The sequence below is a fragment of the Paenibacillus qinlingensis genome, from assembly GCF_031455095.1.
GTDB lineage: Bacteria > Bacillota > Bacilli > Paenibacillales > NBRC-103111 > Paenibacillus_E > Paenibacillus_E qinlingensis_A.
This window is the reverse complement of sequence record NZ_JAVDSB010000001.1, coordinates 114799-172469: the sequence shown is the minus strand read 5'-3', so window position 1 is coordinate 172469 and position 57671 is coordinate 114799. Positions and strand designations below refer to the sequence as shown.

General features: G+C 44.1%; 49 protein-coding genes (2 of these 49 only partly in view). 12 read left to right on the top strand and 37 right to left on the bottom strand.

The window, feature by feature from the left end:
- On the top strand, positions 1–512 hold the 3' portion of the coding sequence (locus J2736_RS00815; protein WP_310222587.1) for a carbohydrate ABC transporter permease. It extends 310 nt beyond the left edge of the window; 512 of the gene's 822 nt are visible here — the last part of the coding sequence; the start codon falls outside the window, past its left edge; it ends in the stop codon at positions 510–512.
- Positions 513–600: 88 nt separating this feature from the next.
- Positions 601–1992: an ABC transporter substrate-binding protein gene (locus tag J2736_RS00810; protein ID WP_310222586.1), complete on the top strand. Its 1392-nt coding sequence runs from the start codon at positions 601–603 to the stop codon at positions 1990–1992.
- A 51-nt stretch (positions 1993–2043) separates the two neighbouring features.
- On the opposite strand, the gene J2736_RS00805 is transcribed toward J2736_RS00810, so the two are convergent.
- On the bottom strand, positions 2044–2262 hold the full coding sequence (locus J2736_RS00805; RefSeq protein ID WP_216626255.1) for a helix-turn-helix domain-containing protein: 219 nt from the start codon (positions 2260–2262) through the stop codon (positions 2044–2046).
- 260 nt (positions 2263–2522) lie between these two features.
- On the opposite strand from J2736_RS00805, the gene J2736_RS00800 reads away from it, so the two are divergent.
- On the top strand, positions 2523–2912 hold the full coding sequence (locus tag J2736_RS00800; protein WP_310222583.1) for a helix-turn-helix transcriptional regulator: 390 nt from the start codon (positions 2523–2525) through the stop codon (positions 2910–2912).
- 27 nt (positions 2913–2939) lie between these two features.
- On the opposite strand, the gene J2736_RS00795 is transcribed toward J2736_RS00800, so the two are convergent.
- Entirely contained in the window at positions 2940–3629 is a 690-nt protein-coding gene (locus tag J2736_RS00795) for a metal-dependent hydrolase (protein ID WP_310222581.1), read from the bottom strand.
- A gap of 344 nt (positions 3630–3973) precedes the next feature.
- Between J2736_RS00795 and J2736_RS00790 the strand changes: the two genes are divergently transcribed.
- Entirely contained in the window at positions 3974–4957 is a 984-nt protein-coding gene (locus tag J2736_RS00790) for a 2-hydroxyacid dehydrogenase (RefSeq protein WP_310222579.1), read from the top strand.
- A gap of 85 nt (positions 4958–5042) precedes the next feature.
- Here the strand turns inward: J2736_RS00790 and J2736_RS00785 are convergent, their stop codons facing one another.
- The gene (locus J2736_RS00785) at positions 5043–6128 is read right to left on the bottom strand and encodes a threonine aldolase family protein (RefSeq protein WP_310222578.1); all 1086 of its coding nucleotides are present in this window, start codon (positions 6126–6128) and stop codon (positions 5043–5045) included.
- A gap of 99 nt (positions 6129–6227) precedes the next feature.
- On the opposite strand from J2736_RS00785, the gene J2736_RS00780 reads away from it, so the two are divergent.
- From J2736_RS00780 to J2736_RS00770, 3 genes are all read left to right on the top strand, one after another.
- Positions 6228–6527, top strand: coding sequence for a Rieske (2Fe-2S) protein (locus J2736_RS00780; RefSeq protein WP_310222576.1), 300 nt, complete (start codon positions 6228–6230; stop codon positions 6525–6527).
- A gap of 76 nt (positions 6528–6603) precedes the next feature.
- Positions 6604–7944, top strand: coding sequence for an amino acid permease (locus J2736_RS00775; protein WP_310222574.1), 1341 nt, complete (start codon positions 6604–6606; stop codon positions 7942–7944).
- Between the two features lie 49 nt (positions 7945–7993).
- Positions 7994–8755 (top strand): MerR family transcriptional regulator, encoded by a 762-nt coding sequence (locus J2736_RS00770; protein ID WP_310222572.1) that lies wholly within the window; start codon positions 7994–7996, stop codon positions 8753–8755.
- A gap of 158 nt (positions 8756–8913) precedes the next feature.
- Here the strand turns inward: J2736_RS00770 and J2736_RS00765 are convergent, their stop codons facing one another.
- The 5 genes from J2736_RS00765 to J2736_RS00745 all read right to left on the bottom strand — a co-directional run bounded on the left by J2736_RS00765 (position 8914) and on the right by J2736_RS00745 (position 13146).
- On the bottom strand, positions 8914–10299 hold the full coding sequence (locus J2736_RS00765) for an MATE family efflux transporter (RefSeq protein ID WP_310222570.1): 1386 nt from the start codon (positions 10297–10299) through the stop codon (positions 8914–8916).
- Positions 10300–10452: 153 nt separating this feature from the next.
- Positions 10453–10722: a hypothetical protein gene (locus J2736_RS00760; protein ID WP_310222568.1), complete on the bottom strand. Its 270-nt coding sequence runs from the start codon at positions 10720–10722 to the stop codon at positions 10453–10455.
- A gap of 96 nt (positions 10723–10818) precedes the next feature.
- Positions 10819–11118 carry a hypothetical protein gene (locus J2736_RS00755; protein ID WP_310222566.1) on the bottom strand — a complete coding sequence of 100 codons (300 nt, stop codon included), beginning with the start codon at positions 11116–11118 and terminating at the stop codon, positions 10819–10821.
- A gap of 163 nt (positions 11119–11281) precedes the next feature.
- The gene (locus J2736_RS00750) at positions 11282–12301 is read right to left on the bottom strand and encodes a Gfo/Idh/MocA family protein (RefSeq protein WP_310222564.1); all 1020 of its coding nucleotides are present in this window, start codon (positions 12299–12301) and stop codon (positions 11282–11284) included.
- A gap of 2 nt (positions 12302–12303) precedes the next feature.
- A complete protein-coding gene (locus J2736_RS00745) occupies positions 12304–13146 on the bottom strand; it encodes a sugar phosphate isomerase/epimerase family protein (RefSeq protein WP_310222562.1) in 843 nt (280 codons plus the stop codon).
- Between the two features lie 151 nt (positions 13147–13297).
- Between J2736_RS00745 and J2736_RS00740 the strand changes: the two genes are divergently transcribed.
- Positions 13298–14206 carry an AraC family transcriptional regulator gene (locus tag J2736_RS00740; RefSeq protein ID WP_310222560.1) on the top strand — a complete coding sequence of 303 codons (909 nt, stop codon included), beginning with the start codon at positions 13298–13300 and terminating at the stop codon, positions 14204–14206.
- A gap of 67 nt (positions 14207–14273) precedes the next feature.
- Here the strand turns inward: J2736_RS00740 and J2736_RS00735 are convergent, their stop codons facing one another.
- The 9 genes from J2736_RS00735 to J2736_RS00695 all read right to left on the bottom strand — a co-directional run bounded on the left by J2736_RS00735 (position 14274) and on the right by J2736_RS00695 (position 24914).
- Entirely contained in the window at positions 14274–15983 is a 1710-nt protein-coding gene (locus J2736_RS00735) for a hypothetical protein (RefSeq protein ID WP_310222558.1), read from the bottom strand.
- Between the two features lie 35 nt (positions 15984–16018).
- Positions 16019–17317: an efflux RND transporter periplasmic adaptor subunit gene (locus J2736_RS00730; protein ID WP_310222555.1), complete on the bottom strand. Its 1299-nt coding sequence runs from the start codon at positions 17315–17317 to the stop codon at positions 16019–16021.
- Between the two features lie 12 nt (positions 17318–17329).
- Positions 17330–20443 carry an efflux RND transporter permease subunit gene (locus J2736_RS00725; protein WP_310222554.1) on the bottom strand — a complete coding sequence of 1038 codons (3114 nt, stop codon included), beginning with the start codon at positions 20441–20443 and terminating at the stop codon, positions 17330–17332.
- Between the two features lie 108 nt (positions 20444–20551).
- Entirely contained in the window at positions 20552–21943 is a 1392-nt protein-coding gene (locus J2736_RS00720) for a sensor histidine kinase (RefSeq protein ID WP_310222552.1), read from the bottom strand.
- The gene (locus tag J2736_RS00715) at positions 21940–22617 is read right to left on the bottom strand and encodes a response regulator transcription factor (protein ID WP_310222549.1); all 678 of its coding nucleotides are present in this window, start codon (positions 22615–22617) and stop codon (positions 21940–21942) included. The genes J2736_RS00720 and J2736_RS00715 overlap by 4 nt, the downstream gene beginning before the upstream one ends.
- Positions 22618–22646: 29 nt before the next feature.
- A complete protein-coding gene (queC, locus tag J2736_RS00710) occupies positions 22647–23342 on the bottom strand; it encodes a 7-cyano-7-deazaguanine synthase QueC (RefSeq protein WP_310222547.1) in 696 nt (231 codons plus the stop codon).
- A gap of 65 nt (positions 23343–23407) precedes the next feature.
- The gene (locus J2736_RS00705; protein WP_310222545.1) at positions 23408–24088 is read right to left on the bottom strand and encodes a 7-carboxy-7-deazaguanine synthase QueE; all 681 of its coding nucleotides are present in this window, start codon (positions 24086–24088) and stop codon (positions 23408–23410) included.
- Positions 24088–24561, bottom strand: coding sequence for a 6-carboxytetrahydropterin synthase QueD (gene queD, locus J2736_RS00700; RefSeq protein WP_310222543.1), 474 nt, complete (start codon positions 24559–24561; stop codon positions 24088–24090). The genes J2736_RS00705 and queD overlap by 1 nt, the downstream gene beginning before the upstream one ends.
- Before the next feature lie 71 nt (positions 24562–24632).
- Complete coding sequence (locus J2736_RS00695) at positions 24633–24914, bottom strand: hypothetical protein (RefSeq protein ID WP_310222541.1); 282 nt, start codon at positions 24912–24914, stop codon at positions 24633–24635.
- A 204-nt stretch (positions 24915–25118) separates the two neighbouring features.
- On the opposite strand from J2736_RS00695, the gene J2736_RS00690 reads away from it, so the two are divergent.
- Positions 25119–25748 (top strand): nitroreductase family protein, encoded by a 630-nt coding sequence (locus J2736_RS00690; protein WP_310222539.1) that lies wholly within the window; start codon positions 25119–25121, stop codon positions 25746–25748.
- Between the two features lie 65 nt (positions 25749–25813).
- Here the strand turns inward: J2736_RS00690 and J2736_RS00685 are convergent, their stop codons facing one another.
- The gene (locus J2736_RS00685) at positions 25814–26899 is read right to left on the bottom strand and encodes a hypothetical protein (RefSeq protein ID WP_310222537.1); all 1086 of its coding nucleotides are present in this window, start codon (positions 26897–26899) and stop codon (positions 25814–25816) included.
- A gap of 148 nt (positions 26900–27047) precedes the next feature.
- On the opposite strand from J2736_RS00685, the gene J2736_RS00680 reads away from it, so the two are divergent.
- Positions 27048–27140, top strand: a complete 93-nt coding sequence (locus tag J2736_RS00680) for a YjcZ family sporulation protein (protein WP_310222535.1) — start codon at positions 27048–27050, stop codon at positions 27138–27140.
- Positions 27141–27213: 73 nt separating this feature from the next.
- On the opposite strand, the gene J2736_RS00675 is transcribed toward J2736_RS00680, so the two are convergent.
- The 7 genes from J2736_RS00675 to J2736_RS00645 form a co-directional block, all read right to left on the bottom strand.
- On the bottom strand, positions 27214–28641 hold the full coding sequence (locus J2736_RS00675) for a glycosyltransferase (protein ID WP_310222533.1): 1428 nt from the start codon (positions 28639–28641) through the stop codon (positions 27214–27216).
- A 5-nt stretch (positions 28642–28646) separates the two neighbouring features.
- Entirely contained in the window at positions 28647–30437 is a 1791-nt protein-coding gene (locus tag J2736_RS00670; RefSeq protein ID WP_310222531.1) for a hypothetical protein, read from the bottom strand.
- 119 nt (positions 30438–30556) lie between these two features.
- Positions 30557–31357 carry a Cof-type HAD-IIB family hydrolase gene (locus J2736_RS00665; RefSeq protein WP_310222529.1) on the bottom strand — a complete coding sequence of 267 codons (801 nt, stop codon included), beginning with the start codon at positions 31355–31357 and terminating at the stop codon, positions 30557–30559.
- 110 nt (positions 31358–31467) lie between these two features.
- Positions 31468–38778, bottom strand: a complete 7311-nt coding sequence (locus J2736_RS00660; protein ID WP_310222527.1) for a PKD domain-containing protein — start codon at positions 38776–38778, stop codon at positions 31468–31470.
- A 33-nt stretch (positions 38779–38811) separates the two neighbouring features.
- Complete coding sequence (locus tag J2736_RS00655; protein ID WP_310222525.1) at positions 38812–39999, bottom strand: S-layer homology domain-containing protein; 1188 nt, start codon at positions 39997–39999, stop codon at positions 38812–38814.
- A 201-nt stretch (positions 40000–40200) separates the two neighbouring features.
- Positions 40201–40953 carry a pseudouridine synthase gene (locus J2736_RS00650; RefSeq protein ID WP_310222523.1) on the bottom strand — a complete coding sequence of 251 codons (753 nt, stop codon included), beginning with the start codon at positions 40951–40953 and terminating at the stop codon, positions 40201–40203.
- A gap of 6 nt (positions 40954–40959) precedes the next feature.
- On the bottom strand, positions 40960–42498 hold the full coding sequence (locus J2736_RS00645) for an RsmB/NOP family class I SAM-dependent RNA methyltransferase (protein WP_310222521.1): 1539 nt from the start codon (positions 42496–42498) through the stop codon (positions 40960–40962).
- Between the two features lie 184 nt (positions 42499–42682).
- Between J2736_RS00645 and J2736_RS00640 the strand changes: the two genes are divergently transcribed.
- A complete protein-coding gene (locus tag J2736_RS00640) occupies positions 42683–43192 on the top strand; it encodes a thioredoxin family protein (RefSeq protein ID WP_310222519.1) in 510 nt (169 codons plus the stop codon).
- Between the two features lie 81 nt (positions 43193–43273).
- Here J2736_RS00640 and J2736_RS00635 read toward each other — a convergent pair whose 3' ends face one another.
- The 8 genes from J2736_RS00635 to J2736_RS00600 form a co-directional block, all read right to left on the bottom strand.
- On the bottom strand, positions 43274–43693 hold the full coding sequence (locus J2736_RS00635; protein ID WP_310222517.1) for a DUF309 domain-containing protein: 420 nt from the start codon (positions 43691–43693) through the stop codon (positions 43274–43276).
- A 3-nt stretch (positions 43694–43696) separates the two neighbouring features.
- Positions 43697–44494 (bottom strand): GTP diphosphokinase, encoded by a 798-nt coding sequence (yjbM, locus tag J2736_RS00630; RefSeq protein WP_310222515.1) that lies wholly within the window; start codon positions 44492–44494, stop codon positions 43697–43699.
- Positions 44495–44520: 26 nt separating this feature from the next.
- Positions 44521–45618 (bottom strand): quinone-dependent dihydroorotate dehydrogenase, encoded by a 1098-nt coding sequence (locus tag J2736_RS00625; protein WP_310222513.1) that lies wholly within the window; start codon positions 45616–45618, stop codon positions 44521–44523.
- Between the two features lie 156 nt (positions 45619–45774).
- A complete protein-coding gene (locus J2736_RS00620; protein ID WP_310222511.1) occupies positions 45775–46608 on the bottom strand; it encodes a PRD domain-containing protein in 834 nt (277 codons plus the stop codon).
- A gap of 189 nt (positions 46609–46797) precedes the next feature.
- Positions 46798–48222: a PTS transporter subunit EIIC gene (locus J2736_RS00615; protein WP_310225142.1), complete on the bottom strand. Its 1425-nt coding sequence runs from the start codon at positions 48220–48222 to the stop codon at positions 46798–46800.
- A 146-nt stretch (positions 48223–48368) separates the two neighbouring features.
- Entirely contained in the window at positions 48369–49208 is an 840-nt protein-coding gene (locus J2736_RS00610) for a carbohydrate ABC transporter permease (protein ID WP_310222509.1), read from the bottom strand.
- A 41-nt stretch (positions 49209–49249) separates the two neighbouring features.
- The gene (locus J2736_RS00605; RefSeq protein WP_310222507.1) at positions 49250–50155 is read right to left on the bottom strand and encodes a carbohydrate ABC transporter permease; all 906 of its coding nucleotides are present in this window, start codon (positions 50153–50155) and stop codon (positions 49250–49252) included.
- A gap of 89 nt (positions 50156–50244) precedes the next feature.
- Complete coding sequence (locus J2736_RS00600; RefSeq protein WP_310222505.1) at positions 50245–51600, bottom strand: ABC transporter substrate-binding protein; 1356 nt, start codon at positions 51598–51600, stop codon at positions 50245–50247.
- A gap of 369 nt (positions 51601–51969) precedes the next feature.
- On the opposite strand from J2736_RS00600, the gene J2736_RS00595 reads away from it, so the two are divergent.
- Complete coding sequence (locus J2736_RS00595) at positions 51970–52104, top strand: hypothetical protein (protein WP_310222503.1); 135 nt, start codon at positions 51970–51972, stop codon at positions 52102–52104.
- 185 nt (positions 52105–52289) lie between these two features.
- On the opposite strand, the gene J2736_RS00590 is transcribed toward J2736_RS00595, so the two are convergent.
- From J2736_RS00590 to J2736_RS00575, 4 genes are all read right to left on the bottom strand, one after another.
- Positions 52290–53822, bottom strand: a complete 1533-nt coding sequence (locus tag J2736_RS00590) for a L,D-transpeptidase family protein (RefSeq protein WP_310222501.1) — start codon at positions 53820–53822, stop codon at positions 52290–52292.
- 129 nt (positions 53823–53951) lie between these two features.
- Positions 53952–55574, bottom strand: a complete 1623-nt coding sequence (locus J2736_RS00585) for an NHL domain-containing protein (RefSeq protein ID WP_310222499.1) — start codon at positions 55572–55574, stop codon at positions 53952–53954.
- Positions 55575–55606: 32 nt separating this feature from the next.
- Positions 55607–57304 (bottom strand): FecR family protein, encoded by a 1698-nt coding sequence (locus tag J2736_RS00580; RefSeq protein WP_310222497.1) that lies wholly within the window; start codon positions 57302–57304, stop codon positions 55607–55609.
- Between the two features lie 210 nt (positions 57305–57514).
- Positions 57515–57671, bottom strand: the 3' portion of a protein-coding gene (locus J2736_RS00575; RefSeq protein WP_310222495.1) for an adenylate/guanylate cyclase domain-containing protein. Its footprint extends 1691 nt past the window's final position; only the last 157 of its 1848 coding nucleotides appear in the window; its start codon lies off the right edge, out of view — the gene reads right to left on this strand; it ends in the stop codon at positions 57515–57517.

Here is a 57671-nt window from a genome sequence, read left to right as displayed (position 1 = left end):
TCATCTTCGCGCTCTTCATGGCGACCATGATGATTCCGTGGGAAGTCACCATTATTCCCAATTATCTAACCATCAAAAAATGGGACTGGCTCGATAGCATGCAAGGTCTCACCGTTCCGTTCCTGGCTACAGCTTTCGGAACCTTTCTTCTGCGTCAATTCTTCTTACAGCTGCCCAAAGAGCTGTTCGAAGCAGCACGCATCGATGGATGCGGTCACTTCCGCATGTTCTTCCGGATTGTGCTTCCGCTTGGTCGTCCAGCCTTGGCAACACTAGCTGTTTATGCCTTTTTAAATGCCTGGAACATGTATCTCTGGCCTCTGCTCATTACGAACAGTGAAGCCATGCGTACTGTGCAAATTGGCATCGCGATGCTGCAATTCGAAGAATTGACGGTATGGAACTTGGTGCTGGCTGGTGTAACCATCGTTTTACTGCCGTCCCTATTATTACTTGTCTTGGGTTTAAAGCAGCTTGTTCGCGGTCTTACAGCTGGTGCTGTAAAAGGTTAATCCATCCTTGATGGCCACTCTGTTCAGTATCTATGCTGAAACAGATTTCCATATATTTTAATTTAGAAAAAAGGGAGAGAAATAGACGATGAAATCATTAAATACAAAGGGCTCCATCCTTGCTATGACTGCAGCTATGGTGCTGTTAACGAGTGCTTGTGGTAAAGCAGAAACAACGACCTCAGGCAATGCGGCAGAAAGCAAACCTGCTACAAGTACAGCAGCTGCGGATGTTAAGAAGCCGACTGAACCCGTCAAAGTGATCTGGTGGCATTCCATGAGTGGCGAGCTTGGCAAAGCCGTCGATAAATTAGTGGCAGATTTCAATAGCTCTCAGAAAAATGTCCAAGTTGAGGCTGTCTTCCAAGGTACTTATGATGAGAGTATTAACAAAATGAAAGCTTCGATGGATACCAAAAGCGGTCCTTCCCTTATTCAGGTTTATGAAATTGGTTCCCGCTTCATGATCGATTCCAAAGCCATTACACCGGTTCAAAAATTTGTGGATGCGGATAAATTCGATCTTTCACAGCTCGAAGAGAACATTCTCAATTATTACAAAGTCGATGGTAAACTGAATTCCATGCCATTCAATACGTCTAATCCAATCTTGTATTACAACAAAGATATGTTCAAAGCTGCCGGTCTTGATCCAGAAAAACCACCAACGACATACGAAGAAATTGCGAACGCATCTAAAGCATTAAGTAAAGACGGGAAATCAGGTTCTTCCTTTGCCATCTACGGTTGGTTCATGGAACAATTCTTCGCGAACCAAGGCGTTGAATTCCTGAATAACGGGAACGGCCGTACCGCTGCTGCAACAGAAGCCTTGGTTAACAATGAAGCTGGTGTCAAAACGCTCACATGGTGGAAAGAGATGGTCGACAACAAAACATCCGCCAACCTTGGCCGTAAAACAGATGACACGAAAAAAGCTTTTTTAGCTGGCCAAATCGCCATGACATTGGATTCCACAGCATCTCTTCGCGGTATTGTCAGCGGTGCTGAAGGCAAATTCCAAGTAGGTACAGGCCCGCTTCCTAAGCCAGCAGATGCCAAAGAAGGCGGCGTTGTTGTCGGTGGCGCAAGTCTCTACATCTTGAACAACAAGTCGGCAGCGGAGCAACAAGGTGCATGGGAATTCATTAAATTCCTAACCAATCCGCAAACACAAGCATGGTGGAACGTAAACACGGGTTACTTCCCAATTACCAAAAAAGCTTACGATGAACAGATTATCAAAGATAACATCACCAAATACCCGCAATTCCAAACGGCCATCGATCAATTGCACAAAACGAAAGCAAACACTGCTACACAAGGTGCAGTTATGGGCGTATTCCCAGAAGCTCGTCAAATCGTCGAAACGGCTATCGAAGAGGCTTTGACTGGTAAAAAAGCACCAAAAGAAGCGCTGGATAACGCAGCTAAGAGTATTACCGAGAAAATTGGAGCTTATAATAAGACAGTGAAATAATGAAAACAAACCGATGTTCCCGAATCTTTCGGGGCATCGGTTTTCTAATTTTCATGCGATGTTGATCTGAAAAAGCTCCTCTAACTCCATCTCCAACACTTCACTTAATCGCTTTGCCGTTGATGGCCCCACTGATTTAATCGACCGTTCAAGTAAACTTATGTACGCATGGCTCAGACCTGAGTGCCGCGCCAGCTCTCGTTGTGAGTAGCCTTTCATAACCCTTGCCTTGATGAATGCATCTGTTTTGGCTTTAATTTGAATATGCATCGGCGTTGAATGTCAGTCCCCCATCCTCACTTCGTCCTAAGTAAAGTATACCGCATTTATTAACTAATGCAACAACAAAAGTTTACACATGTAATCAATGGAACAACGAACAAAAGGAAAACCACCCTACGATGGTTAGTCGCAAGGTGGCTGGCTTGTTCGTCTGCATGTCAAAAACTCATCATTGTAATTACTATAGTAAACTGATAGTATTATATCGTTTACTAATGTTTACTTTATTGAGTAAAGGATGAGCAGCAATGTACTTTTACGATAAATTACGAGATATGCGCAAAATGAAAGGCTTCACAATTCGCGAACTAGCTGATCGTTCTGGTGTGTCCGCGGCTTACATCTCCCAGCTCGAAAATGGAAACCGCGGCATTCCATCACCAGACGTCTTAATGAAACTATCTGAGGGACTCAACACCTCATACTCAGAACTGATGGATATTGCGGGTTACCTTGAATCTTCACAAGTAAATCAACAGTTTGAAAGCAATCCTGTTAATCTGCGGCGTTTTCTCCGTGAAAATGAACTTATGTTCGATGGTTTTATTTTAACACCTGAAGATAAGGAATGGGTGGAGCGCATGCTTACCGTTCTATTCTGGAAGGATCGTCAATCGAATAAGGAAAGCGAAAGCTAATCCTCCTGATCAAGCAGCCTTTCCCGCTTATAGGGTAATTGTTTCCCCTGGCGTCATCACTATGCCTTTAATGCCTTCTTTTTCTAGGCTTTTCACAAACTTGTGAGGATCTTGTTCAATGACCGGGAACGTATTGTAATGCATAGGAACAACGGCTTCTGCCTTCAAATATTCCGCCGCGATGACCGCGTCTTCCGGTCCCATGGTGTAGTTATCACCGATAGGCAGAAAAGCCAGATCGATCTTATTCATTTTGCCAATCAGCTTCATATCTTTAAACAGCCCCGTGTCACCAGCGTGATAGATCGTTTTTCCCTCTACCATGAGCAAGAATCCACTCGCCATCCCTGCATAGATGCTTTCTTCCGTACCTGGCGGATTATAGGAAGAATCGTGTAAAGCCAACGTCAGTTTCACTTTGCCAAAAGGGAATTCAAATGCCCCGCCGATGCCCATTCCATGCGTTTTAACCCCTTGAAAGCCTAGGTATCTAGCTAAATCATTAGGAGCAATAACTGTTGCATTATTTCGCTCCGCAATGGCAACGGTGTCCCCGACGTGATCTCCATGTCCATGCGTAACAAGGATGTAATCGACCTTAATGTCCTCCGCTTTGGCAACGGCTTGCGGGTTACCTGTGAGGAAAGGGTCAATAATGAGGTTGTGTTCCTTCAATTGGATCTCCACGCAGCTTTGACCATGGAATATAATGTTCACTTATTTCACTCCTTTGCGTTTATAAGATCATTTTAGCATAATTGCCTCTACGAATTAAAATGCTTCCAAAGGATACAAATATCCCCTTCCGAAAGTTTCGTAAGGGGCATCACTACAGCCTAATTGGCTAAGACATTTCGTGCACGTTTAACAGGAGAATGTATCTCTAGTGGTCTAGTAGATTTAAATATAATATTTTGAAAAGTTTAGCTATAATGTAACAGACTACATAAAGACTAGCTTGTCTTGTCAGATGTGCCTAACGAGGATTGCCAGACGCCATTTGTAATAGCCACGTTGTCCCTGCACTTTTTCTCAGATAAGAAACTCAAGGAGGAATACCCATGTCGACCAAGCCCAAAATACTCGTTACCCAACAATTGCCGGAAGCTGTTCAAGATTATTTAAATCTCCACGGAGATTGTACGTTCTGGAATCAGGAAGGCAGTATGCCCCGTAATGTCATCTTAGATAAGGTCTCAGATGTGGAGGGAATCCTGGGAGGAACAATTGACGAGGAACTGTTAAGCTGCGCACCAAAGCTTCGTGTGGCGAGCACTTCTTCCGTCGGGTACAATCATTTTGATATCGCTGCGATGAGATCCCATGGCGTAATTGGTACACACACTCCTCACGTACTGGACGGCACCGTGGCCGATCTCGTACTCGCCTTGATGCTCAGTGCAGGGAGGAGAATTGCAGAATTGGATGCTTATGTGAAACAGGGAAATTGGCAAAAGGGAACAAGCAGCACCGAATTATTCGGTGTGGATGTTCATCATTCGACACTCGGAATCATCGGGATGGGACGGATTGGGGAAGCAATTGCCCAGCGTGCTGTGTTTGGCTTCGATATGAACCTGCTGTATCACAGCCGCAGTCCAAAAAAAGAAGTAGACGAGCGCTTCAATGCCCGCTTCTGCGAATTGGATGAGTTACTGAGTGAATCCGACTATATCGTTGTGATGACGCCACTCACGCCAGAGACGAAACATTTGATTGGCGAGGAGCAATTTAATCGGATGAAGTCATCCGCGATCTTCATTAATGCCTCCCGCGGAGCAACTGTAGACGAACAAGCGTTGATTCAGGCACTTCAACAAGGAAAAATACGCGGAGCGGGTCTGGATGTCTTCGATATCGAACCAACACCTGTGGATAATCCATTGTTGCGTATGCCGAATGTGGTTACTTTACCTCATATTGGCTCGGCGACAGCAAGAACTCGTAATGACATGGCTGAGCTTGCAGCTAAGAATCTCATCGAAGCATTGAACGGTGGTAAGGCTTATGTTGTACAGGAGCTTAAGGATTTGGTTCCCAATTAAGGCTTAGCAACCTAACTTACCAAGACGATATACAAAAGATCCTCATCGCCATAAAGGAAAGAGGATCTTTTTACTCTATAGGCACTCACTGCAGCATATTCGCCATTCGCTCAAACGTCCGCTTTAGCAGCTCCTTCGGAATCTGTGCAAAGGCATCGCCAATACTCACCTCGAACGAACAGACCCCTTCGCTCGACTCTCGCAGATAATGGATCAACCCCACACCTGTCTCAGCGTATAACGCGACCAGGATGGGCTCTAGCTTCTCTTTCGGCACCGAGATGTGAACGTGGAACATATTCGTAACCGGCACCAGTGGCAAAGTAGCCACGTGCTCACAGCTATTGTACAGCGAAGCAAGCTCCACCGCTTCCTTGTAGTATTGACCCATTTTGGGCTCACGTTGCTTGAAATAGTAACTCGCACTGAGATAATACGGATAGAGACTAATCAAATCGCCGCCATGACGCCTTTTCCATACCTTCGATTTCGCCGTAAATCCCTCATCACCTGCCAGAATCGCACCTGCGACGCCGCCAATCCCTTTGTAGAACGAGATGTACACACTATCGAAAAGCGCACACAGTTCTGCCGCTGATTTCTGATAATACGGCAGCACCTCGTATAATCTAGCACCATCCAGATGCAGCTTAATTCCGTTAGCTCGACAATGCGCCGAAATGGCCTCGAGTTCTTCATAAGGTGGCAGCACACCACCTATCTCTCGCTGTGGCAGCTCAATTAAGAGACACGCGATCTCATCGTTCAGCGCCAAAATCTCTTCCAAGCGAATCAATCGATCTCTCTCGCCTAGTAAAAGTGATTCAATTTGGTGCAGCTCTTTCAAGCCATCCTCTTCATGGATTTCCAAATGGCTTAATGGATGATACGCGACCTTGCGTTTCCCCTTCTCGTCACACCAAATGCGTAAGGCAATTTGCTGTGCCATAGTTCCGCTAGGAAAGAAGACAGCTTTCTCTTTGCCCACATATGCGGCCATTTCCGCTTGAAATCCCTCTATACTTTCACCAGTTCCATAAATGTCACTTTCGAGCTTGTCATCGAACTCATGTAAAGCCTCTTTCAATACTTGAATGTTCTTGCGGCCGTGCCCACCCACTGGATAGGATGCTTGGCGAAACGCTGCAACTAAGGGGGATACTGTGGTCAATTAATCGTGCTCCTTTGTTTTGCCCTAGGCATAGAGATCTTGATGTCATTTGAATTATAATAATGTTGTGAAGAAATCCCTTTGTGAAGGAGCATTCCCATGAATGAAATCCTAATTGGTTCTAAAGATCAGTTTACTGCAATCCCGTCCGAAGTGAAAGTCAATGGGAAGCGATTCTTCCTTACAGAAGCGGATGGTGTTTACACACTGCTATCCAGTCGTTGTCCCCACGCCGGCTATGCCGTAGAGCTTGAGTCTGGCGAGTTGGAATGTCCTTTGCATGGCTGGACCTTTGAAGTACATACAGGCCGATGCCATAATGTCCCTAATGCAAGACTTCAACCCTATGAGGTTATCGAAAAAGAAGGCAATCTATTCGCTCTGATGGACATATCCTAGCTGTATATTTTACCAATGGACAAGCTATACTATGGGCTGTTATTATCCATTTCTCTTGAACAGCTTAGGAGGCGGCATGTCCACAAATGCAACCGGCCCAACAAACAGCACCATGACATGGTGGCAGCTTTCGCTGCTCGGCGTCGCCTGTACGCTAGGAACTGGCTATTTCCTCGGAGCTGGAATCGGCCTAACAATGAGCGGCGCTTCGATGCTCTTAATGTTCATTTTGGCTGCGGCAGGCACTTATTTTGTGCTCGATGCTTTGATTCAAATGACAGGCGACAATCCACAACAAGGCTCCTTTCGGACCTATGCTAAGATAGCATTCGGCCGTTGGGCCGGGTTTAGCTGTGGCTGGATTTACTGGGGCTCACAGTTAATGATTGTGGGAAGTCAGCTAGCCGCGCTATCCCTGTTTACACGATTCTGGTTTCCCACTATTCCGATGTGGCTGTTTGCATTGATCTATGCGAGTCTTGGTGTAGGTGTCATCCTGCTTGGGGCCGAAGCTTTTGAACGATCTGAGCATTTTTTCGCACTCATTAAAGTATCTGCGCTTCTCATGTTTCTTCTCCTTGCAGGGGCTGCGGTCCTGGGATGGATTTCAGGCGGACTTCACCCCCTCTCCTTTCCGATAAACGGGAACACATTTATACCATCAGGGCTCACAGGTACTTGGTCTTCCTTCATCTATGCCTTCTACGCATTCGGTGGCACAGAAATGATGGGGCTTTTCGCGCTGCGTTTGGACAAATCGAGTGAAGCTCATAAAGCGGGATCCATTATGATCCTTCTTTTAGCTATCCTCTATATCGTCTCCCTCTTTTTCGTATTAACCCTACTGCCCTTACACGCTCTCCATGACAAAAAAAGTCCCTTTCAGGTTAGTTTAGAAAGCTACCCACTGCCCTATGTGCCGCATGTGTTCAACGCCATTCTGATTATCGCTGCCTTCTCAACCATGGTGGCTTCCTTGTTCGCCGTTACATCTATCCTCGTTGCTCTTGCCAAAGATCATGACGCCCCGTTCCTATTCACCCGTTCCACGGGAAAAAGGCAGATCCCTTATCCTGCTCTTGGTTTTACTTCGGGCGGCATGGCTGCCGCGGTTGTTCTTTCGCTGATTCTACCAGAGGAGTTGTATACGGTGATGTCCACCGCAGCGGGTCTTACCTTACTCTTCATCTGGTTGGTCATCTTACTTTCCTCTGGACGTTTGCTAACACGTACGACATCAAACGTAGTTAAACGTTGGGCAGGCATATTGCTCATTCTAAGTGCCATCTCGGGAGCCGCTTTTCACCCGACAACACGCCCTGGCTTCTTCGTTAGCTTGATTTTCATTTTAATAATCGCTGCTATCACGTATGCTGTGCATTTTACTTGGCCGAAACGCGCGAAAAAAAGGTGTTGACATTAACGCTACGTAAAGCTTTACAGTTAAGGTGTCAGGAGGTGAGCAGATGGAATATACGGTGCAGCACTTGGGAAAGTTGGCTGGCATCAGCACGCGTACACTGCGCTATTACGATGAGATTGAACTTCTTATGCCGGCAAGAATCAACTCATCGGGATATCGTATTTATGGGCAAGATGAGGTAGATCGACTGCAGCAGATTTTATTTTATCGAGAGTTAGGCATTCCTCTCGAGCAGATCAAAGAAATCATAACATCGCCTAGCTTTGACGGAACCCGTGCACTGAAAGACCATCGGGAGCAGCTTCTCGACAAACGCAAGCAATTGGACATTCTTATTGCGAATGTGGAACACACCATTGCTTCGAAAGAAGGGAGAATAACGATGTCAAATGATCAGAAATTCGAAGGCTTCAAACAAAAGCTAATTGAGGATAATGAGAAACAATACGGAAAAGAAATTCGCGAGAAATATGGCGATGAGCAAGTGAATAAGAGCAATCAGAAATTAAAGAATATGACACAAGAGCAGCACGATGAAGTGACTCGTCTGGCAGAAGAAGTAACCGAAACATTAGCTGAAGCCTTCAAGCTAGGCGATCCAGCTAGCACACTAGCACAGAAAGCAGCCGATCTGCACAAACAATGGCTGATGTTCTATTGGAGTGAATATAGTAAAGAAGCTCACGCCGGGCTTGCCCAAATGTACGTGGATGATGAGCGTTTCAAAGCTTACTATGATGTGAAGCAACCAGGTACAGCAGAGTTTCTGCGAGATGCGATCCACATCTATACAGGGGGACACTAGCACGTTTTCTATGATTTCGTGCAAACATCCAATTCTTTTACAAGAAACTGAATATAGTATATTACCAGCCGCCAGCCACAACCTTTGTGTCACCATTCTCATAATGCAAAAAGAAGCCCTAGACTCTCTCCATAAGAGTTTAAGGCTTCTTTTGTATATCAAATCGATTTAGCAGCTAATACTTCGCCGCTTGGTCTAACAAGTGATTTCGTTTGCCATACGCGGCTACGCCAACGTACATACATCAGCAAGCCTCTCACCCACTCATCCACTGTAAAGGCAATCCATACGCCGAGAAGGCCCATTTCTTGGTGAATCCCCAGGTAGTAGGCTAAAGGAACGGCAATCCCCCACATGGAGACAACACCCATCATCACAGGGAATCTAGCATCACCAGCCGCGCGCAAGGAATTAATAACAACCAAGTTAAAGGTTCTACCAGGTTCCAAAATGATTGAAAGAAGTAGAATCGTTGAACCCATAGCAATAATATCGGGATTATCGGTAAATAGTCCGAGCAGTTCTTTACGGAAAATCGACGTAATGCCCACAATAACGAATGTTAGGACAAAGGTAAACTTCAGACTTCGGAGCAATTTATGATACGCAGCTTGAAATGCACCTGCACCCACCATGTGTCCTATAATAATCTCCGTTCCCATGCCAATCGCCATGCCCAGGGCCATGAAATAATTGGTCACATTCATGACGTACACATGTGCACTTAACGCCGTTGCCCCAATAATATTAATAAAGCTGAAAATCATCAAATACTGGGACTGCCAAGAAATATGTTCCCCCGCCGAAGGTAAACCAATACTAAGTATTTGTTTGACAATTTTAGACTTGAAAGTCACGTAATGCTTTAGTAGAATCGGCACCTGTAAGCGACGGTACAAGATCACCACTAGTACAATCAGTCCCAGAAGTCGACTTACTACCGTAGATACTGCAGCCCCCGTTACTCCCCATTCAGGGAAGCCCAGATTACCGAATATCAAGAGACTGTTCCCCACAATGTGAATCACATTGACCCCTAACGTCACGAACATAACATCTCTCGTCTGACCATTAGAGCGAAGTACAGAAGAAATCGCATACGACAAGGCTTCAATCCAAATAAATGCCGAGATGATAGTCAAATACTTTTTCGCAATCGCGATTTGTGTAGGTTCCAAATTCATCACATGCATCAAAGGTTCGCCAAACACCACTAACGCAATGCTCACGATAATACCAAAAATCAAATTAATAGTAATAGCCAAAGCGGAAATCCGGCTAGCTTCCTTCACTTTACCTGCGCCCAGATGCTGAGCAACAGCTACACTCGTCCCGATCCCCACAAAACCGAACATCAAAATACAGAAAACGATGATTTCATTCGCCAAACCTACGGCCCCCGTTACTTCATCCGATATTCGGCTTAACATGAAGACATCCGCAGTACCTAACATCATTCGTAATACAGAATCAATAAAAATCGGCCATGTGACTGCGAATAGACGAAGTTTTTGCCATGATGCCGTTGAATCTATGTCTTTCATTCGTATTCACCTCAAGTAATCGCAAATGCAATTAGCATAGAATACGAAAGCGATTGCAGTCAAATGATAATTATTAACACTCTGACTAACTCCTTCACGCGGGGCGCTTTCTTGCGCGAGTTAGTCGAATTAAACTAACCTCCCTCTAAATGATTACTTACGATGCAGCAAAGCAACAGCCTTTTCAGTAATCATAAATTTATGACATCTCATAGAACCTCCGCCGATTGCATAGACCAATTGTTTGCTTTCCAACTCTCGCATGACTTTGCGACAAGCTTCTCTTTTTAGTTGAAGCCACCTACAAACATCCGTCAATAGAAAAGGTTTATTAGTGAGCAACGAGAATCTCAAAACTTCCCGCTCATATACAGGAATCTGGTTCAACCTTGCACCTTCTACATTTCCGATACGGCCGATCATTTCGTATAAGTTTCTTTGGCAGAAACTCGGTTTTTTCTCTAGCTCATCGCGACTATATGGAAAGTAAGTGTACCCAAGTGTCGCAACTGAACGTGCTCACGCCCTCTCAAAAGAAAATCGGTCTCTCGTGATTTTCTCGGCGTGAGTGACGAAGCTCTCATCCTCGAACACGATCCGCAGCAAGGGGTGACACACGTCACCAAATATTTTCGCCCCTGACAAACTCAACATTTCAAATTCAAGCACCAAACCATCGAGAGTCCCCAATACGGGAAACAGCACAACCTCCAATAGTTTCTTTGTTCCAGTCAAATCCCTACCCAACACCTCAAGCCGTTGCCCACTTGCACGTTGCACTTGTTCCTTCCAAAAGATTGAATATTCCTTCTCAAACATGTAATCGCCTCCTAAAAAAATAAAAACGCCGCTAGCTCCAAAAAAAGAGCTAACGGCGTGTGCTTCACGCGTGAAAATGATATTTTAACGATATCAAAATGATGACTTCATTGCAAAATAAATCTCAAAAGTTATATTTCCAAAGTTGTTACTATCCTACCATTTACTTCACTTCCACCCAAGCCCCTTGCTTATCTGCCGATGCCATCTCAGCGACAGCAATTTCGATCGTTTCACGTGTACTTCCAGGTGTTGCCGTTGTGACCGACTCTCCAGCAAGAAGCGTCTCCGCGAAATATTTCAGCTCCAAGTAGTACCCCATCTCAGGGGAGAGCTCCGGTGTGAATCCAGGTCCATCATTCAAATTCACTTTCAAGCCGCTCGCATTGAAAATAAGATTAGCTTTCTCGAAGTTGACGCGGTACACCATTTCGAAACCGTACTCGCCTTCTAACGTCCAGTCGGCTTGCGCATTGATAACTTTACCATCCCCGTACAAATAATTCGTAGACACGACATCGTAGCCGCTGCCAGGAACCACATTACGTGCCAAACAGGAAACGGATTCCGGTTTGCCAAACAACCAGTTGACCATATCGATATCATGAACATGCATATCGAGCAAAGCTCCGCCGCTCTTCTCTTTATCGATTAGCCACGGTCCCCAAGTCGGTGTTGCGCCGCCACGGTAGAAATATCCGCTTGTCACTTTACCGTATGTCCCGTTCTCAACAGCTTCTTTCAAATACACATAAGCTGGCCAGAAGCGTAAACATTGTCCAATCATCAATTGCTTACCATTCGCTTCAGCAGCTGCGATCATCTCTGCACACTCTTGCGGATTGGATGCCATCGGCTTCTCGCACAGCACATGAAGACCTTTATTCAGACATTCAATTGTAATATCGCGGTGCAAATACGTCGGAAGAGCCAAATCTACGAAATCCAATTGTTCCTTCTCGATCATCTCAGACACACTCGTGTATTTCACATAGAGATTGAAATCGATCGCGGAATCACCTGTCGCAATATTTCCTGCAACTGCGTTGCCTTCAAGCTTCACGGGATCGATATCGCATAATGCTACAACTTTAATAGCAAGACCTTCTGCTTCGAGTCGTACGTAATTCTCCAAATGTGTTCTTCCCATGAACCCTAATCCAACTAGTCCGATTCTTAACATAATTACTTCCTCCCCAGAATAGCATCCATGGCACCGGATGTGTTGTAGACAATTTGCTCGCCGAAGTGCGTATAGCCTGGAATCATCTCAGCAATGACATAATCTTCATATCCAATCGTTTGAAGGGTTTTCATAACTTCTGGATAATTCACATCACCAGCAAGTAAATCTACGAAACCATGCAAACCGCCAGCTGCGCGGCGATAATCTTTGAAATGCACTTTTTTAATACGATGGCTCAAAATAGAAATCCAATGCTCCGGGTAACCGGAGAAGATGACATTCCCCACATCAAAATAAGCACCTACATAAGGAGAATTTACTTTATCAATGAAATCACGCATTTCCAGCGGAGATAGTAAAAACTTGTTCCATACATTTTCAATCCCAATCGAAATCTTCAAGGACTCAGCAACCTGCGAAAGCTCTTGAAACGCTTCTAGGGAGTAGTCATACGCTTGATCATAACGGACCACTTCAGAATCAGGGATGAAATCAACGCCTACCGCACCTGGGACAACGAGGATCGTGTCTACACCAAGTACCGCGGCATGTTCAAGTTGCTTCTTCACGATGTCTTTCGCTTTTTGACGCGTTTGAGGTGCACTGCTCGTCAACGAATACGACCAGAATAGGCCTGTAGCTAAGCTGCTTATCTCAATACCTGTTTCGTCGGCATGCTGGCGGTACGCACGAACTTCACTTTCCGTGCTTTCCAAGCTAAGTTCACCTGTTTCATTCAAAGCTAACTCAATGCCGTCAAACCCGGCTTTTTTCGCAGTCGTAATGCAATCTTTTACGCTCATGGAGCCTGGAAATGACCAAATATTAATCCCTTTTTTCATTATGAAATCCCTCCGCTTCTTTTCTTTATTATAAAAGAGGGCTGTCACATTGGATTTATCATTTAAGCCGAAATATTTGCACTTTAGCTAAAATGAATGTGGTAAAATAGGCTGTAATCGGGAAGAAAATCGCCTAGAGAGGACGGACAGCATGGATTTCCCACGGATCTATTTACAGGAATCACTTTCGATTGAAGCACTTATTTCTTTCCACTATTTTGAATATGCCAAAGGGTTTGTATTCGATGGTGAGCAGCATGACTTCTGGGAAATTCTCTACGTGGACAAAGGTGAAGTCGAGGTGCGTGCGGATGATGTCATCCATACCCTCGTGCAGGGCAACATGATTTTCCATAAGCCTGAGGAGTTTCATACTGTTCATGTCAGGCATGAACATAAGCCGCCTAATCTCATTGTTATCGCTTTTGCGTGCCCTTCAGAGGCCATGTATAAGCTGGCAAATAAAGTCGTATCCCTAGGCGATCGTGAGCGCAATATGCTTTCGATCATCACACAAGAAGGATTCCATGCCTTTCTTCCTCCATTCGACTCTCCATCTGTTCATCTGCTTGAGAGAAATATTGGCGCGCCCTTCGCAAGTGAACAGCTGATCAAAGCTTATCTCGAAGTACTGCTCATCACCCTCATTCGTAAGCATGACGCAGGGGCAAGCCTGAAAGAGGCCCAGAAATTAAAGCAATCCTCGCTGCACAAGGAAAAAGATGAGCAAAGGCTCGTTGGGCAAATACTCGATTATTTCAGGGATCATCTTGCCGATTCCTTTACGTTAGATGACGTGTGCCAAGCCTTCCATCTCGGAAAGAGCCGGATGAAGGAGCTATTCCAATCCCAGAAGGGGATGGGCGTCATGGAAGCGTTCAAATCGCTCAAGATCGAACAAGCCAAAACCTATATGCGTGAAGGTACTTACAATATCACCGAAATTGCAAGCTTGCTTGGCTATACGAGCATTCACTATTTTTCGCGAGACTTTAAAAAGACTCTCGGTATGTCGCCTACCGATTATGCGAAATCCGTCAAGGCTAGGGTTCATCAATAGAAAGAATAAAGGGCAGTCCCTCCGTAGATGAATTCTACTAGAGAGACTGCCCTTCGTTTTAGAACAATTATTTGATTGTTTTGAGCAAGCGCTTCGCTGTGCCGTTCGGCGTTTCAATGGTTTCGTACACATTAATTGTGAATGGATAGCTGAATTGCTCAGATGAGAAATTCGATACATCCATGGTTTGTACGCCACTCACTAATTTGTTAGGCCCTGCGAAAGTAGCATCCTTGGCACCAACGACTCGTCCTGCTGGATCGACAATTTCAAATCTTAGTTTGGAGAAATTGTTGTCAACAACGACATCCTCCTGCTGTGTAATGCTCAAATCCATTCTCAGTTTATACGTGTAAGTCAATTGTGCCGTCGTTTGCATACTCGTTGAGATATCGTTAATTTTCAAGTCAAACGGATACATGGAAATAGGAGCATCCGTTGTTTCCTTTTGAGGTTCTGTTGTCAAAGCGGCAATCGTTTGTGTATACGGTGCTGCAGTCTGACCATCTAATATTTTCAAAGTGAAACTTTCACTATCCTCAGACTGAGGAATTATATAAGAATAGCTGACAACATAACTTAAGCCAGGATTCATTAAGTTTGTCACGTTCGTTTGACGTGTACCTTGATACGTAACACCTTGCTTATTCGTTAATTCCGATAGGAACGGTGGCGTAACGACTGGCGTTGTGCTCGTGTTCGTTAATTTGAACTTCGCTACGGCTGTCTTATACCCCTCACCTGGATTCTCATGTAGATGAAGCTCCATCAAAGACGCTTGCATAAACTTGCTAATTGATTTCGCAGCAGCATTGAAAGGAATGGGTTGACCGATCGAATACGCTGCTGCCGCTGGACTTCCATCCACTGGCCAATTGATACCCACTTTAGCTGTTGCTAGCTCCGTAGGTTGTCCTCCCTCTTTCGGGACAAACGTTTCTGTCGAAAGCACAACCAAATTCGCAAGTGTCACACCATTCTCAACAGGGATCGCGTAATGGATTAACGTATTCTCACCTGGGCTCACAACAACTGGAGCTGTTTCCGTACGTTTGCCCTCGTAATTCTTCGTTTCGGACTGCGCATCGATTCTGAAAGCAGGAACGGTTTCACGACCCGCTCCAGAATTGTTCACAAGCACAGTAACCACCGCTACGCGACCTGTTTGCGTGTTCTGGATTGAGGCTTCAACAGGCGCATACGTAAGCCCTGAATTCACACCAGGAATAATGAAAGCTCCGCCCCATTGTACGTTAGTGATGCTTTCAAGCGCCGCGCTTCCTATGCCGCCATACCATACTTGGTTGGTTGGCATTGAAAGCAGCGTAGTCTCGACTTTCGGGTACGTATATAAATCAACATTCACGAAGGAAATCCCTTCAATTTTACCAATTTCCTTGGAATCAATTGCTGCAAAATAAACAAGTTCTGCAATTTCTTTTGGTTGCAAAGAAGCTTTATTGCTTGCGCTCGGTTTCAGCGTGTAGGAAATCCCACTCGCCGTTTGCACGCGAAACTCATGCTCCGGTACACGATTTAAGGTTGTACCACCGTTGTACAAGCGGACAGTCACCGCAACCTGTGAACCGGTCGCTGTCGGTGTTTCTGATACACTTTTGACAGCGGCACGAATATCATTCGTCAAACCATAATTCACAGAAGGTGCGGCTACCACTGCGGCAGGAGGCTCCGCTGCCCATGCGGCGGTACCTCCTTGAACGATCATTGCTCCGAGCATAATAGCGGTTATGCTGGTCTTCCATGGTCTCTTTTTCATCTATACGATCTCCTTCATTATGAATTTCAATGATGTTACTTTGCTGCTGGTGTTGTTGTTGGTTGAGTTGATGCGGCCGGAGCGTTCACCTTTTGACCGTCTTTCAACGTGTTCTGTCCACTGATAACCAGTTGGTCGCCTTCTTTCACGCCTTCCAGTACTTCTTGGAATTCACCATTGATACGTCCAAGCTTCACTTTCCGTTTCATAAATTGGTCACCCTGCTGAACGAATACGAAGGTATCGGATTCTTCACGAATGATGCTAAGTGTAGGCACGACAGCCACTTTCTCTTCCGTCTCCGTGGTCAATTGGACTTGATAACGAACGCCTGGTTGAATCGTACGATCAGGATTTGGTACTTCCAATTCCAGTGTATACGTTTTGGAGGCAGCGCTCATGATTGGCGCTAAGTAGCTAATCTTAGCAGTGCCTTTCTTATCAGGTGTATTCGGGTTGTAGTACAACAGCTCCTTCTTGTTTTTCACAAGCTGGTAGTTCGTTTCAGCTAGCTCTGTTTTTATTTTGATTGGATCGACCTGCTGAATTTGACCAACCTTTCCTGCCTGTGCGGATGCCGTTTGACCAACAACGATATTGAAATCCGTCAGAATACCATCGCCTGGCGCCTTCACTTCATAATTTTCTAAAGAACGCGTCGCATCCTCCAAGTTCAGAGTCGCGGATTCTGCTTGCGTCTGAATCGAAGAGATAGAATCGGTATGATCGAAAGCAGATAGCTTACTTTGTGCAGCATCTAAGCTCATTTGAGCATTGTCCAGCGCTTGTTTGACTTGATCTACCTGGCGTTGCACAGCACTACCTGCATCAAAATCATTTCTAATTTTGTTGTAATCCTGCTGCGCATTCTTCAGCGCAGTTTCGGTACGCGCAACATTATCGGCAAGATCCTTGCGAGTGTTCACTTTGTTATCTCTTGCTTGCTGCAACGAATCCTGTGCACTCTTCACTTGAAGCTCACTTTTGCGCTTATTCGATAACGCATCTTTATTATCAATAACGAACAGGACATCGCCTTTCGTCACATATTCACCGCGTTTCTTCAAAACCTCGGTAACTTCACCATTCGCTTTTGCCATCACATCGAGCGTCGTTCCGGCAACAACATCTGCCACCTGTTCAATCGGATTACTGATCTTTTGAAGCTTGATCGCTTCTGTTTTGACTGGTTTAGGCGTTAATTGTACGGTTGCCGCATCCTTACCTCCTGGTACAGAGCAGGCTGTCGCCAACACTGTTGCTGCGGTTAACAGCGTGATGACCCCCATCCAGCGATATTTGCTATGCCCTCTTCGTGAACCTTCGTTAATCATCGATGTGCCTCCTTATACCTCTAACGAACTCGTTGTCATTTTTTCTTTACCTTTTTTCCGATTAAACATCTTACTGATGCGGTTTTTCATACTTTCAATCAACTCGTAAATAATAGGTACAACGACTAGCGTCAGGAGTGTCGAAGTAATCAATCCACCGATAACAACAACCCCTAGTCCTTTACCGATCAATCCACCTTCAGCTGAAATCCCAAGCGCTAAAGGTACTAACGCCATAATAGTTGCACCAGCTGTCATGATAATAGGTCGAAGTCTGACTTTCCCTGCTTCAATCAAGGCATGACGTACGGTATAACCTTCTTCGCGCAGCTGTTGTGCACGGTCGATCAATACGATCGCATTCGTAACGACGATACCGATCAACATGAGGAACCCGATCATCGACGTTACCGTCAACGGCTCTCGTGCAATGACGAGACCTAAGAGTCCGCCAATAACAGCTAGAGGAAGTGAGAACAGAATCGCAAATGGTGCACTTGCATTCCCGAACGCTAACACCATAATTAAGTAAACTACGAAAATAGCTGCAGCCATCGCTACGAATAACTGAGTAAAGCTTTCGTTAACATCTTCAGATACACCTGTAACGTGCGGTGTAACACCCTCTGGCAGCTCAAGCTCCTTCAGAGCTGTACCTAACTTCGCACTTACTGCTGTTTTATTGTCTGAATTAATTTTGGCAGAAACTTTCACGAGCTGCGACTGATTCTCCCTAGCCAAGGAGGCAGCGCCTTTCGTTTCATTGATTTTCGCGACTTCTTTCAAAAGAATGGTTGAGCCATTCTGAGCTGTTAACGGAATATTGCCCAGTTTCTCTAGGGAATCTCTGTCCGTTTTTTCCAATGAAACTGTTGTTGTATAGACAATATTATCGAACTTCATATCGCCCAGATTCTGCTTTGAAATCCATGTCCGTGCCGCATCTCGAACGGATGCTGCGCTTAAGCCATAGGCTCTAGCTTTTTTCTGATCAACGGCAATTTCAATTTCTGTTTTGGCGTCACTCAAATTATCTTCAACTTCAGCAAGCTCAGGGAACGTGTTCAATTTCTCCTTCACCATGCTAGCCGCTTTTTCTAATTGAAGCTGATCATCCCCTTGGAGTGTATAAGCGAAGTCTGTACTTGATACCCCGAAATCACCTTCCATGGACTTAGGCTCAACTTCAGAACCAGCCGGTAACTCTGACAAAATATAAGCTTTCATTTGTTCCTGTACTTTTGCGGGATCCACATTTTCATTAACTTCAAGGAAAATCTGAGACGCGTAAGGGACACGGTCATCATCACTGCCTGCGTATCCTACTAGAGCTTCTACAAATTTAAATACGGGCTCGCCTTTGGAATCCTTCAGGTCTAACAACGTAGTTTCAATTTCTCTTGTTTTGCTATCTGTTGCATCAAATGATGTGGAATAAGGCATTTTTAATTGGAAGTACATGATATGTGATGCCGCTGAAGCAGGTAAAAATGCTACCGATAAGAACGGTATCGTTCCAGCCATCGTCCCAATAAGCATGACTAAGGCAACTAATAACGTTTTAATTTTATTTTTCAAGCTCCACGTAAGCACTTTTTCATAAAACATCGTTAACTTCGTTGGCGCAGATTCATCATGCTGAACCTTGCCCGGTTTACTGCGCAAAACAAGTAATTTCGAAAGCATCGGAATAACCGTTAAAGCTACAATTAAGGATGAAAGAAGTGCACAAGCGATTGTTAAAGCGAAAGGTCGGAAGAAACCACCTACAACCCCTGTTACCAAAGCAAGTGGAGCGAATACCCCTACAGTAGCCAAGGTAGATGACGTAATCGCCATCGATACTTGTTTGGTTGCTAGAGCAATAACGGACTCTTTGCGTTCCTGCGCTTTTTCCAAGGAAGCATAAATGTTCTCAATAACGACAATCGAGTCATCGACAACCCGTCCGACCGCGATAAATATACCGCCAAGCGTCATCGTATTGAGTGTAAGGTCTAATGTCGACATTAATAATAATGTGATCAAAATGGACAGCGGAATCGAGACAAGTACGATGAGTGTCATACGTACATTCCGTAAGAATACTAGAATCATTAAAGAAGCAAGGACTGCTCCTACAATTCCTTCACGGACAAGTCCAGAGATCGATTCTTTGATTTGATCAGCACTGTCGAAGGTACTTTTAAACGCAATGTTCGGTATCGTTGTTTTCCATTCCGTAATGTTCTTCTCAATTTCATCTGAGAATTCCACCGCGTTGGCACTGCCAGCTTTATATAAAATCATACCAATCGCTGGTTTGCCATCGAGACGTCCATTGAAATCTGATTCCGTAATGGATTTGACTTTGGAGACTTGATCCAAGGTAACAATAGCACCAGTTGGGGTTGTAATCTCTACCTTTTGGAGGTCAAACAAACTGGACAAATTGCCCGTAACACGGGTCATTTTGCTATTTCCATCGATTTCAACAGCACCGATCGGAGTTTTCGTCGCGGCGGTATTAATGGCATTGCTCACCATACCTGGTGATAAACCATATACGTCTAGTGCTGATGCATCCAGCTCAATGTCGAGCGAGGTGTCTCTGGCACCGATAATGTCCATATGGTCGATCCCTTTAATACCTTCAAGACCTGGTTTAATCGTATCTTTGAACGTTTTATCAAGCTCCGTTTGGCTGACACCCTCGTTCGCATAGGCGACTAAATAATTCGAAGGGAAGGATGCTGCACCGAAGGTAGATGCCTTTGGCGCACCAGCGGTTGCTGGTAAGGAAACGGTTGACAAAGCGTCCTGTACAGCTTGCTTCTTTTTGTCGATATCGACATTTTGTTTGAAGAATACAATAACCATCGAGAAATTATCACTTGAAGTCGATTGCATGGAATCTAAATCTTCTAGATTCGCCAGCTTCTTCTCAATGGGGACGGTAATTTCATCCATTACGTCCTTTGGAGCGCCTGTGTAGGTTGTTGTAACGGCCACAACAGGGAAGGAAACGTTCGGCATGTTCTCTTCCTTCAGCTGTGTTGCTGAATACAAGCCGCCTACAAAAAGCATGATCATGATGATGAATAACGCGGAAACGTTTTTCATCGAAAAATGTGTGAGTCGATTCATTCCTGTACTCCCCTCAACTAATGATTGTGAAATTAAAGATACAGGTTCAATATGAACTCAATATGAACAAAGTAAAAAAACTTGGTGAACATTACCAAGTTTTCACAGTTAACTCTTTTTAGTTGGTGAATGAGTCGTCGGTAAAACAATAAGAAATAATGTGCCTTTGCCTTCCTCGCTTTGAACCTCAATCGTTCCATCATGCATATCAATGATTTTACGAACAATGGCAAGCCCCAGACCGCTGCCACTATCACGCTGCCTTGCCTGATCCACCTTATAGAAACGGTCGAAAATCCGCCCCTGTTCCTCTTCCGGAATGCCCATTCCGTTATCCTGAATCCAGATCTGAACCCTGTCTCGCAGGGGAACCAGCTTGATATAAATATGTCCACCTGTCGGCGTGAATTTGATCGCATTGCCTATCACATTCATCCATACTTGGCTTAATTGATCCGCATCCGCAAATATTTTCACACGTGGTAAGGCTAGATCCATATCTAGTTCTTTTGCAGACCATTGCGGTTCATAGAAAACAACAATCCTCCGAAGCTGCTCATCCAGATCATAAATGGAGGGATGGAAGGGATGATGCTCCGACTCTAAGGAGGCGAGCTTCAGTAAATTTTCACTTAGTCGAGACAGTCGTTCACTCTCACGTTCGATGATCTCCAAGTATTTGATCCGATCATGATCAGCGATATCAGACTCCCGTAATGCTTTAGAAAAGCCGCGAATCGATGTTAACGGCGATTGAATCTCATGGGATACATTCGAAACGAAATCTTGCCGCATCTGCTCCAGCTGCTTGAGCTCTCCAGCCATATGATTGAAGCTTTCCGCGAGCATACCCAATTCGTCTTTGTTATTTACGTTAACATTGACATTAAAATTGCCTCGAGCCAGCTTCTCTGTGGCTATAGTCAGTTTTTTCAAGGGATTAACTAAATAACGCGAAGCAATGAGTATGAGAAGGCTCCCAACAGCCAAAACGATGGTAAGCACAGATACGATCAAGGTCTGGAGTTGTCTGCGTGCAGCATCTGTGATGTTCGTATGTATGAATAACGCGTAGCTCTGATCGCCAACGATCAGCGGCACGCCAACTTTGATCCCGTTAATCCCGCGTAAGGGTGCAGCGAAATCCAAGCTTTTATATATATGTCCTTTTAAAACGTCAGCAACCTCAGAAGATTGAATGCGCGGCTTCCCATTGACAGTAGGAATATCCCCGAATGAGTCTCCCTTGGCGTCAAATAACGTGAACAAATAATTTTCGTTTAATCGATTGCTTCCCGTTACAAAAGAATACAGGTTCTTCGGCTGCACTTCATTGCTTAACGTGACAATTTGTCGTCCAACGGCTAACATCTCGGATTGAAACTGCGTCGAAATCATATTCGTAAAAAAGTACATGGCCAACGGAAAAGCGACAAGAACACTTAGGACTACAATTGCTAAAAAGGTTACAACCACGCGCAAATATAACGATTTGATCATGCCTTCACCTCAAGCCTGTACCCTAAGCCGCGTATCGTTGTAATTTGAAAACCATCCGAGTAGGGCTCAAAGCGTTCTCGCAAACGTTTGATGTGGACATCAACCGTGCGATCGTCGCCTTCGTAATCCATCCCCCAAATTTGCTCAATCAGCTGCGTACGCGTGAAAATTTGCCCTGTATGACTTGCAAACTTATAGAGAAGCTCGAATTCCTTCAATGGCAGCGTAATCCGCTGATCCTGGTAGCGAACCTCATAAGTTGTACGATCAATGGTCATCCCGCCAATGAGAATGACTTGAGAAGAATGAATGCGATATCGCTTCAACAGTGCTTTGACTCTCATCACTAACTCAACGGGATCAAAAGGCTTTACTAAGTAATCGTCGGTGCCGAGCTGGAAGCCCTTCACCTTATGAACAGACTCACTCTTCGCCGTCACCATGAGTAAGGGCAGCTCCGGGTAATGAGACCTCAGTTCGCGGCACAGCTCCCAGCCGTCCATCAGAGGCATCATAACATCCAATACGACTAAGTCAGCAGGCAACGTAACCATGAGGCTTAGCGCCTCTTGGCCATTGCTAGCTTGCACAACCGTTAGGCCTTCCCCTGCCAAATAAACGCGAATGAGCTCTCGAATATCTGCGTCATCATCAACAACCATAATACGAGTCATGCTTGTTCCGCCTTTCTTACACCCTACAGTTAGGTCAGATAAACGATAGGATCCTTGGAGCCCGCTTCTTCAAAACCTTTCAACCGCAATCGGCAGCTGTCGCATTCGCCGCAAGCTTCTGCTTTTCCATTGTAGCAAGACGTTGTCAGTTCATAAGGTACGCCGATTTTCAAGCCTTCTTCTACGATCTTCGCTTTCGTCCAAGAAATCAAAGGCGTTTCTATTGTAATGCCCTTTCCTTCCACGCCAACCTTGGTAGCCAATGCGATTACCTCTTCTACCTTATGGATAAATTCAGGACGACAATCCGGGTACCCGCTGTAATCTAAAGCATTAACACCAATATAAATGGCCTGAGAGCCTGTCACTTCTGCATACGACGTGGCAATGGAGAGAAACAAGAGATTCCGTCCCGGTACGTAAGTCACTGGAATTTCTTCAGTCTCAGGAGCACTCGTCACATTGGGAACATCGATCGTATCGTCTGTCAATGCACTGCCGCCGAAATCACGCAGGAAATCCAGCTTAATAATTTTATGACGCGCTGCAACACCGTAATGCTCAGCAACTAGCTTGGCATTCTCAATTTCAATCTTATGACGCTGTCCATAGTCAAAAGAAATCGGAAACAAATCATAGCCTGCCTCTTTGGCTAATCCCATACATGTCGTACTATCTAAACCGCCGCTAAGAATAATAACGGCTCTTTTGTTATTTCCACTCATACTTCGCACCTCACTCATAGAATTAGAAAATGGCATTGTACACATGGCGTACAATGCCTTCAAGGCTAGACGCCTCGCATCGCTGGGTCCCAAATAATTTTGTGAAGCTGCATATTCAACTTCACCTTCGATAGTCCTTCAGCTAGCATCAAGTCAACCAGCTTACGCGGCGGCATCGTTTCCCACACGGGACTGAACATGGGCAGCGCCTTAGTCGGATACTTCTGTAGTACATCGACTGCCGTCTGGAAATCAAGATCGCTGCCGATCACGAACTTCAATTCATCCTGCTCGCGCAGCAGCTCGAAGTTGCTGTAGATCATCTGATCCATTTCACCTGAATCAGGCAGCTTGAAGTCCATCACATAGCGAACCTTTGGTGATGTGACTTGGTCTACGAATGGCGCTAAGTCAATCGCGCCGTTCGTTTCGATGTGCAGGTCATCGACCTGCTCGAGTTCAGCGAGCGCTTCGATCAGCGCAAGCGATTTGTTGCCATACAGAAGCGGCTCGCCGCCTGTAAGGCAAATATGCCGGGAGCGGAACGTCTGAACTTTGCTGATAATCTCAGCAATGGTCATAACGTTCTCCGCTTCCGCTGGAGGGTAGCTGTACGTGGTATCACACCATGTGCAGCGCAGGTTGCAACCAAAAAGACGGACGAAGATCGTCGGGAACCCCGCACGGGTTCCCTCCCCTTCAACCGTCTCGAAGATCTCGACCATGGGAATGCGGATATCACGCATTACAGATCCTCCTCCATCATCGAGCGAGTGATGGCTGCATAGCTAGTCGGCGTTTCCCAGAGGCGAATCTCGTCCAATGAAATAGCTGGATACAGCTTCTCATCCAGCAGCGCCTGGTGAATTTCTTCATAAATCCAAACCACCATATTCTCAGCCGTCGTATTCATCGGCGGCAGCACATCGTTCAAATATCGGTGATCCAAGCGATCAATCACACGTTCTTTCGCAATACGTTTAATATCTCCAAAATCAATTGCGATTCCTCGGCTATCTACTTTTCCCCGCATAATCACTTGCAGCTTATAAGTATGGCCATGTAGACTTTTACATTTTCCATCATAACAATGCAGATGATGCGCACTATCAAACGTAAACTCTTTGGAAATCAAAACGGATTTATGGTGATATTTCAATTGGTTCTCTTGGATGTCACGCCCCAACTCTTGCACATTTCTTGGGATTTCATAGCTCATTATTATCACCTCATCTATTCGAAAAAAACAGTACTCTACATTATATCATAAATAGACAGTTTGTCACCTTACTAGGATGGCATGGAAGAATTTCGCTCTTTCTTTTGCATCCAGTCTAGGTGTCCGCGGATTTCTTGCATCCGTTCATTCTCATCACGCAAGTCTGCTTCAATTAAAGCAGTTAACCGCTCAATTTGTCCAACTACAGAATCAGGAAGCTCGACTTCTTCAAGTGATTTTACAATATAGAGTAAGCATTGCAGAGTTTCGTCCATTAGACTCTTCTTTTTCCCTGTCAACACGACTTCGCTCAAAAAAACAAGGTGATTCAACTCTTTTTGCGTTAATTTCAAGAGGACAGCCCCTTTCTTTTTCCATTATCCAACATTTTACGACAACGGGAAAGACTCTCTTGACAATACGAACTATAACATTTAAGATTACAGTAAATTGTTATCGTGTTGTATACAGTTAGCAGTTTGATTTCCAAACACTAACGCATACGATTTTGGCGACTGAGCAATCATAGATAGATTTTATCCTTGGAGGGATCCTTAATGAGCACACAAGTACAAAATGAAGTTTTAAAAGTTATTGAAGATCGTCATTCCGTTAAACAATACCAAGCTGGGCACACAATGCCACAAGCTGATCTTGAGCAAATTCTAACTTCCGCATCCCTAGCACCATCTGCTTGGAATCTTCAACATTGGAAACTTCTTGTCATCGACGACCAAGCTCAAAAAGAGAAATTACTTCCAATCGCTTATGGTCAAAAACAAATCGTGGAAAGCTCCGTTGTTATCGCTGTTCTTGGTGATCTTGAAGCGAATAAAAACGCGCAAGCTGTTTTCGGTCCTGCTGTAGCTGGAGGCTTCCTTCCACAAGCTGTGATGGATACACTCGTTGCACAAATTGAAGGTGCCTACCAATACCCACAAGTTGCTCGTGATGAAGCTATTCGTAACGGTTCCTTGGCTGCTATGAACTTGATGCTTGCTGCTAAAGCGCTTGGCTATGACACTTGCCCAATGGGTGGTTATGATGCTGCTAAATTCGTTGAAGCCTTCAACGTTCCAGCGCGCTATGTACCGGTTATGTTGATCACTGTTGGTCTAGCTGCTACTCCAGCACGTTCTGCAGGCCGTTTCTCCCTTGATCAAATCACAGTTTCTAACACGTTCTAATCTTATAAAATGAATGAAAGGCATGACTCTCATGTTAGGATGAGAGATCATGCCTTTTTTGTGTACTAGTGATATTGTTCGGTCTCAAACAATATCTCATCGATCAATTTATTCCGATACAGCATGGATAAATTGAAGGTTTCGTATTCTTTCTCTTTATCAAGCTCGTCTAACAGCAAAGTCGCAATTAATTCCCGATCATCGGAATCTCCGGGTTCACGGAAATCAATAAATCCGGTAAGCTGCCGCGAGCTAATATCCACGGTTGCAGTTCCAATCGGTAAATCACCATACGATGTTTGATAGATTTCATACGATAACGTATCCAAATCGTCTCTGACCAGCACAATCGAGTAGTCATCACGCATTGGAATCCACATATCATCTTCTGATTGGATATCATCGACCAAATCCAGCATATCAATATGTGTTAATTCCACCGTATCCACCGTTTCTCCATGGTAAATCATATGGAACACGAACGAATCCGTTTGCTCTTCATTGAAGTCATCCACCATCAACTCCGTGACAATGTCCATCTCTTCATCAAATGGATCAAACTTCCATGAAATATCTCCGATTACCTCTGACCCATATATGTGTAGGACCGCTTCAGCAATCAGCTCTGCGTCCTTATCATACACATGATATTCCACACTGCTCCTGTTTTCGTTCACGATAACAAGTTCATAGCCCTGTTCTTTCTTGCGTTCCTCTAGCATATCCAGCTGCTCGGGAGACAATTCAGAGTCCTCTTCATCCAAGCTGAGATCTTCCCTTAGCCAGGAGTAATCCAGTTCATCATCATGCAAGAGATCTACACTGTTTATAAAATCCTCCTGAAACGGTGATGGCTGAACCGCATGGTCCGTCACAATCACGAAATCATAATCACTATAGCTGACGGTTACCTCACACTCGGCGATTCCAAGTGCATCAATCACATCCTGAATATAGGATTGTGCAAAATCATATACAGCCTGCTTATTCACAATCGTAATGGATTGCTGCTCCAGATGAATCGCGCCTTTGAGACGATCCGATTCCCTGTAGACTAGCGTTAACGTACCGACAAACTCCCCATTGTACATAATATCGCAGACTTCGCCGCCTGCTGTTTTCAGGTCGGGTCTTAGCATAATATCGGCCACGACTTACTCGCCTCCTCTACAGATCTTGTGTCATTCTTCTGTATCATGCCCATTATCGACCAAAATATGAGTAATCAGGATATTCGTCTATACACTTCTGCCCCCACTTACATATCTTATCTTATAACAATCATCACGAAAGGAGGGAATGTCCATGTCAGTAGTAGGAGGTAACTCAGCAGCTGCGATTTTAGTTCTTTTTATCCTGCTTGTGATCATCACTAGTGCATTCGTTATCTAATCTTCATGTAACAACAAAAAGACGATTACCAGCCCTTTGAGGCATGGTGATCGTCTTTCTATTTGTTGGGGCATTATTTCGGTTGATTAAGCTTTTGTCGCTCTGTTTCAATCGCTTGAAGCTTAGCACCGATCATTTCTTTAGCGCCTGGTTTATCCTGCAGCTTGTTGAAAATCTCTTCCGCCCTAGCCAGCTTACCAGATCGCATAGCCAGCTCCCCAAGAGCAGCAGGTGCCTTCCACTCGCCGATGAGATAGTCGGCGCTAACGCTGCCGCGGTAATTCGGGAGAGTTTGGAGTGACTGCTTAATACTCACTTCGGCCGATCTCAGCAGTTCATCTGCTTGCCGCATACGCACCTGCGCTAGTAAATAATGCGCGTCTGGGAAATCAGGTGACTGCGCAAGCGCCTTGTGGCAGTAGGCTTCTGCTTCGGAATAGTTTTTGCGCTGCATCACGATTTGGATGAGGAGTCGGTAAATCTCAGACATGCGGCCAAAGAGTTTTGTTTGTAGGCCGAGGCGCTCGGCCTCAAGTAGCGCTGTTAGTGCTTGCTCCTCTTGGCCGAGCCCCAATGACTCCCGCCCGTAATACAACCAATGACCAGGATTTTCAGGTTCTTCTTCAACCATAAGTTTGAGTAAACGAAGATTGCGTTCTAGCTTGCCTTTGCTTTGAAGGACTGCTGGATCATAGCCGATATGATCCAGGCGGATTTTGACTGCTCTTCGATACGTATCAGGCTGATAAATGCCTTGCTCCGTTCCGATTTGTTCATGAATGCGTCCGTAGTAGCGAAGTCCTCGTTGTGCCGGGAACATCCGTACCTGAGAGAAATCGTGTTGAATCGTACCGTTTATTCGATTTAGATGCCAGATATGTAGGGCTGGAATGATGTCTAAATGGTGAAAAACACTGGCAACCTCGCGAATAGCTTGGACGTCCTCCGTAATCAACACCTCGTCAGCGTCGATCCAGATCACCCAATCCGTATGTACATGTTGTAGCCCGATGTTGCGTGCTGCACCAAAGTTGTCTTCCCATTCTATGGGGACAACCTTTACCTTCGGATATTGCATGGCGATCCGTCGTGTATCATCCGTTGATGAATCCACAAGCAGGATTTCATCAACTGCCCCTTGCAGGGCAACGATACATTTGGCAATATCCGCGGCCTCATTGCGCGATAAAATAGCCGCGGTCACTGTCACCTTGGGAACATACAAAAGATCTTCTATATCTTGGCGCAGCTCGCCAACTGGTATTTTCTCCATCGCCTTGTAGATGTGATTAACCCACTTTGCCTGCGGGTCTAGCAGCCAAGCCCGGTCGAAGACCCGCTTCGCTGCGCCTGCTTGTTGCTGAAGGAGCAGTGTTTCGCCTAGCATGACCCAGAGTTGCGCTTCGAGAGGTTTCTTGCGAATAGCTTGTGAAAGCTCGGCTTCGGCTTCTTGGAGCTTTTGGGATTGGATTAAAATGATTAAGTGATTATAATTCAACATCTGGATCAGTTGTTCGGTCTCAAGATTGGAATTGTAAACGTTCTAGAGCCACTATTTGCTTTATTTGCATCAGGATCAATCGTTAGAACGGTACTAGTATTTTGTATGTCATCGATTGTAATTACATACGAACCGGAATAGTAAGGCGCCACAGAAGCGGTACTGCTCACTAACACATTTGAACTGAAGTTAGTAGTAAAGTTATCCCAATCTGTTCCTAAGAAATACGGATATAAAGTATTCAGATTAACTTTGATTGTTCCTGACGTAATTTCTGGTTCTATGAGATTAAATACAATATCATTTTGGAACCATTCTTGTCCGCCACTAGTAGACGATAATAACTTTATTCTCGAACTTAAGGCTGGGCTAGTTCCTGCAACAAACTTTATTTTATTACTCTGATAAACGGAAGCAGTCACAGATTCGTTTTCTTCATGGTGTTGCTGGATTCCTACTAAACTTTTTCCTGAATCAAAGAAATACTTGGCAGGATCAATAGTATAATCACTCACACCAGCTTCATTACTTTCATACATATTAAAAGTTGGAGTCATTTTTTTATTAAAATCGTTTTGAGCCGTTTCTAACTTAATATTTACGCTAAAGTTAACTGGAAGATTATCTTTATCTGTCGCTTTCAAATTAGTAACGGTAAAAGGACCTGGATTACCTGATATCTGAGCTATGTTACTGAATGACAAAATACTTGCTGGCATGTTTAAAGTCGTCACGTTCCCACAACCATAATTGACATCAACAGCATATGTAAGATTTGTACCATCTATTGCGTCATAGAATATTTCACTTAAATCCAGTTCTGAACTTGAAGATAAATTCAATTTATTTCCTTGTTGCAAAAGATGATTTACGATCGAGTTATCAACATTAGGAAACGGAGGTTGCTTCGGATAAACGTTAACCGTAAATGGCTGCGATTCTGTTACACCACCATTACCATCACGTGCTACAATGGCAAATTTACTTACTCCTGGTCTATAAGCATTCAATACCCAGTAATCAGTAGCTCCCTCAGCTAAATTCTCCAAATATGCAGCTGGGTAACCTGTTTGCTGATCGTCATGAATTTGAATTACATCGACAGAGACCATATCTTCATCCGAGTCATTAAAATAGGTACTCAAACTATCATATAAATGTACCAATTGACCTTCTTCTAAATTATAATCGTGTATTTGATCTGGAAGAAGTTCAGGTGCATGATTTCCCAATTTTGTGCCTGGAGGTTTCATTGGTCCAATATTACTTAGAAGAAGTCCAACATCAGCTGGTAATGCGTATTCATTAGGACTGGTAGTTATTTTTTTCACAGCATCATTTATATCAAATTTTCTTTCTACTGATATGGATGGATCTACTGTCACATGAAACGTGTCTATTTCACAAGAATTAATAATCACTGTAAATGTGGCAGTCCCTGAGGAAACTGGATGAATTTTCAACAACCCACTTGAATCATAGCCCGGTTCGTTAAATGCAATCGCATCATTACTACTAGTTACTGTAAAAGATGGATAATCATAAATATTTTTTTTATAAATCAAATTTAAATCTAAAATATCTATATTCCCTGATTGTGGAACAAAAGTATCTCCCAGTTTATCATTGGAGGCATAAAACGTTGGTGTCGGCGCTTCAGTTGGCGGAGGTGTACTTATAGTTTCAGCATCAACTTGTGTTGAATCAAATAAAAACGGCGCAGCTACTAATGCAGTACCAACCATTATCGCGGCTGCTTTTTCTTTCTTAGAATATGACTTCACATCTTTCCCCACTACATATCACATCCATCGTCTATTAGTCTTTCATTTATTCTATCATAGGAAATAAGTACTAAAAACCCCTAAAACGACAAAAAACCTCAAAAACCGAGGTATTTTATCCGGATTTTATATTATAAACAGTACTTTCGAATTGCTTGATGTACGCCTTCATCATTATTAGAAGCAGTAACTGCGTCTGCCGCCTCTTTTACACCATCTGGAGAGTTCTCAACTGCAACACCAAGTCCTGCAAAAGCCATCATTTCGAGGTCATTATAGTAATTTCCTATCGCCATAATCGCCTGTGGATCAACCTCTAAAGAAGCTGCTAAAGCTTTCAAAGCATTCCCTTTATTCGCCTCAGGACTCATGACATCAATGAACAATTCACCACTGCGAATCATCCGTAGATTTCCATACAACTTCTGCTCCTCCCAATCCCGCTGGACACGATCCAAAACCTCAGATTGAGCAAAAAGAGTGAATTTTACAATCGGAACGCCAAGCTCTGAGACCGACGTCACAAGTTTAGGACTAATTAGAAATTTTTTATACATTTGCTTCTCATACTCACCGACACGCTCGATATACATATTGAAAGCCGTGCATACATCAAAGTGAATCCCTTCTCGCCGCGCGTAAGCTAACATCGATTCAATTTCGCTGATTTCAAAAGAAAACTCGTTCACTAACGACTGCCCTCGTTCATCCGCATGAACGGTTACTGCCCCATTATGTGTGATCATCGTTCCTTCTAGGCCTAATTGCTCAAGAATAGGCAACGTACTAGCAGGCGCTCTCCCCGTGCATAGTACAATGTGGCAGCCTTGATCATGAACTTCTTGAATGGTTTCAATGGTTTGGTCTGTTAATTCGTGATCATCATTCAAAAGTGTTCCATCAACATCCAGTGCGATTAATCGATAGTTCAAGGTATTCTCTCCCTCGTCGCTTTTTATCAAATTATTGTACCATAAGCACAATTACAGTTCACCGAATTTACAGTAAAAAGACAGTTATCGGTCGATAACTGCCTCCCACTTCATTGAACCCGATGCACACCAACAGATTGCTGCACATTCCCAATGATTTCGACTGGAATATCCTCCTTTTTGATAACACCATTTCTGTATGTAATCTGAAAATGAATCGTTTGAAGCCCTCGGGGCAATCCCTCCGAGAAGGATAAGAATTGGGTATCAAAAAGCTCACCCCTAAACATTGTGCTATCACCTAACTCGGGTACTAATTTTTCCAATACATATAAAGCCTGCCCGTCCAAGCCCATCGTGTCAATCCAAGCAATCACTTCCTCAACTGGGGCGGGTGCACTCTGGCTGCTTACAACAAATATCTCCCCGGAATAAAACGATTTCGGAATTACATCTGTTTGGTGCCCCATTTCATTATGAAAAATCAACCATTGCGCCGTGTAAGTGACTTCCGATTGAATTGTAAGAGGTAAGACTATAATTGTTTTAATCGCAGTTGAAGACAATAAACCATCTGTAACAGTCAAGGTCACTTCGTAATCACCAGGTTCAGTAACCTTCTGCAAGAAGTTGATGGATGTATACGTTTTGACAACACCAGTTGGCTCCTGAACGGTCCATAAGTAGGTGAGTGCATCACCGTCAGGGTCAAAAGAACTATTTATGCTGTTCATCATATCCCCTTCCCAAACAGGCTTTGGCGTCCAATCAAAATCAGCAATCGGCACTCTATTAATGTAAAGCCAAGTCTGCGGAGAATAGCTAGACCACACAAAACCATCAAACACGCGCACTCGCACTCGCAGCTTTTGTCCCGCAGGCAAATCAGTTGGTAATTCCCAACTCCCCGTATTTAAAGTTGAGTTTTGTTCGCGTATGCCGCTATCCACCACTATAACATCATTAGCTTCATTCGTGACCTCTATTTGAAAATGTGAAAATAACGTGCCAATGTCAGGGTCGGTCTGATTCCATTCCAAGGTCGGTCTTGTTGTGCTAACAATCGTCGGTGTTGTTTGTGTGCCAGACGGATTGGACATAACTGCCGTCGGGGGACTATTGGAAGTCATCCAACCGATGTCTGACCAAGCTGAGTAAATCCCACTGGATGACATTACCCTCACCTTAACTTGTAGCTTAGCACCTAAGGGAGCGTCAACTGTCATTGTCCAGGATCCAGTAGATTTCGTCCTATCTGCGACAGGAACACTGATGTACCCATAATCAATAACGTTTCCTGCTTCGTCACTAACATAAACGATTTGATAGCTAATATTATTGAACTGAGGATCATTTTGATTCCAGGTGATCGTTGGTTTTCTTGATGACATTCCAGAAGGATTGGCGAGAGTGCCGGTAGGGTACGTTAATTGTACCGTAGGCGGTATGACGCTTCCTAGGAAACCATCATTACTCCATTGAGACCACGTAACCTCATCCTTTACACGCACCCTGATTCGATACTTGTAGTTGATATCCCCGGTGACCGTACTTGCAATGTAACTGTACACAGAATCCTTAGAGCTGAAGGCTTTTACCCCGGAACTCATCTCGTACTCAGTGACAGTTCCCCACATATCTTTGCTGATTCGCCCAATGTAAATCTCGAAGGCAGTAAAAGTGGTGTCAGGATCAACGTCAGTTTGACTCCAGTTTATGGTAGCATTACAGCCAACACAGAAGTAATCTGGCTTATCGACGGAACCCCCCGGATAGATTAGAGATACGCTAGGTGGGTTGTTTGGACGTGCAGCAACATCAATTATCTCGGAGACTGGCCAAGACCAAGCACCATATTCGTCTTTAACCTGCAAAACAATGGTGTAAGTTCCTGAATCATTCACACGATCTAACTTCGAGTTCACGACATTTCCATCAGGAGTGATGTAATACCACCGCTCTTCGATAATACCGCGGTTTGTCTCATACCCAACATCAGGAGTTAATGTTGAATAATCGAAGCGATCAGGGTCGTAATTCTCGGTAGTGTACGCAATTACCCCGTTAGGTTGCATAACTGCTGTAAAGGCTGCAACAGGTCTACGATGAACTGTTATGGTTTTCTTGAATGTATTGGAATTTTTACGATAAGAGTCAAATACCATGCTAGGAAACTTGTAGATTAATGCCGGATACGGATCGTCTTTAGCTTTCAAAGAAATATCCCACTTACCAACACGATCAAAAATAGGTTGCCCGGTTGTGAAACTTTGTCCGCTTAGTGGAGATAACCCTCCGTTGTTTAAGAACATCGGAGTATGCGTGTAGGTCCATGCGAATGACCCTGCAATAGGATCAAGCTCAGGATCATCAAATTTGATGTTATCGTATTTGAGTTCAGCAAGGTTGGTCTTTTCGTCGAGAATCGCGTAGTCAGCAGCCCACAAGTCGGCTTCGACATAAGCCTTGGTAGTCATTACGCTATATTGAACGAATGACTTATCCGAGAAAGCACCAAACTTCCCGCTAACTGGGAAACTCTCATCAATGATATCGCTGAAGTAGTTAACCTTGTTGACCCACACATTTATCATGTTACCAGCAGTTCTAATTCTGACGTTGTAACTCTTACTGTCTTGAATATTGTACGGTGAGGAGGAAATTACTGTCCGCACACCATTAATATACTTAGACAGGAACATTGTTACTCCGTCGAACTCCAAAGCATAGCGATTCGTTCCGTCTTGCATACGGAACGAATAACCAAATAAATTAGTGTCAATCTTGTTTTGTTCGGTTTTAAAGTTGAATGTTAACTCGGCATCATTTAAAACGTTTGGAGATATAAACTGCCCGTACTGATAGCGTTGGATGTTAACTGGAGGAGCATTATCCACAGGACCTTTATCGATCCAATAAACGGTATCACCATAAGGAGGACTGTTGTAGCCAGTTACCCATGAATGAATCATGTAAGACGACAAGAGTAGTCCGTCACCAACGTACTCGGTTATTCCACGTTCCCCGATAGTTTCAGTGGCACTTGAGAAGAAGCCAAGTGTACCAGCTACACGGAATGAGTTGCCCCCAGTTTGTATGTTGCTGCATTGATTGTAGATAGTAGCGGCACACCAACCGGATTGATAATTGCCCCAAGCATCAACATGCATGTTTTTAGACATACCGTTAAACGGCACGCCACCCCACGCCCAGACACCACCAGTTGTCATATCGATGACGTTGTTAACCGTAGAGTAAGTATCACCCCACGACCCGGCAACACTGTACAAGGTTCTGGTCAAAATCGTGTTGTTGGTTGAGTTTACGATCATCGTGTTGATGTTATTCTGCCAATCGTAAGTCCAAGCGGCGCTGAATGACAAGTTATTTCCGCCAGTTCTTGAGCGCCAAACAACTTTGAAATTCTTATCATACTTGGCGACGTACACACCTAACGCCAACTCAGGGAAAAACCTGACGTTACGATCTGTGGGGGTCATTGCATTACCGGCACTATCCCGACAAGTCTTGGTCTCATAAAAATAAGTATTACCAAGATTGTCCTTGTATGGTTGTTGTGCTTGGGCAAAGGAACAGCTAGCAGTGTCGTATTGGGCCGGAACAAAAGATCTGGGAGTCTCAGTCTGAGGCCATTGGACGTATTTCTTTTCGTAAGTCACATAAGTTGTTGGGTTGTTGGTAGGGATCGTACCAGTTTTCACGATATTACCATAAAGATCGACCTCGTAGAAACCATCGCCAAAATAACCATTTGCGCTGTAGGAACCACCGCTATCAGTAAGGATGAGGAGATGATCGTCTTTGGTTAAAGTCATTTTGACACCAACCCCAGGGGCATCGAAACAAGCAATTAGTGTGCCAGTTAAAGCTTTGTAGGAGCAAGCACCATATCCATTCGTGTACTGCGGGTAAGACACGTCACCGTCGTCTCCACCGGTATATGTTGTGTACTTTACAGGAACAGACTTACTGAATACCAAATAAACTGTCTTTTCAGCAAGATATGGTTGAACGGTGGCTCCTACGATGTCAGTCATTTTAATCGTAGTGCCAGTATTACTAGAATTTATGAAAACTGGGACATCCCTTGTGGAAGCCAATTGCCCTGTAGGAAGACTGTCTCTATTTAGGATATAGTCGTAAGGACTACCATCTAGCCAAAAATGCTTGAGCGTAAAGGTTGCAAAACATCCTGAACAAGGTGTACCATCCATTATAAATTCTTGTGAGTAACGACCTATCTTGTTTTTGTTTAACGCATAAAATATTTGCGCTGGGTTATCGTAAGATGCAGTCCCAGTGAAATACAAATGAGTCTTGTCTGACGAGATAGGAGTTGCACCACTAACCCAATTCCCAGGTGTCCCATCCGCTTTTGGATAAAATAAAGGTTGAGAATATCCCGAAGTAGGTGCCGTCATGGCTTTGTAGATCGACAAACCATTCCTGCCTAATCCGTTATCATTGAACTGTGTGGTGTAAGCTGTAACAGTTCCGATACCTGCAGGAGTGCTTACGATGTTTACGCCAGCTATTTGTGACTCTTTCCCCTTACCCGCACCAGTTGCTAAAGTTCCGTTATCTTCTTGCCAATTGTAAGTTGGAAGCTTACTCAACGCGTTATTAGTGTTGGTGGCAACCAGTGGCCAATTAGCCATGATGTCCCCAGACTTGTAGATGGTTGGTGGGTTAGAATCTGGATTGGGTCCGTTACCTGTAAGATCGAATGACACTTCAGGAGCTTGGTTGGTAACATCCATTATTGTGGACTCAGCTTCGGCATATGCACCAAATTCCTCGACAGCACGTAATTTGAATTGATACTTACCGATTTTTGTTGGGTTGAATGTAGACTTGTAGAGGTCGCCTGAGATAGATTCCCAAGCCTCTTCGTTCAAATCACCATCATTGTCTTTGTCATACTTCATTTGCCAAAGAACTTGTGTGATCGTGTCACCATCCGTACTGTAGGATTCATTTAAAATATCGTAATCTTCGCCACGAATACCTAAAGCAGGTGCGTTTATTTTTGCAATGGGGGGATAATCGGGGTGTACAATAATGTTACAAGTACTGTTATCTTCAGATGCCAGTCCAGCGGAATCATAAATTTTTTCTAATGTAACCGACACAGTAATATCCGCCAAACTATTATTTTCGTAAGAGGACAATTTATTGGTCCAAACATCCTTTGAATGGTCGATTGTTCTGCCCATTGGGCTACGACTTTTATCAGCGTTGATAACATTAGGGGCTAAGGGATGATTTGCTTTGACTTCCGAGGGTGCAGAGCACATAGGAATTGGGTTTGGCTTCACAATGTTTATTATTGCTGATCGTCTTCCGGATTTAGCACCACGGGTGTCGGAAGCAGTAACTGAAACAGTGTGCATACCTAATACGTCCGCTCTGATGTTACGGTAGGTATCCCCATCGTAAGCTAGCTCGTTGAACCCATATCCTACTGAGGTATCAGCAAGGTTCCTAATCCAAGGATCGGAACTCCCTTTGAAATCCCAGTTGAAATAGAAGCCATCACCTTCTGGATCGTAGGGTTCGTTAGGTGTGCGCGTTTTGTCTTTAATGATACCAAGGTCGATCATGCTACCGACTACAACTTCATCAATTGCGGGGAAATTGTTGGTGTTGTGATTGGTGAAGAAACCCGGTTGGAAAAATGGGGGATTGTTGTTACCTGCCGCGAGAGTAATAGTAAAGGGCTGAGGGCCGACTATCTTAGAACCTCCACAACTAGAGAATATCTTCATGGTGACATTTACGGTTCCTTCACCCATTCCCCTCGGATATGGTGGTCCAGCAAAGCTACCAGGTGAGGGGCTAGATGTGTTTACGACACCATCAGCAATGAGACCATCTTGCTCGAATATGAATCCGAAACGGGAAATTTTGCAAGAGTTACCGCTACCATCAGTTCCATTAACCGTTACGTTAACCGGCATCGCCCAGTTATCGTCACCGTATGGCATAGTGGTCTTATCCAATGTGAAGCTTCCGGTAATCTGCTCGGGAATAGGTGTGGCGGCACATCTGGCTACTGGCGTTATAGTAATTAACTTACTGTTGTCTCCGGTATTACTCTCGCCCGGAACAGTGTCAATGAAGACCCCAACACTGTACATTGAAGTACCTGCGAAAGTCTTGGTGAATGTTTCATTCTTTGGAGTCGTTGCCGCCAGGCCAGTGTAGTTGTACGTTTGCAATAAAGAGCCATCGACCATAACCTTCGCAGTAAAAGCTGTGGTTATTGCTGAGCCTCCCGTGTTCGAGAAACTGAAGCTGAAAGTTGCTGGTTTTCCCGCTTCGACACACGAAGGTGCTGTGATGGCAACGCTACTAAGATTGGGTGCGTTTGGTGGGGGCTCGTATTCGACGATTACTTCGCTGTCGTATTCGTAAGTGGAGCCTTGGAGGTCGACGAGGAAAGCTGAGTAGTATGTTGCAACTCTTGCGATGTTTGTTGGGGGGATTTCGTACATTGAGTCGAAGCCGTCGACAAAATCAGTGAAGTCTTGATGGAATTTAACTCGGTATTCTCCAGCGTTGTTGGCGTTGGGGGTGACACTTACATTGCTAATTGCGGATGACCTAGGGGTTCCAGTTTTACCATTAGGACCGGAGATTATCAATGAAATATCATTATTTACCTCAGCTTTGGTTGCAGTAACTCCGGTAACAACAGAATCAGGTACCTCCACACCACCAGAGGTTTTGTAGCCCCTATCAGCATCTCGTACAGCGCTCATACTAAGTGATCCTATTTCTGAACTGAAATCAGCAGAATGACATCCAGGATATCGTGTCATTTGGTAACCGTTAATGGTATCCTCAGGAGTGGTTGTACGAGCGGATTTATGATAAGCGGCTGGGCCGAAATTATCCGGACCACAGCTTATCTTTTTAGCGCTCCCATACTGATCAAATACATCGGCGTACCAGTTGGATCCTTGTGAACCTCCTGGGAGATACCTGTACCAAGCGTAATAGCCTTGAGCAGATTCATTACCTATTGAGGTGACGGTTATCGATGTACCACTATGTGTGTCATTAATCGGACCGGAATAGTCTTTTACGCCTATAGCAGACGGCGGAGTTATATCTTCCCCATTATGTGTAATTTTCTTGATGACATTACCCGTTGGAATGTTTGTGATGTTAACTAAGCCACCAGATAAATAACTAGCAGCAGCGTAATACTTTGAATTTTTCTCCTCAGCGCCCCCATAAGGGAAAGCTATGCCAGAGGTTACCGTATTTTGAGGAGCGGCTAATGCTATTAGCTCCTCACCTAAGTATTGTATAACGTTGGACTCCAAAGCCATTATAGCTAAAAGCGAAATACTTAACATTTTGACACGTTTTCTTACCAAACCTAAATCCAAATTAGATTCCCCCCCTCCCATCAGACCCGAATATTACTCAAGTGCCCTTTGAGTGGATACAATGACTTTGGTTGCGATGCTAACTGGTGGTTTGGCTGGAAGAGATACAGCAATATCTACCCCGCGAGTGGCCACAGTACCCTCTTTTGGCAGTATAAAAGCTGCAGTATCTCCGAATTTATCTCTGAATAGCGTAGCTAAAGAGTTAAGTTCACCCGCTTTAAAAGCTTCCATGTTCGGGGACTCAAAACCACTAAATGTCATTCCCAAACCATAACGACCAGGGTAGGATTCCGGATCATTGTTGAATACGGTATGAGATTGAACTAAGATAACATAACTTTTTGGATAATCTTTAACTAACGGCATCAACTTACCGGAACGCTCAGTTCGATCAAACCAGTGAAGTGTGTCGATGTCCCCCAAAAGGTGACGGTGAGGATCATTTGGGTCTTCCATATCGATAGCTATAACTTGGTCGATTTCTCCTTTGTACTTACCATCAGCGGACGCGTAGGCTAACTTGTCGGGAGTCCACTCCTTGCCAGTATTTATCTTTCCACCAAAAGCCGGAATCATAGAAAAGATATTAGTACGTTTAAGTTGCAACTCAGCTTGTCCAACAGCTGTTTTATCAACAGGAAGTTTGCCACCTTCATTCAAAGTAAGAATACGCTCTATGATTGTAACGGACTGCGCACGAGTCGTAGATCCATCAGGTGCTAGTTCCCCGCCAAACATACCTTGAATCAAACCTTTGCTGGACGCTGTGTACATGGCACCTTGATCGTTGATACTTACGTGCTTTTGTTGCAACAAAGGATCTGTCGCACGCACGGATACTTTAGCCATTTCGAGACGAGTCAGAGGATTTTGCAAGAACTCATTAGTTACACTTTCTTCCCGAACCAGCCCTTTTTCAACAGCAGCCTTCACATAAGGCACAAACCATTGACTACCCTCAGTCATGCCTTCAACTTTTAAACCACTTGCGGTTACAACCATCTTGATAAACTCCGCACCTGTTACATAATTTTCTGGACGGAATGTACCGTCGCTGTAACCGTCAACATATTTGTGATTTACCGCGGTTGTAACCGTTTCTTTAGCCCAATGATTCTTCAAATCGGGAAACTGGTTTGTTTGATCTGCCAAGATTGGGAACGCCCCTAACAAAGAAAAAGCTAAAACAGAAGATAACGCCACTAAACTCTTTTTCAAAAAAATTCACTCCTTAATAATGATTTCCAATCCAATAATTGGTAGTATCTCATTACATAACTGTTAATGTCTACCTAATTATTCCATGAACAGCAAAAAACCACCCAACGATCGCTAATGAAAGCGATAATTAGGCGGTTCTTCCGCACACATCAAATTTCTTATTCTGAAAATACCATATTTTAGTATTTTTGTATATCGTTATTTTTGTGTCTCATGTGCATGCTGCAAAGCCAGAAGTTCCTCTGCATGCAGTTCTCTGACCTCACCTAAGGCTAGATTAGCATCTAACGTCAATGGCCCCATTGAAATTCTTTTTAGATAGACAACTTGCTTGCCTACAGCTTGGAACATTCTTTTCACCTGATGGAATTTGCCTTCCATGATGGTTAATTCAATTTCAGAAGGGATGCCCTCCGATTCATTACCAGATTTTAAAATATTAAGCTGACCTGGCAGCGTCTCATATCCATCATCTAAGGTAACACCTTGGGCGAATGCTTCACGGTCCGACTCATTCACTCCCCACTCTACTTTTGCAAAGTAAGTTTTTGGAACGTGCTTGCGCGGTGAGAGTAGGTTGTGGGCGAGTTTGCCGTCATTTGTTAGCAAAAGAAAACCTTCCGTATCCTTGTCTAGACGCCCCACGGGGAATACTTCGAACGGCGCATAAGCCTCGTCCAATAGATCAACAACCGTGCGATCCCGATTATCTTCAGTTGCGGAGACAACCCCCTGCGGTTTGTTCATCATCAGATAAACAAACTCGCGGTAAGTGACAACCTCACCATTAACGGTAATGTTGTCTTTATCGGGATTCACTTGCATCCCACTGTCTTTGACTTTTACACCATTCACGTAGATAGCGCCTTCCTTGGTAAGGCGTTTAAGTTCAGAACGTGTGCCTACGCCTACATGGGCGAGTATTTTATCGAGCCGTTGTGTTTGCTTCATGACCGTTTAGGTCCACCTCCAACCTGGCGGGTATTCGTTCTTCAGCATCCCATCGAGCCACTTGCCCCAGCCGACGGGATGGTCGTCAATGCAGACCAGGCAGTAGCCTTTGGCTGCCTTGGTTTCTTCCGGATCGCGGAGAATCTCGCTCTCCGCGACTTCGAGCGTCTCGCCCTTCAGGTACCGAAGGGCTCGCTCGTCGCTCGAAGCCAAGCTCAGCGCTCGCTTGGCTTCGCGCAAACGCAGTCCCATGGCTAGCGCATGGGACGGTTCAAATCGGCCGCGGTGCAGCGCGCCGATGTACCAGCCCGGCCGCACGACTTTCAGTCCGTGCAGCTCGGGCAAGCCCGCCGGCGACGCGTACGCGTGCTCGCCGTAACAGACTAGCCGCCTCAGGGCGAAAGGCTCGCTGCGCAGCAGCTCACCGGAGAACGCCTCCAGCGGCTCCAAGCTCACCCCCGTGCTAGGTGGTGCCTCAGCACGGCTCTTCCCGCGTAGCGCGGGACGCCCGCTACGCTTTCCAGCTGCCGCCACAAAGTCGGCAGCCCCCGCACTTGCACTTGCCCTATCACTTATGCCTTCGCTCGCACCCACTCTCTCCCCAACCCCACTACCCAAAACCGCCAAAAAATGCCCCTCACCCTTCAACTTATGAGGCCACAACCTTGCCGTCCCTGCCACAGCAGCTTTGGCCTTTGAACTATATCCATCCGCTTCACACCACGGTTCTCTCAACCAATCCGGTCGCCCTGCGCTAAATCCCGCAATAGGCACCACGTCGAACGCTGGATGCTTGTCTAGAAACTCGGCAATCTGCGCCTCATTCTCCTCCGGTGAGAACGTACATGTCGAATACACGATTCTCCCGCCAGGTGCCAACATCACCGCGGCTTGCGCCAACAATTCTCGCTGCATGGCAGCAAATTCCTGAACAGAATGGCGCTCCCATTGACCCATCATTTCTTCTTCTTTGCGAAACATGCCTTCCCCTGAACAAGGGGCATCAATCAAAATCTTATCAAAATACCCTTCAAAAGCAGTCAACATCCGTTCTGGTTTTTCATTCAACACAACGGCATTTCGCACACCGAGAAGTTCAAGATTTTTAACTAAAGCTTTAACCCGATCTGAATGAATATCGTTGACAACAAGCACGCCTTCACCCTGCAGCTTCGCAGCGATTTGCGTCGATTTCCCGCCAGGTGCTGCGCACAAATCAAGAACCCGCTCCCCCGGTTTTACCCCTAGTAGCTCCACAGGTGCCATCGCACTCGGCTCTTGAATGTAATAAAGACCTGCATGGTAATACGGATGCTTGCCTGGACGTTCACCTTCTTCATAGTAAAATCCCTCTGGTACCCAAGGTATCGCCGTTAGATGAAATGGACTCCTCTCCAAAAACTCCGCACGCGCTATCTTACCAGAGTTTACTCTTAACCCAAACACGCGTGGTTCGTCATAGGAAGCAAGAAACTGCTCAAATTCCTCTTCACCCAGTAAATCAATCATTTTCTCCCTAAAAAGGGGAGGTAACTGCTTCGCCATTCGACATCTTCGCTTTCTATATAAAATCCCTGATCATTAGGCACATTTCTAATTCCATGTAACGTTGTAACGGTATTATAGCTGAGTTGTCACGAAACAGCCAATATTTTTACGAAATCGGACAGGATATGCTATACTTTTTATAGAAGGTAATAGAAAGTAGACATTATAAAGAGGTGCATATATGAAGAAGCTGCTTATTTATTTAGGCATTGTAGTTGTTTTATTCGGTGGTCTCTATTTCGTTAATCAGCAATCTACCAAATCTTCGGACAAGGCGAATGCTGGCAATCCTTACGGTGTTGCAGCATCCAAATTAAATCCTGAGACCGTGAAGCAGCTGAATGATCCGAACTATCAGAACTTGATTTTACCAAAAGATTTGGATGAAAGATTGAAGAACAAAGAAACATTTTTCCAATACTATTATGCGTCAACTTGCCCTCATTGCAAAGTGACGACACCTGTTCTAGTTCCTATTCAGAAAGAACTGGGTCTTGATGTAAAACAATTCAATTTGGAAGAATTCAAAGATGGATGGAATAAATATAAGATTGAATCCACACCTACACTTGTTTATTACAAAAACGGTGTTGAAGTAGATCGAATTGTCGGCGGTGTTCCTGAAGCTGGTTCCACAGTCGGCAATAAGCCTGAAGTATTCAAATCCTTTTTCCAAAAGTATAAAGGTTAATGCCAAGGTTAATGCCATTAACTACTAGTAACAACCTACAAAAGGACTTCTTCACCTCATGGTGAGAAGTCCTTTCTCTTTTCAATCATGCTCTGTACTTGCCGGAGGATCCAACCTCAATTCTTTCACAAGCACCAAGAGTTCATCATCAAGAATCACAATGTTCAAGTCATACGGAAGAAACGGCTCCTCTTTCAATTTCAGAAGCTTCCCTAGATAAATCTCACTATCTTTTACTAAAAGACCAAGATCAATGCCTAACGAATGCGCAGGATATGAAGCTAGCTTGTCTAAACCCGCACTAAACAGTTTAATAGAACCGTTCGGATTGCCATTCCCATGATGATAAAGGCCTACTGCAATCTGCAGCAGACCTTGATATAACAGATTTCGGCCTTCCTCGAGCCAAAGCTCTTCCATCACTTCATGACATTCGAAATAATCCCGCTGATCGTTAAAATAATACAGAAAAGCGACATATAACCGGTCATATTCGTTCATGGCTTAGTTATTATCTCCTTTTTTGGCTCTTGAGATAGCAGCTTCGATATCGGCAGATAAATCACTAAGTCCTTCTTCTGTTTCCCAAATCTCATTGAATCGCAACTGGAACTGAGCTGCTTCTCGTACACGATGATAGAAGTATAATTCTTGTATGTTGCTCAGAACACGATTGATCAGATTGGAATTATCTTCGAACATCCGTTGGGAGGCCACAATCTCTCCGCGAATACTCGACATTTCTTGATCCAATTGATAAGCAGCTTCTGCGGCTTTACTTAAACGAGCCCGCACCTCAACTGGCAATTGCTCTTTATATTTATAATTCAAAGAGTGCTCAATCGTTGCCCAGAAGTTCATGGCTAGGGTTCGAATTTGCACTTCCGCTAAGATTTTCTTCATACCAAGTGCGGTTTGTACAGGGTATTCAATAATAATATGAAAGCTTCGATACCCACTTGGCTTTTTATTTGTAATATAGTCCTTTTCATATACGACACTCATATCTTGTCTGCTGCGGATAAGCTCAGCCAGACTTTCCGTATCTTCTACGAATTGGCACATAATACGAATGCCTGCGATATCTTCAATTCCTGACTCTAACTGGTCCATCGGCACACTTAATCGCTTCGCCTTCTCCAACACACTTGAAATTTTCTTAACACGCCCCGTTACAAATTCGATGGGTGCGTACTCTTCACGACTTTTAAGTTCGCCACGTAATGTTTTGAACTTTACTTTCAACTCTTCTACCGCTTGCTCATAAGGCAGTAGAAATTTCTTCCAGTCTCGTCCATCCATCCATGTATCCTCCATCCTAAATGAAGTTAGTGCGAATCTATCCCTATTGCCTGGGAAATATGTGTGAAGCCATCTTTCTTCAATAATTCTTGAAGCCCATTATTTATGCGGCCTAACAGTCCAGGTCCTTCGTAAATTAATGCCGTATATACTTCAACAAGGCTAGCCCCAGCACGGATTTTGTCATACGCATCTTGCGCGGTAAAAATCCCGCCAGCCCCAATAATCGGCAGCTTGCCATTCGTTAATTGGTACACACGTCGAATGACATCTGTTGAACGTTGTGTAAGCGGCAAACCACTTAACCCGCCTGCTTGTTCGCGATTGGCATGTCGTAAACCTTCTCTGCTGAGCGTTGTATTCGTTGCGATAATCCCAGATACTCCACTTTCTTGAATGATCTGTACCGTAAGAACAAGCTCTTCATCCGTTAGATCTGGCGCAATTTTGACAAGCACTGGCTTCGTCGTACAACCATGCTTCTTATGTTGCACCTGCATCTCATCACGAACGGTCGACAACAAGCGCTTCAAATCATCGCCATGTTGTAAATTACGCAAATCAGGTGTATTTGGTGAGCTTATGTTTACAACAAAGAAATCACCATATGTATATAACGCTCCAATACAAGCGCGATAATCTTCCTCGGCCTGCTCATTTGGCGTCGATTTATTTTTCCCTATGTTTACTGCTACTGGAATTGCGCGTTTCCCTGTCTTCTCCAGGTTATGTGCCATCTCAGCAGTACCTACATTGTTAAAGCCCATGCGATTAATAAGCGCTTTGTCCTCAGGTAGACGGAACAATCGCGGCAACTCATTACCAGGTTGTGGTTTAGGTGTAATTGTCCCCACTTCCATAAATCCAAAGCCTAATTGTGAAAATCCTTTTACCGCTTTCGCGTTTTTATCCAGACCTGCAGCAAGGCCCACTGGATTACCGAAATGTAATCCCCATAATTCCTGTGATAATTGCGGTGATTCTGGCACCCCATACATGGATTTAAGCAGCTGCTTACCTCCTGGCATATTACCTACAACACTGAGGCCGTCAATCGTCAAATGATGCGCTTTTTCCGGATCCATTCGGAACAAAACGGGCTTGGCTAACTTCTTATACAGCATGTCCTATGCACTCCGTTCTCTAAGTACTCTAACAGTCAGTTTAGCTGACAATGTAGAAATATGCAATCCACTCCACGTCTTTAACCTTGTATTCACACAAAAAATCCCTGCGCCACGAAGGTTGCAAGGGAATGCTCTAATACTTATATATGCTTGTTACACTTCGGTACGTTGCAGCAAGCGTTCCAAATGCATCGTTAAATATCCCGTCTCATCGTCAGGTACTTCTAATTGCAGGGAGTCACTTAACATTAACGATAGAACCTTCGCTTTGACATACGTATCGCCGTATTCTTCTTTAATTTTGGAAAGGAGTGAATTTTGAAGTGTTTTCTTTTGCTTTACTCGCTCAATCACACCTTTTAGATGGGAGATAAAACGAAGCGTTGAGAATGAATCATCAAAATTAAAACCAAGCTCCTTTGCGGATTCAATCGTTTGAGACACCACTCTAACCACCGCTAGAGAATCAGATGCTTGCTCTTTCTTACGCGCACTGTTGAAGTGCATCGTCAAGAATGCAACCTCATCTTCGGGTAATTTAACATCCAGATGCTCATTCAAGAACTCCACAGCTTTCTTAGCTACCTTATATTCTTCGGGATACATGTAACCAATTTCATAGGCAAATGGGTTCGTAATGAATATTCCGCGTTTCTGCCGCTCTACTGCAAAATTAATATGATCAACAAGCGATGCATGGATTGTTTCTGAGAAATCGCCTTCCAGCATGCTCTGTGCGTAGGCAATGACTTCTTCCGTGATCCCGATAATCTTGACATCTACGGCATTTAAAATTTGTTCATAGTTCTTCAGTACTTCCGATGTATGTAAGAGGAACTCCTGGGTGATTTCACCTTCCCCAATCAGCATACCCGGTGTTTTCTTGAAGCCTATTCCCTTACCAAAAGCGATGGAATTTTTCCCTGTGCTTAAGTGCGCCATCACGACGTTATGGGATAGAACATGTATGATCGTCCGTTCAATCATAAGACACCTCCCAATTTATTGTTTCGGGGTCCCCGCAAAGTAATGTCTAAACTCTTATCGAAGCAATTCGACGTAGTATGACCGCTTTGAATGGTAAGTTTAGACGCCGATTGAGCTAAAGCTCAATGCGGACGGAATAAACTTCGAAGGCATACGTCACTTTGTGGGGTATATTTAGGCTTGTCCTGATTATTTCTCATTTATTCCCAGCAATGGTTTAATACTTTCACGAATTTGTTCCGACTCTGTACCAAAAACAACATGAACGTTGCCTTTTCCTAGCCGAATGACACCAATCGCTCCTAATTCCTTAAGCTCACTATCGTTTACAAGCACCTCTTCTTTCACAAGAAGACGTAATCGTGTAATACAAGCATCAATGGATATAATATTAGAAGCACCGCCAATGTAGGTCAGAATCCTTGATGGCCGGTCTTCCTTAGCTGGTATCTCAACAGCAGGTTCGATTTCAATATTGTGCTCAACGTCATCCTTACTCGATACTTTCATCGGAAAGAAATGTAGATAAGCTCTGAAAGTTATAAAATAAAGAATGAAGTACACAGCGCCTAGTAGTAAAATCCAGTACGGATTCGTCGCCAAGTGCCAGTTCAGCACAAAATCAATAAAGCCTGCCGAGAAGCCAAATCCCATTTTCACTTGAAGTATATTCATAATGAGCATCGAGAAACCCGTAAGAACGGCATGAATAACATACAGACCAGGAGCTACAAACATAAATGCAAATTCAATCGGTTCTGTAATACCTGTTAGAAAACTTGTCAGAGCCGCTGTTAGCATCACAGGTGCTACAAACTTCCTCGAAGTAGCAGACGTGCTGTGCACGACAGCAAGCGCTGCTGCTGGCAATCCGAACATGATAACGGGGTAGAATCCTGTCATGAACATCCCTGCTGTGGGATCCCCTGCGAAAAAGCGTGAAATATCCCCATGGACCACTTTGCCTGCTGGTGTAACGAAATCACCGATTTGAAACCAAGCTATATTATTAATGACATGATGAAGACCTGTAGGAATGAGGAGTCGATTCATGACGCCATAAATGAAAACTCCTATGTTTCCGTTATCTACAATCCATAATCCAATTTCACTTATGCCTCGCTGTACCGGAGGCCAGATTAGCCCAACCACTACGCCTAGGAATACCATCACCAGGGAGGTTACAAGGGGAACAAAGCGTTTGCCGCCAAAAAAACCGAGCGATTTAGGTAATTGAATATGACTAAATCGATTGAAGAATGTGGCCGAAAGCATCCCTACCAGCATGCCTCCAAGTACCCCTGTATCTAGTGGCTCAGAGCTTCCCGAAACCATTTGGAAATGTTTAAGAACGTTATCAAAAACCAAATATCCAACGGCAGCCGCTAATGCAGCTATACCTTCTCCAGAAGTTAAACCAATAGCTATCCCTATTGCGAAAATAAGCGGCAGATTATCAAAAATCGCACTTCCGCCTAGCTCAAAAATTTGAGCGACATGAACAAGGAAAGGATCATGAAACGACATTTTACCAATACGAAGAAGAATGGATGCTGCCGGCAGCACCGCAATAGGGATCATCAGCGATCTCCCCATCTTCTGAAATGCATACATTACACTCATCAGATTCACCTATAGCCCACAAGTTTGGCCGTTCCTTGTATGCTTTTACCTATCCCCATTATAGTAGAAAGAACACCCTCCCGAAAGGATAAATTCCTCTAGGTTAAGGTGTTTTTTCTATGCATTGCCATATCCCGTTATTTCACAGCACCTGCTGTAATCCCACTTGCAATCTGGCGTTGATATATCATATATACGATCAAAGTTGGCAATGTTGTGATCAGCAATCCTGCGAATAATGGCCCCCATTCTACGCGGTATTGCATCTCAGCTTGCATCACAGCCAAACCAATTGGAAGTGTATACTTGGTAGGCTCGTTTGTTAGAACAACCCCTAGGAAGTATTCGTTCCAGTTATTCAGCATGTTCGTGATCATTACCGTGATAAGACCTGGCTGTGACAATGGTAACATAACCCGGAAGAACGTACCATAGTGAGAAGTGCCATCAATAATCGCTGCTTCTTCAATTTCTTTCGGTAATGATTTGTAGAACCCGACAAGCAGGAAGATCCCGAATGGCAAGTTAAGCGCCGCGTAGACGAGGATTAGCCCCAGCCACGTATTGATAAGGTGCAAATCATTTAACAAGAAGAACAATGGGATTAAAGCAAGCGCGAACGGAATCATCATGGAAGAGATATAGATCGTTAGGAGAACTTTATTCCCTTTAAAATCATATCTCGCCAAAATATAAGCCGTCATCGCTGCAAGGATCATCCCCAGCAGTGTACTTCCTACCGTCACCACAATGGAGTTCAGGAAGTAGGTACTGAAGTTATATTTACTCCACACATAAGAGAAATTGGACCAAAGTAACGGGAATTTAGGCAATGCCCAAGGGGCATTTAAGAAAAATTGTTCATTATTTTTGAGCGCATCGAGCAATGTCCACACAATTGGATAAAGCACGGCTACACTCCATATGATCAGAATGATCCAAACTAACATTTTCGCTAATGGATTTTTGATAGCCATACGATGGTTTCCCTCCCTCAGTATCTTTGTCTATGATGACTTTAGTGCATTTCGATGGTTTCTTGGCGCATAATGCGCTGCAAGATCAGTGTTGTGATAAGTGACACGATCAGAATCATGACACCAATGGCTGCTCCATAACCGAAATGATACTGTTGAAAAGCCATCCGATACAGATAAGAACCCATTACTTGCGTCGTATTGTCGGGTTGTCCGCCATTGGTCATTAACTGAACAATTACGAACGATCCGTTGAGTGTCGTAATAACGATGTTAACGATGGAAACCTTAATCTGCTCCCAAATGAGCGGCATGGTGATATGGCGGAATTGCGACCATTGACCAGCTCCGTCTATATTAGCTGCCTCATAATAAGAAGCAGGAATATTCACGATTGCAGCAATCATCAGGATCATGTAGAAGCCGATACCAGCCCAAATCGTAGGGGGTAGAAGCATCCAGATCGTGTGTTGAGGAAAACCTAGCCAAGTAATATCTACTTTTTTCTCCGTAAAGAGAGATAAGAATGCATTCAAGAAACCGATTTGTGGGTTGTAAATGAAATTCCAAAGTACGCCAATAACAACGACTGAAATGACATTGGGGATAAAGAAGATGGCTCGAAAGAACCCAGAACCCTTCAAGTTAAATCTGGTTAACGCTACGGCGAAGAAAGTCGCCAGAATCATAATCCCAATCACTTTACCAACGACAAGGAAGTAGTCATTCCCAATTGCTCTAAGTACAATCGGATCTTTGAAAAGCTCAACGAAATTATCAAACCCAATAAACTCGCTATTTTCTGACATTCCTGACCAATCATAAAACGACTTCTGTAACGCTTGTATAACGGGATATATCGTAAATACACAGAAGAATAGAAAAGTCGGAATGATGAATGAAGCGATGAACAAATTCCGTTTCAAGTTTTTCGCGTTGGTCTTCATTCTATCTTCACCGTCCTATCATTAAAATGGCGGAGAACGCCATAGGCAACTTTGCCTTTGAAAGTTCTCCGCACTGCTTCATTCAGTTCCTATTTCTTTTGTTTGGCCACAACATCAGATACGCGAGTTACCCATTGTTCAGGAGTAATTGTGCCAATAGTCAAAGCAACGGTTGCATCTTGCATCGCTTTATCAACATCAGCCGCGAAGGAAACTGTTGGTACAACGATAGTGTCAGGGGAAGACAAGAATTTCGCAGCATCCTTAACGAAGTTAGGTGCTTTGGAAGATGAAATGTCACCCTTAACATTGGATGGAGCACCACTTAACTCAGCCCATTGGGAAGCTTGTGTCTTAGAGAACACGAATTGCATAAATGCTTTTGCAGCTTCTTTATTTTTCGCTTTTTTCGCAATACCGAAAGTAGACGTAGACGTGTTAGCTACAACTTTTCCACCTTTGTCTTGTGTGATGGATGGAATGAAACCAAAGTCAAAGCCACCAGGAACGTCTTTCGCCATTTCGTTTGGTAACCATAATCCGTTCGGGATGAATGCATCTTTGTGCTGTAGGAACAAGGATTGGGAATCCGTGTGGTTGATTTGTACGGATGCTTTATCGATGTAGCCTTTATCACGCATTTGAACGATTTTGTTTAGACCTTTGATGATGGCAGGGTTTTTCCAAGCTTCAAGATTGTTTGTGGACATGTCTTGCAGCAATTTGTAATCATTGTTGTTCGCAGATACGATCGCTGGAAGCAATACGCCGCCGTTGATGTAGTAAGGATATTTACCAGTGTGGATGAATGGATTAATGCCAGCGCCTTTGATTTTCTCACTTACAGCCAAGAACTCTTCGAAGTCTTTCGGCTCAGCCCAACCTTTGTCTTTGAAAAGAGCTTTGTCATAGAAAATACCCCATGAGCTCATTACGAAAGGAATGTTGTACGTTTTACCGTCAAATTGTTGCGGCTTTTGAGCAAGCAAATCAATGATCTTGTCGCCATCAACGTTTTTAGCGTCTTTAATCCAATCTGTCAAATCTTCCAGTTGTCCGTCTGTCACCATTTGGCGGTCGAACAACTCAGGACCATCGATATATACGAAATCAGGTGGGTTACCAGCGATCCAACGGGGTTTCATTTGCTCGTTGATTTTCGGTCCCGCACTCTCTTTAATTTTCAAATCAGGGTTTTTCGCTTGGAAATCAGCAATGACTTTTTTCCACCATTTGTCGCCATATCCGCCAACAAAATATTGGATTTCAAAATCACCTGTAAGTTTAGTTGAAGCTGCTGCAGTTGGAGCAGCAGAAGCTGCTGTAGTAGGTGCTACAGATGCAGCTGGTTTTGTCGTTTCAGCGGGTGTGGATTTACCGCAACCTGCAGCTACGAGTGCCATAGATGTTGCTAGACCAATTGTTGACCATTTCTTCATGTTCATGTGATCATCTTCTCCCTTTTTTTACATCATCTAGTTATTTATTTGTAAAACGTTGTACCCGATAGCAATCTTAGGCTTTAGTTTGCACTACCAACCCCTTTCATAATTCATTTTTTGGGAAAAATAAAAAGGGCATAGTTATAGAAGAAAACTTGCATTCCTTCTAATAACTAATGCCCTTACGGTAACATGTTATTAAAACTGACATATTCAGTTGTTGTGTGTGGTTCGTGTGATTAAATCTTACAATATAATGACATGGACGTCAATACTCTTTTTTTAACTCGCTATTTTTTCTTATTCGTTGATGCACACTCTTATGATATGATAGAATCATCTCGTTTAATCCTAATGGAAAAGGTGATTCTTATGGCCAAACGCAAACCAGTAAGCGCTTCACGCAGACAGAAAAATGAAGTTAACATGAAAGCCATTTACTGGACAGGATCGATTTTCTTAGTTGTTATCATAATCATGACTTTACTGCTTATTTTGAACAATTGACTTCTTTTAAAGTGATTGAAAACTTCACATTTCGAATTGTAATCGCTTTCTGATTTCTTGTCAAGCAAAAAACATGCAATAACTTCAACAAACTGAAAACGCTCTTATTTAGATTTTACATACGGATGACATTCAAGTAAAAAGCAAAAAAGGAAAGGCAAGCGTCATGCTTGCCTTTCCTTTTTCTAATTCAACCATCTGTAAACCTTACCTGGATTATGATCTTTCGTCTCCAAAGGCAAACTGATCGCTTGTTGAGGTTTACCGCCCCCCGCGCCAATCCCATCCCCCGGTTCACCTGAAGGCAAGACACCTTTACCAATCGTCACTTTCGTTTGTCCAGAAACCATATTGTATAATTCCTCTACATCTTGCTGAAGCATCCGTATACAGCCGTGAGATTCATCTTTGCCGATGCTCTTGGGCTTATTCGTCCCATGAATCGCATAAAGCGTATTGGACAGCGTCATTCCGCGGCTTCCAAACTCGCCGTTTGATCTGCCATTGGGATTACGCACTTTTTCACTGATCACAAAATCACCCTGCGGTGTCTTACTTCCCCCTAAACCCACTTCATAACGCCTCAGAATAATATCTCCACTCGCAACAGCCAACTGGTGCTGATCTGTATCAATAATGATCCTTAACGGTTCTTGAAACGGCTCTGACGAAGCTAGGGCTTGCGCGTTCCCTGCCGCTACCGCTTTCTCTTCGTTTGATTGCGTTGGTTGTCCCCCTGTATCCCCACCTGTTGGGTTGGGAACTTGAGCCACTTTCCCTCCGGCAAGTTCAGCCACTTTCTGCAACGCTGCGGGAAAAGCCGCCTTCATTTGCGGAGTAAGTCCTGGGAGCAAATTATCCGGATAAGGCTTCGTCAATTGTTGTGGATTATCCGGTAATGCTCCTGTTTTGATTTGATACGCTTGAATCGCACTTTTGAGAATAATAGCTTCTTCACGATCATGCATCCAAGCAGAAATTATGGGAACAAGCTTCGAGCTATCCGCTACCTGACAAGCACAGATTTGTGCCTGATAATACTTTAATACCGCTTCATTCGCGCCTGTACCTGAATGCTCCACACTGAGAAGTGGACGAACAGCGCGATACCATTCCCGCCATTGCCCATCTTGACTAGGAGGAACGTCCATAATTACAGACTCCCCTGTTGCTTTAGTAGGAGGTTCTAAAATTTGCTGCAGCTTTTTGCCCCAATTACCATCAGTGACATAAAGCTTTATTCCAGGATTATCACTCTGAATACTAGTGAATGCCGTAACTGCTGTGGCCCCCTCCGGCTGCTCAGCCACCACGATTTCTTCTATCCCCTCTGATTTAGCTAGATCCATGCCTGCCGGAATTGCTAACAGAAGAAATAGGATCAGAAAAAACACCCCTATCCGCCCGTTTCTAGATGCGGATCTACGTTCTACTGGCACCTCGATTTTGCTTGCCATCACCGCTGTCGAGGTTGTTGGTATAGGTCCATCTAATACGATTTTTTGCTGCTCAAAAGCTTCATATATTTCACCCGCTTGTGCAAAACAATACGCCGCTTTCCCCGCTTTACCTTGCGCTGTATATTCTCTGCCTAACAGATACCAGGCCATTTTATGATCAGGATGCTCTTTGACATATTTTTTGAGATAGAGAGGATCCTCGATCGGATTATGTTGAAAGAATCGATCCAATTGATCGTTTCGATTATTCGACTTCATACTTTCATCCCCCCAATCCACATACTCCACTCTTCGTTTTATCGGCAATTGGGACACAAAGTTGAAGTCTGAATAAAAAAAAGGCTTGGTCAGAGGATTACCTCTGCCAAGCCGTTCCTTAACTCATGCCTAATTCGAGTAAGACTTCACACGTAAAATAGCTGTTTGATGCGAAGCATCCCACTGTACATCCAAACCGATCTGTTCGGCGAAGAAGCGGATCGGCACATATGTACGATCTTGTTTCACATAAGGGGCTGCATCCGTCTCTAGCTTAAGATCTGGAACGCCTACTTGCTTGCGTACGATCCCCGTTTCGCCAATGGTTACTTCTACCGTTAGATCGCCTTTAGCAAGCTGCACAACAGACTTGCCAGCCTTCTCTACGTAAGTAACCTTATAGCCAAACGTTTCACTGATCGCACGAACAGGTACCATCGTACGACCATCTTGAATTTCAGGCTGAACATCAAATGCAATCAGCTTATTGCCACTAACCACTTTCACTTGACCATCTTTGGATACATCCCCAGGTAACTGATAAGGTGTTATTTTGCGGATCTTGTTATTGGACGCATCAGCAACAACCAGATTCCCTTGCATAGTAGCAAGCACATCTGAAGGATTGTAGAATTGAGCGGATTGTTCAACCCCGTCAGTCTCTCCCGTTTGAAGCGTTCCTGAGATCGTCGATACTTGTCCATTCAACAGATAGCGAATTGAATGATTCAAACTATCCGCGATGAGAAGGCCACCTTCTGGTGTCACAGCTAGACCTTTTGGGAAGTCGAACTTTGCTTGCAATGCATCACCATCTGCAAAGTCACCTTGTGCATACAGCTCGTTTTTCCCATAAAGTGTCGAAGAACTGCCCGTAGCCGTTGATCCTGCGATCGTTGTAACACTTCCGGATGCAAAATCAATATAACGAATACGTTGATTCCCCGTGTCGCTTACATAGAGATTCCCCTTGCTGTCCAGCGCGAGTCCCGAAGGTTCATTAAATGTAGCCGTTGAAAGGCTCCCATCATGATATTCCCCTGCGAATGAAGCCTCACCTGGACGCACTTGAATAGCTCGAGTAACAGACGCTGTAAGTGTTGTAACCACTCCATCCACTGCGATTTTGCGAATAGTATGATTGAGGGAATCTGCTACATACACAGTGCCATCCGGACTAACCGCAATATCGCTTGGGTGATTAAAACTTGCCGCCGCACCTTTACCGTCTTTGTTCCCGGGCACGCCATTACCAGCAACGGTTGTGACGTTCCCATTCACGTCAATCTTCCGAATTGCATGATTACCAGCATCTGCTACATAGACATTCCCTTTGGTATCTGAAGCAAGCCCCGCCGGTTCATTAAAAAACGCTTCAGCTGCTTTCCCATCAAGGAGTCCCCCAGTTGGGAAACCTTGACTGTTTTTCACAACAGCAATTTCAGGTCCAGCAAATGTCGTGACTAGACCATCTTTCATTTTACGAATGACATGATTTCTTGTATCGGCAATGAGAATACTCCCGTCTGCAAGTTGAAGTACACTGCTTGGGGCGCGAAATGCCGCTTTTGAAGCATCCCCATCACGATCTTCAAAATCGCCAATTCCCGCAAGTGTAGAAATATCAGATAGGATCTGACCGTTGCTAGACTTCAACGCATCAGCATCTAAGCCAGCGGCTAGTGCAGATGATCCTCCTAGCAACGCAGTAGCAATTACGCTTGAAACAAATATGTGTTGTAATGGTTTCATAGGTTCTCCTTTTTATCTAGTGAACTTTACACTTACGGAAGATAAGATCCTTCAATCGGTAATGGCGCAATCTGTTGAAGATCAGCTACCGTTAATTTCTCAAAAGTCTCACCATTTTTCTTCACGATCACAATTTTACCTACACTGATTTCATCTTCAAAAATAGAGCTCATAGGAATACTAACTAGCGGAGTTTTCATTGAAGCAGAAACTGGAGTGCCTCCGCCAAATTTGGTTACCGCATAAACGAGTTCACTAGTTTCTCCATTTGGAGACAAAGACTTGTACTCCTTGATGTAATCAGCACTCGTTGAAGCATTCGTTTTGTAAAAAATATCTTTATTTGTTAAAGGTATAAATGGAATATAATCCGCACGCGAGTATAGCAAATGAACTTCTACAGCGTAAATATTTGTAATGCCTGCGATGTCAATATTGAGGTAATAAAAAGTGTTAGGAGGCCCCACTTGAGCTCCGCCCTCCGTGCCAACCGATACTGGCATCACGACATCTTCAGGGTTAATTGGTGTTGCAGTTAAACTAACTTTAGGCTTTTCTACCGGGGGCGTTCCTCCACCAGAATCAGAGTCTCCCGAACCACCACCTGAGTTAACTGGAGGAGGGGTCGTAGTATTTCCTTTAGCTTCCGCAGCCTTCGCATCCTCAAAAGCCTTTTTCTCTTGCTCCGTTAAACCAGCCTTCAACTTCGCTTCGGCATCAGCTTTTGCTTTCTCTTCAGCAAGCTTCTTTTCAGCCTCAATCTTCTTCTTTTCTTCCTCTAGCTTCTTCAACGCAGCAGCCAGCTTCTGCTTAGCTTCCTCAGCTTTTTTATCTTTTTCCAACTTCGCTTTCAATTTCGCTTCTTCTAGCTTTTTCAATTCTTCTTGTTTCTTTTTCTCTACATCAGGATTCACACCTGCCGATTTATCCAATGGCTTGACTTTAGATAAATCCAGCTTCTTGTCCTCATTTGTGATCTTTTTATTCGAATCTTCAATAATTTTATCTAAAGCCTTTTGATCAAATTTCTTCTCAGCCAATGCTTCTTTAGCAATATTACCAATCAAGTTCTCTAGATTTTGCTTCACTTTATCTAAATCTGCTAGATTCAGTATACTTAAAGTCGTCTGATCACTGCTAAGTAAACCAGCTTCAATTTCAGCTTTCTTTTTAGCAATAAACGCTTCATTTTCTTTATCAATATCTGCTTTATTTAACAACAATTCTTTGATGATTTCTGGAGAAGCTTGTTTAATAAAATCCTCTAAATCAAAGAACTCCACTTTCAAATCCAAATCCGATGTTTCCTCACGATTATCCAACGAGATTTCTTGTGTCGGATTTAAGTAGGTAATCGTTGTTGTTTGAGTATCATCCGAGCTCGGTGTTACAGTTGATGCCGATACTCTTCCTGATCCTACAGCCATTTTGGTTTTACCAGATACAGAATCAACCGAAACGAAGAATTGCGTTCCGCGAACACCCATGACAGCCGTTGGCGTTTCAACCTCAAATTCATCATCTGCACCCGCTAATGATTTCACTTTGACCCACATCGAGCCTGCCCAAACTTTAAGCTTGGATTTCTTATTACCATCTGAAGAATTGAGATCTGACACATTTAATTCCGCATTGTCACCTAACGTAACATCTGCGTCGCCACTTGCTAAATTCAGTGTGACAGAGGAGCTATCACCGGTATAAACGGTATCCCCTTGGTTTAAACTCATATTCTCATAGGCATCATACGTTTTGGAGCCGCCGCCTTTTTTAATCGTCACGTCGCCTGATAATGCTGTAATAATGGCAACACGGACAGTTTTGGCATCCACTGGCTTAACGATTAGCACAGACACTAAACTGAATATCAAACTAAAGCTTAACAAGATTGAAAGATATGATTTCTTTGTCTTTCCCACTCTGCATGCCTCCCAGCAACTTTATTTATGTCCGATTACTTCATAGACAGCAACCGGTTTTTCTTTCCCTTTTACTTTCATCTCACCGATGGATTCGATCACAAACAGGTCCTTGACACGTTCATACGTCTGCTCGCTAATTAAAATCTGCCCTGGTTTGGCATTGGATTCAAGCCGT

Bases quoted from the DNA above. Each gene is read 5' to 3' on its own strand.
- yjbM (WP_310222515.1), bottom strand. From the start codon at position 44,494: ATGGATGGACGAGACTGGAAGAAATTTCTACTGCCTTATGAGCAAGCG.
- J2736_RS00615 (WP_310225142.1), bottom strand. From the start codon at position 48,222: ATGTATGCATTTCAGAAGATGGGGAGATCGCTGATGATCCCTATTGCG.
- J2736_RS00610 (WP_310222509.1), bottom strand. From the start codon at position 49,208: ATGGCTATCAAAAATCCATTAGCGAAAATGTTAGTTTGGATCATTCTG.
- J2736_RS00595 (WP_310222503.1), top strand. From the start codon at position 51,970: ATGGCCAAACGCAAACCAGTAAGCGCTTCACGCAGACAGAAAAATGAA.
- J2736_RS00740 (WP_310222560.1), top strand. From the start codon at position 13,298: ATGGATTTCCCACGGATCTATTTACAGGAATCACTTTCGATTGAAGCA.
- J2736_RS00625 (WP_310222513.1), bottom strand. From the start codon at position 45,618: ATGCTGTATAAGAAGTTAGCCAAGCCCGTTTTGTTCCGAATGGATCCG.
- J2736_RS00790 (WP_310222579.1), top strand. From the start codon at position 3,974: ATGTCGACCAAGCCCAAAATACTCGTTACCCAACAATTGCCGGAAGCT.
- J2736_RS00680 (WP_310222535.1), top strand. From the start codon at position 27,048: ATGTCCATGTCAGTAGTAGGAGGTAACTCAGCAGCTGCGATTTTAGTT.
- J2736_RS00735 (WP_310222558.1), bottom strand. From the start codon at position 15,983: ATGAAAAAGAGACCATGGAAGACCAGCATAACCGCTATTATGCTCGGA.
- J2736_RS00730 (WP_310222555.1), bottom strand. From the start codon at position 17,317: ATGATTAACGAAGGTTCACGAAGAGGGCATAGCAAATATCGCTGGATG.
- J2736_RS00750 (WP_310222564.1), bottom strand. From the start codon at position 12,301: ATGTTAAGAATCGGACTAGTTGGATTAGGGTTCATGGGAAGAACACAT.
- J2736_RS00705 (WP_310222545.1), bottom strand. From the start codon at position 24,088: ATGCGTGATATCCGCATTCCCATGGTCGAGATCTTCGAGACGGTTGAA.
- queC (WP_310222547.1), bottom strand. From the start codon at position 23,342: ATGAGTGGAAATAACAAAAGAGCCGTTATTATTCTTAGCGGCGGTTTA.
- J2736_RS00605 (WP_310222507.1), bottom strand. From the start codon at position 50,155: ATGAAGACCAACGCGAAAAACTTGAAACGGAATTTGTTCATCGCTTCA.
- J2736_RS00620 (WP_310222511.1), bottom strand. From the start codon at position 46,608: ATGATTGAACGGACGATCATACATGTTCTATCCCATAACGTCGTGATG.
- J2736_RS00770 (WP_310222572.1), top strand. From the start codon at position 7,994: ATGGAATATACGGTGCAGCACTTGGGAAAGTTGGCTGGCATCAGCACG.
- J2736_RS00760 (WP_310222568.1), bottom strand. From the start codon at position 10,722: ATGATCGGCCGTATCGGAAATGTAGAAGGTGCAAGGTTGAACCAGATT.
- J2736_RS00810 (WP_310222586.1), top strand. From the start codon at position 601: ATGAAATCATTAAATACAAAGGGCTCCATCCTTGCTATGACTGCAGCT.
- J2736_RS00780 (WP_310222576.1), top strand. From the start codon at position 6,228: ATGAATGAAATCCTAATTGGTTCTAAAGATCAGTTTACTGCAATCCCG.
- J2736_RS00635 (WP_310222517.1), bottom strand. From the start codon at position 43,693: ATGAACGAATATGACCGGTTATATGTCGCTTTTCTGTATTATTTTAAC.
- J2736_RS00645 (WP_310222521.1), bottom strand. From the start codon at position 42,498: ATGGCGAAGCAGTTACCTCCCCTTTTTAGGGAGAAAATGATTGATTTA.
- J2736_RS00690 (WP_310222539.1), top strand. From the start codon at position 25,119: ATGAGCACACAAGTACAAAATGAAGTTTTAAAAGTTATTGAAGATCGT.
- J2736_RS00725 (WP_310222554.1), bottom strand. From the start codon at position 20,443: ATGAATCGACTCACACATTTTTCGATGAAAAACGTTTCCGCGTTATTC.
- J2736_RS00715 (WP_310222549.1), bottom strand. From the start codon at position 22,617: ATGACTCGTATTATGGTTGTTGATGATGACGCAGATATTCGAGAGCTC.
- J2736_RS00585 (WP_310222499.1), bottom strand. From the start codon at position 55,574: ATGAAACCATTACAACACATATTTGTTTCAAGCGTAATTGCTACTGCG.
- J2736_RS00800 (WP_310222583.1), top strand. From the start codon at position 2,523: ATGTACTTTTACGATAAATTACGAGATATGCGCAAAATGAAAGGCTTC.
- J2736_RS00640 (WP_310222519.1), top strand. From the start codon at position 42,683: ATGAAGAAGCTGCTTATTTATTTAGGCATTGTAGTTGTTTTATTCGGT.
- J2736_RS00650 (WP_310222523.1), bottom strand. From the start codon at position 40,953: ATGAAGCAAACACAACGGCTCGATAAAATACTCGCCCATGTAGGCGTA.
- J2736_RS00745 (WP_310222562.1), bottom strand. From the start codon at position 13,146: ATGAAAAAAGGGATTAATATTTGGTCATTTCCAGGCTCCATGAGCGTA.
- J2736_RS00580 (WP_310222497.1), bottom strand. From the start codon at position 57,304: ATGAGTTTAAACCAAGGGGATACCGTTTATACCGGTGATAGCTCCTCT.
- J2736_RS00775 (WP_310222574.1), top strand. From the start codon at position 6,604: ATGTCCACAAATGCAACCGGCCCAACAAACAGCACCATGACATGGTGG.
- J2736_RS00590 (WP_310222501.1), bottom strand. From the start codon at position 53,822: ATGAAGTCGAATAATCGAAACGATCAATTGGATCGATTCTTTCAACAT.
- J2736_RS00755 (WP_310222566.1), bottom strand. From the start codon at position 11,118: ATGTTTGAGAAGGAATATTCAATCTTTTGGAAGGAACAAGTGCAACGT.
- J2736_RS00600 (WP_310222505.1), bottom strand. From the start codon at position 51,600: ATGAACATGAAGAAATGGTCAACAATTGGTCTAGCAACATCTATGGCA.
- J2736_RS00720 (WP_310222552.1), bottom strand. From the start codon at position 21,943: ATGATCAAATCGTTATATTTGCGCGTGGTTGTAACCTTTTTAGCAATT.
- J2736_RS00805 (WP_216626255.1), bottom strand. From the start codon at position 2,262: ATGCATATTCAAATTAAAGCCAAAACAGATGCATTCATCAAGGCAAGG.
- J2736_RS00675 (WP_310222533.1), bottom strand. From the start codon at position 28,641: ATGTTGAATTATAATCACTTAATCATTTTAATCCAATCCCAAAAGCTC.
- queD (WP_310222543.1), bottom strand. From the start codon at position 24,561: ATGAGCTATGAAATCCCAAGAAATGTGCAAGAGTTGGGGCGTGACATC.
- J2736_RS00765 (WP_310222570.1), bottom strand. From the start codon at position 10,299: ATGAAAGACATAGATTCAACGGCATCATGGCAAAAACTTCGTCTATTC.